Source organism: Butyrivibrio sp. AE2015 (genome assembly GCF_000420825.1).
Lineage (GTDB): Bacteria > Bacillota > Clostridia > Lachnospirales > Lachnospiraceae > Butyrivibrio.
In genome coordinates this window covers 57,672-108,636 of the sequence record NZ_ATVR01000010.1, presented here as the reverse complement: position 1 = coordinate 108,636, position 50,965 = coordinate 57,672, and the positions used below count along the sequence as shown (strand labels likewise).

The window sequence follows — 50,965 nt, the reverse complement described above, 5'->3', positions numbered from 1 at the left end:
AAATTTCAGTATATATGACAATAGAGAGGTTGATATGAATTTTCTAATTGTAGCACTTGGTGGTGCCTTGGGTGCAGTAGCGCGATATGCAATAAGTCTGATTCCTGTTAAGACTTATTTTCCGATATTAACTCTGATTACAAATATCCTCGGTGCCATACTAATTGGATTCGTTGTTGGAATTACCAGTAACCGAGAAAGTGTATCTGATAATACCATTCTTTTCTGGAAGACAGGGGTGTGTGGAGGGTTTACCACATTCTCTACATTTTCCCTTGAAGCTTTTAATTTGTTTGAGAAGAAACAATATATGAATGGCGGATTATATGTGGTACTGAGTTGTTGTTGCTGCATATTTGGAATTCTATGCGGAAAGAAACTTGCGACGATAATAAAACTTTGAATTTTAGGATAATGAAATAGGCAAATCGGGATTAGTGGAGTAGAACATGGATAAAAAAAGGGCTTTGTCTGGCGCCATAATATTTATAACCTTGATGGGAATCGTAAGTCTGTTTTCGGACATGACTCATGAAGGCGCCAGAAGCATATTGGGCGAATATCTGAACCTCGCAGGGGCATCCGCTGCAACCATCGGATTTGTGTCCGGTATAGGAGAATTGTGCGGGTATTCACTAAGGCTCATATCCGGATTTATAGCAGATAAAACGAAGAAATACTGGACATTTGTTATCACAGGCTATGTAATACAGGCTCTGGCGATTCCTGCACTGGCACTCGTACCTGAACATGGCTGGATTTGGGCCTGCGGTCTTGTGATCCTGGAGCGTATCGGAAAAGCGATAAAAAAGCCTGCTAAAAACACATTGGTAAGCTTTGCGGCTAGCGAGATCGGAACCGGAAAAGGCTTTGCCTATCAGGAGTTTCTGGATCAGCTTGGCGCGTTTCTCGGACCGGTACTGCTTTTTGTAACAGCTCTTGTAAAAGGTACAGACGACCTTTTTACAACATATAGAATCTCTTTTGCGATACTGCTTGTTCCTGCAATGATCACCATAGCTCTTGTTTTGACAGCAAAGATAAGATACCCTGATCCGGAGATCTTTGAAAAGCAGGAAGATAAACCGGCAAGCTTTGAATTCAGGAAGTCATTTGTTCTGTTCATGGCGGCCATCTGCTTTTTTGCTTTTGGCTTTGCAGACTTCACCCTGATCACACTTCATTCGGCTAATACCGGAGCATTTAATGAATCCATGCTCAGCCTGCTATATGCTGGGGCAATGGCTGTGGATGCCTTTGCTGCACTATTCTTTGGCTGGCTTTATGATAAGGTCGGGCTGAAGGCTCTGATCATTTCCACACTATGCAGCACATTCTTCTCATATTTTGTTTTTATGACTGGAAATGCCTGGTTGATTGGAGCTGGGATAATTCTGTGGGGGATTGGAATGGGTGCGCAGGAAAGTATTATGAAAGCAGCTGTCAGCGGAATCGTCCCGCGTTCCATGCGAAGCACCGGTTTCGGAATATTTGAGACAGGATTTGGTATTGCGTGGTTTCTGGGCAGTTGGCTTCTCGGTGCCCTGTATGATTTGAATCCTGTGTATCTTGTCACTGTGTCTGTGGTATCACAGTTTCTAGCGATTGCATTTTATTCTTTATGCCTCCGGTGCAATAAGACAGAGTGCTAACAATTCCAGTTTGCTGGAATGAGCATTATACCGGAATATATCCGCACGATTCAATCTTATACAAAACAGAAATAAGTATGACCTCTATACCTATCAAATTGGTATAGAGGCCATTTTTGAACTAGAATTACAGTTTATTTGGATCAAAATCTTTTCCTTTTTCAGATTCATAATAATCAAGATATGGCGAGTAGGAACGCAGCAGGGTAGAAGTTGCAGTTCCGGTTATTTCCGATGTTATGAAAATATTCTTTGCCTGGGTAAAGGTATTCTTTTTGAAAGCGTTTCTCATGTCCCTGGCTCGGATGTTATTTTCATCACCAAATAGCAATGAAGAATACTTTTTTAGCATCTTTTCAATAGACCTTATTCCAAGTCGCTTAATTTGAAGAGAGAGGAATAGGGCATCATCATGGCCATAGACAGTTATCAGTTCCAGCCTTTTAGTTAGATATACGCCCAGAACTTCAGCTATATAGGGAGAAAAGTATACTTGATTAGGTTCCCTTCTTGATCTTATAACAAGGTAATTATGTTCCATATTCACATCAGATATGTTTAACTCCACGCATTCAGAGGACTTTATGCCAGCACCGATGATTAAAGCAAGGATAGCAGTATCGCGGGCTCTAAGCTTGTTTTGATACCTGATCATATTCTTGAATGGAAGATCACCATCTGAAACATATTCCAAGAGTTTAATGTTATCCTGCATATTTGAGCCTGCAGGAGGATGTGGTGACACAATAGGTCTGTTTACTTTTAAGAGAGGATTAAAAGCAATAAAACCTTCTTGAAAGTAGTAGTCAAAGAACGATGATAGTACACAGAGCTTTCTTTTAAGAGTCTGATCAGATGGTACCTTAGGTTTTCCCTTTACACTAGCAGATCTTAAGTATTCAACATATTCTTCAATTACTTCTGGAGTTATTTTACCCATGTCAGAGATTTTCATCTTATCAATGTCATATGAAGTAGTCCCCAGATAATCAAAGAATTCCTTTAGCTCTAAAGCATATGCGTAGTATGAACTAGCCTTAAAGGTTTGCTTTTTATCATTAAAGAACCTTCTGGCAAATTCTGGCATGTGCTCATCAATCATTCTGTTTGCTTTGTTTAATTGGAGTTGATCTTTAGATAATTTATCCATAGATAAATTATAGAACGCAACTAACATCACGAACAGTGAAGAGGTTAACGCAACTATTTTAGCCTTTGGAAAAGCTCAAAGTTGCGTTAAATATAACATTTTAGGTTCTAAAAAGAAGGCTTGAATGAAATAGTCAACGAGACCTTTTAGGCTCTGTATTACGAAATGACCTGTAAAATATCCAAAACAGGTCATTTTTAATGTCAAAAAACGCCGTAAAATAGGCATCTTAAAGAAATCCATTTTTTAAGTGCGCAACTTAACCAGACGACTCACGATAAGTTTGAAATAGTTATCGAGACCCATTTATATTACGATTTATGAATTTCGCCGGGGGTAACAGCTCAAATAGAGCAACAGATTAAATGATTTACTTTCTTAAAAGATTCTTTGTAAGATTTACTTCGTCTGCCGGAATCGGTTTAAGGTCCAGCAGTTTCATAAGCCTGTGCATATCCCCATCATCTTCTGAGATGAGATCATATGGCGACTTGTTCTCAAGCCCAGGCCTTTTTGTGCTGTTGATATGATTCATAAGCAGTGTCATGTCATCCTGAGTGTACGGGTTGAGAGAAGTACCTTTTGGTATGACATATCTGATAAACTCATGGTTTTTCTCTAGACGACCTTTCTGACCGGATTGCATAGGATCACAATAATACAAGGAAGTCCTGATATTGCCTTCTGTCAGGCATGAATTCTCAAGGTCATCTACCCGTTTAAATTCACTTCCATTGTCTGTTAATCCTATCTGGAAGAGTCTTTTAAAGCATTCCTGTCCAAGGCCCTGTTCCAGATAATCAAAGCGTTCCTTTACTGATTCTGCCTTACAGTCGGGCATTATAAATATAAGCATCACGGAGTTTTTCCGAAATAGCATTGTGAGCATCACTTTACCCAAGCCCTGCTTGCCCTTGACTGTATCCATTTCAAAGACTTTATACTCGGGCACTGTTTTCATTAACTCTAGAAAATCCTGATACGAACGACCTTGTCGAAACTTTTGCGTTAGCACGCTGCTTTCACCTTTTTTCTTTCTTCTGCGTTTGTAGCTGGCTCTACGCCTCATGTCTATATTTCTGATATCGAGGACGCTGTTGCCGATGTATGTATATATTGTTCTTTCAGTAACAGGTATTTCTTTTTCATGCGTTGCCATGATATGCGACAGCGGCTGACCTTTTTTGATACCGGAACAAACTACTTCGTTAACAGTTTTCAGTTCTTCATCTGTCAGATGTATTCCCTGTCTTGATGAAGCTCGGATTTCTCTCGACTTTTTTTCGGCAACATTTCCATCATAGAAATATCTGTCATCGGTGCAGTACCTTCTGTTATCACATCCGTTACAGACATACGGTGGCTTCTCGTATTTTTTACATTTGCTGCATTGATAATCATTGCAGTACTGATGGCAGTCTCTTATACATTCAAAACAACGGAATGGACATGCCTTATCTCCACAGATATGTCTTTTGGTGCAGCCACGGGCATATTTGCAGTCATTGCCGGCAACATAACTACCTTTAACAAATATACGGTACTTTAGTATCTCGTTAGTAATAGAGCTGGTATGGCGTTTGAGTATTGCAGCTATACGCTTAATAGGCTGCTTACGGTAAAGCCCGATTTCGATATGTTCTCTATCCCCAAGATCAATTTTAGGTCTAATCGCAGACATTTTTCCTCCCTTCCTGAGCATTGTCACCCCCATAGAACATTGTAATTAAAATCTATACTATTGAATAGTATGTACAAATATATAGCTGGAAATTATAATGGGATTGTTGAGCGATACATTGATGAGACACGTGAATGGAGAGACCATGAAGAATACTTATGACGCATATGATGCAGTTATACCTGTAAGGCATTATTCTGCTAAAGATATAAAAGAAATACGCAACAGGCATGGTGTTTCGCAGGGATTTTTAGCTAAATGGTTGGGAGTTTCCATAAAAACTGTACAGGCTTGGGAGAGTGGCGCAAACGAGCCAAATGGGCCATCTTCAAGGCTCTTGTGGCTTCTTGAAGAGAGCAAGATGCAAGTGGACGTGTTTATAGATAATGAATGAAAAAGTGACTCTCCATGAAAACGCCCTGCATTTCAAGTTTAAATGGAATTCACAAACTTATATTATTTAATCAAGGAAATGCATTTACCTCACAGTTTATTCTTGATAAATCATTCAAAGCCGCAATCCCACTACAAGTCTTGGATTACGGCTTTGAATGTAAATGGAGCGTTATATTTGATTTTAAATAATTACATATACTCTAATGGCTGTTTCTTTCGATAGCATTTAACAGTGCTAAAAAGTCTACATACTGATTATAATAACCTTGATTAAGGCCTGCTTCCATAAAATCTCGTATAGCACTTATAACATCCACTTTATCAAGGTTAGATTTGGTACCATCGGAAGCATTATCATGCGCGTGGTGATACGCAGTTAAAATATCATCCAGATTTGTGATCTCACCTTTGTCTTTTAGATATATTCCATAAGCAAAAGTCTCAATCTCATTGGCATGTGTTAAATCTACGTCCTTAAGATGAATCTCTTTTACTATAGATTCCGAACCATCCCAGGGATAGAGCCTTGCTATATATACTGGATCTTCTTCATTATAATCAGCCGGCTTATAAAAATTGCAGGGCAAATTATTAGGATCACCCTCGCTTCCAGAAAGAGCGCAGTTAAGATATGTCTCTCCTACGCCACAATCTTCCTTACTGTGGAATACACTTGGGATAGGGTCCTTATAATAGCTGGTTTGTGGAAGACTGGCAGGAGTTTCCTTTTTGCTTATGCTTTTGTTGAAGTTAGGGTGATACATAGTTCCATAGTTAATGCTAGGATTAAATGAAACATTCATATGATTTATCCCTTTCAATAAAAAAGCGCATCATTTCACTGGATTTCATTCCATTGAAAAGATACGCAAACCATTGCTATCTATATTATCGGCATTTATCATAAAAATATTAGAGTAGTCATCTATGTCAAAAGCTTCATGATGTAAAGGCAACAGCCTCTTTTCTCTAAAAAGGTACTTCCGATTCAATTTTTTTCATTAACTCATCCGGAATGTAGAAGCCCTCGATATCATGTTCCGGCATTTCATCAGTTCTCTTATCTGTTTCACATTCAAATTCTCGTTCCTGGTATTCGTTCGGTACGTTTTTGTTGAATTTCATTTTGGACCTCCTTGCAAATTACTAGGGTCAAAGTCTTTCCCTTTTTCCGCCTCAAAGCATTCAAGAAATGGAGTATATGTACGCAGTAAAGTAGTAGCAGTATTGCCTGTCATTTCTGATGTAATAAAGAGATTTCTGCTTGTTGTGAATACGTTCGTTCTGAATGCATTCCTCATGTCGGTTGCCTTTATCGAATGATCGTCTCCAAATAAGATAGAAGAGTACTTCTTTAATAGCAACTCGATCGATCTTACGCCAAGCCTTTTCTTCTGAAGTGAGAGGAAAAGAGCATCATCATGGCCATAGAATGTAATTATCTCCAGTCTTTCAACCAAATATTTACTTAGGACATCCGCTATATAAGAGGAAATGCTAATTCGGCTAGGTTCACGCCTTGATCTTATAGTAATGCAGTTATGTTCAAGGTCTAAATCCTGTATGTTTAATTCAACACATTCTGATGTTTTGACACCTGCACCCATGATGAGAGATAAGATAGCAGTATCTCTACTCCTGAGTTTATTCTGATATTTGATCATTTCTTCACTGGGAAGATTCCCTTGGGATACAAAGTCCAGGAGCTTCAAATTATCATTCATATCTGAACCTGGTGACGGAATCTGCGAAACAGCAGGCCTGTTTACCTTCAGCAAAGGGTTGTAACCAATAAACCCTTTTTGGAAGTAGTAGTCAAAGAAAGAAGACAGTGCACATAACTTCCTTTTCAGAGTCATGTTTGAAGATACCTTTGGTTTACCATTTACAGTTGCACATCTTAAGTATTCAACGAAATCTTCAATTACTTCTGGTGTTATTTTATCCAGATCTGAGATCTTCATATTTTCTTTGTTAAAAGAAGATCCTAGATAATCAAAGAATTCCTTGAGTTCCAAAGCATATGCATAGTAGGAACTTGCCTTCAATGAATGTTTCTTATCAGCGAAGAACCTTCTTGCAAATTCTGGCATCTGGTCATCAATTATTCCGTTTGCTTTTTTAAGTTGGATTTGATCCTTAGATAATTTATCCATAGATAAATTATAGAATATAGACCCATATCACGAATACTGAAGAAGTTAACGAGACCTTTTTGGCTTAAAAAAATAGTAAAAGTCTCGATAAAATCTTCAATTTACATTCTAAAAAGAAGGTTGAAGGAATATACAAATTCGCAAAATTCTAGTTTTACGAAAAGATGCCCCTGTGATATAATAGTATATATCAGATATTTTCATATCGGTATTTGTTCGGGGGTTATTATATGCCAGCTAATAAGATCAATTATTCGGATAAGATCAATGAACTGTTAAGTGAAATGCCTGATTTTGTAAGTGACTTTATTTACAACTTCGGACGCGTTGAAAACTATGCTACAAAGCTTGAATATTGTCGTGACATAAAGGTTTATCTTGAATATATTGTCAATTTTCTTCCTGCATATTGTGACAAGGAAATCAAGGATCTGACCATAAATGACATTGCCAATATTGAAATCCTTGATATAAATCGTTTTTTGACGACTTTATCCGGCAATCATAAGGAATCTACCGTCAAAAGAAAACGTGCATCTCTTTCGAGCATGTATGGCTTTTTTGTGGCTACAGGCAAGGTATCACGTAATCCGATTGCTGCTACAAAGACAATTAAAATTCCTGAAAAGGATGTTATTTATTTAACAAATGATGAACAGAGGATTTTGCTTGATACTGTTCGACATGGAACCAAGCTTCATGATTCTGTTGCAAAGGTCCATTATATTTACGCTGATAGGGATTCAGCGATGTTTATTTTGCTTCTTGACACAGGGCTTCGAGTTTCTGAGATGCTTGATACTGATATTATTGATTACAATCTCGAGGATTGCAGCGTTATTGTTACCAGAAAAGGCGGCGATACTCAAATTGTATATTTTTCTGATGAATGTAGGGACTATCTTGAAATATATTTTTCATCACAGAAAGCAAAATTCGGTTTAAATAGCCTTAAATTTCCAGCCTTTACTACTACTTCCGGCAATCGCCTTGGAGTACGTGCAGTAGAGATCCTGGTAAAAAAATATGTATCTGTGTGCCTTCCTGAAAAGGCAAGGATAATCTCACCACATAAATTAAGATCAAGTTTTGCAATGAGTTTTTATGCTGCAAGCGATAACAATATTTTGCTTCTTAAGAAAAAAATGAATCATAAGAGTATTCAGACAACAAATATTTACGCTAAAGCCTCTGATACAGCAATGAAGGATTCAAGGTCACTTCTTCAGGGGCTTAGATGATTACAAATTATAAAAGCTTTGTCTTAGATAATAATGCTAAGACAAAGCTTTTCTTTTAACTTGTATATGTTTGATAGATATCTACCTGATCATAAATGCATCTCCATGAACTCCATGCATCAGCAGTCACGCAGATATAGTGAGTGCCATCATTAGAAATCATGTAGCTTGCACCGCAACAGCCGGACTGATTAACAAAACCTGTTTTTGCACCCATAATCTCACCATGAATGTCCTTATCTTCTATCCTTCTCATGAACCAGTTAGAAATAGTGATTCCCTCCGGATGTTCGGAAGTTGGCGATGTAGTATAGGTTCTGGCATTTAATACTTCATGACATAGGTCATTTTCTTCAGCAGCTTTGAGGATCATTGCCATATCTGTAAGTGTACAGTAATGGTCTTCATCGTAGACTCCAATACAATTGGTGAAATGAGCTGTATCTGATAAACCAAGTTCTTCTAATTTCTCATTCATCAGCTCAACAAAAGCTTCCTGAGATCCTGCGACATATTCTGCAAGCATCATAGCTGCATCTGCGCCTGATGGAAGTATGGTTCCATACATCATGTCTTTTACAGTCTGTACATCGCCGACTTTTAGCCCTACAGCACTACAATCCTTACTAAAGACATAGTTGCCTATTTCCTGGGTCATTGTATATGTACCGTCAAGTGAATCTATATGTTCGGCAGCAACTAAAAGAGTCAATATCTTAGTCATTGAAGCCGGATTAATCCTGACATTTCCATCCTTTGATGCAACGGCTTTTCCTGTATCAAGATTTACCAAAACACCATAAGAACTTTGAACTTCCTCACTTGATATATAAGCTGTGTCTGAATCAATATCAACAATATATCCGTCAAAAAAAGAATCAGCATCTTCTGAGGCTTTCAAATATGGATTTTCTTCTTCTATTTCTACATCTTCAACGACTGTGTCTACAATTGTCAGCTCTGTAGTGGCTGCATCCTGCGCTACTTCAGTATTTTCAACAGGTTTATGCTTGAGCCTATATGCAAGAAAACAAATGCCAGAAGTTATAAGTCCAAGTATTAAAACTAAAGACGCAATATGAAAATATATTTCAAGTTTTCTTCTTTTTTTATATTGAGAAGCGCTCATTCTTTGGCCATCTCTGGTTCGGTAATGTGCTTTTCTGTAATTCCCCATTTTAACTCCCAAAAACAGATTGGTTTGACTGCTAATTCTTTGAATTAATTATTCAAAATAGTAGCTTTTAAATATTAACATTATTTACTTTGCTACTTCAATGTAAAAAAATAACAAAAAAACACCCCGATATTTCTACTGTCTGAAATATCGGAGCTTTATAGGCGACATAAAGATATTTTATTTCACAGAAGTATATATCTTCTTAAACTGGTTCTTATCAACAATAAAGATATTGTGCTCATCATCCTGACTTATTGCGATATAATCACCCTTTTGACCGAGCATATATTTATCATTATCCCAGCAAGTGAATAATTTTGTCATTTTCGTGAGTTTTTTTGCCCTTATATTCATTTTACCTGTTGATATAAATGGTTTTACATAATCCATCAAAACATACGTTTTTCCGGTGTCAGCAATCTTTATTGTTGGATTATAATCCGTATTTAGCTTGAATTTTTTTCTTGTTTTTGTGTAGCTGCTAAGATAATTGTCATTTGTGATCGGGACAACATCACCATTTTCAGTAATAACAAGCATCGTTTTATTTTTGATCTCAATATTTTTGTCACCTGAAAGTGTTCTGATGATAGCCATAGAACCAGGTGCAACAAAATCTTTAGGATCGATCACGCCAACTACAAGATTTGATGAACTGTACTTTTTCATACTCTTTTGATCAATGGATGCCTTTTTTGCATAGATGATATCACAATCATCAAAATATGTATTAAGGCGTTCTTTGATTATATTGGAAATAGAATACCTGGCTGCCATATCTTCTATTTCAACATACTCGGGATACTGCTTTTTTATTAGTTCATTTTTTAATAGACCGCCGGCTTTTTCAACATGGCCACCACCGGAACCTATTTTATTTGCAAGGAAAGAAGCAAGCTCATCTGCTCTTGTTTCCTTGGAACAGCTCCTTATAGAGAACTTAACACCAAATGATAAGATACTATATACAATGCAAACATCGACGGAATCTATTGCAATAATGAAGTCTCCTATCAGACCTAAGATATTAGGGTCACAAGGATCACTCTTTAATATGGCATATTTACCATTTTCATGATATTCAATGCCAAGCATTGCAACTCCAGCAACCTTTGCTTCACGAAGCGTAAGATTCATGTTTTTGAGCTTTAAAATAAGGCTCTTGTCATAGTCCAGACTCTCTATCATGTCTCGATCCAAAGGATGAGATATTTCAGAAAATGCGTTGGTATCTGAGTACAGACCATAATATAGGGCTGTGCTTATCTTTTTATCAAAAAAATCTTCCTCTTCCTCAAGCTTAAGAAGATACCATATAGCAGTGCAACAACTGCCAAGATTACTTCTTACTTCATTAAGTTTTGGAAGCGTAGTTGCTACCTGATGATGATCGATAACTGCAACATTTTGAGCTGAAAATTTATGAACGTTGCCCTCTCCATATTGGCAATCAGTCATAAGAAGAAGCTCAGGCTTTGAGCTGAGCTTTGTAACATATTCAATTGGAATATGGAGTCTTTCTATCAGATATACAAGATTACTCTTAGAAATTTCAAAATTTCCTGAATAAATAAATCTTACTTTTTTACCTTTATCTGAAAAGTATCTATAAAGAACATATCCTGAACAGATAGCATCTGCATCAGGATTGTCATGGCACTGAATAACTATTGAATTATAACAAAGTAAACTGGATAATTTCATAACACCCCCAATGAATATATATTACACTATTGGGGTGTTTATGTAAAAAGAAATTTGTAATTGCGATATAAATATCATTTGATATCGTTTATTTTATTTTTTAATATCGCAATCATTTATATTCTGTTGAATAGTATGGAATAATAAGCTGTTCTCCTGCCATCACCAGAGACGTATCACCAAGACCGTTGATATCTTCTATTTCACTGATATATTGATCAAGATTTTTATATTTATCTGAGTCAAAATATCTAACAGCAATATCACTGATAGTATCCCCGGTATGAACTGTTATAGTCTTATAATACTTGTACTCAGGTACAAAAGTATCTGACTGAGCATCTGATAATAATGAAAAAGTAAAGAAGAAAAATGCAAATATCATTGCAGAAATTACTGTTATAAGGGTAATATACTGTCTCCGAACAATCTTTGCTCTGCGCTTTTTATTTTCTCTGATTCGTACTTCACTTGGACTAAAAAATCTTGAATCATTATAGAGACTTGCTGCAGCCATCATTGCTTCACTCATTTTACACCTCACATACATAACCCAAACACTACTAACCATTCTCACTGCGAACATTTGTTGCGAACAACTGTTCTAAATACATAGTAGCAACCAAACATTTGTTTGTCAACAAAAATCGAACAAATTTTCCGAACAAACATTTGCTTTTGTATATTAAGTTTGTTATACTAAATCTAGAAAAAATTTGGGAGGTCCACATGGTTAAAGGGAATATTTCAAAGAAACAGCAGGAAATACTGGATTATATTAAAGAGCAAACTCTTTCAAGAGGCTTTCCACCTTCAGTAAGAGATATCTGCGCAGCAGTTAATCTTAAGTCTACTTCTTCTGTTCACTCTCATTTGGAAACACTTGAAAAAAATGGATATATCAGAAGGGATCCTACAAAGCCTCGTGCAATTGAGATCTGCGATGATGGTTTTAACATGGTCAGAACTGAGATTGTCAGCATTCCCGTTATAGGTCAGGTAGCTGCAGGTGCTCCTATTCTTGCAGAGGAGAATATTGATTCATACATCCCTATTCCTGCAAGTATGTGTCCTAAGGGATCAGATGCTTTTATTTTAAATGTTAAGGGTGATTCAATGATCAATGCCGGCATTTTTAATGGTGACCAGGTATTTGTTCAGGTTTGCAATACAGCTAAAAACGGTGATCAGGTTGTTGCTCTCATCGATGATTCTGCAACAGTCAAGACCTTCTACAAAGAGAATGGACACATTCGTCTTCAGCCTGAAAACGACACAATGGATCCCATCATAGTAGATGACTGCACTATCCTCGGCAAAGTCTTCGGAATAATGCGCTTCTACAAATAACCATACATTATATTTTTTTTGACGATTATCACAAATATCAGAGCCGGAACAATAAAGGGAATGTTCCGGCTCTGTTCTTATGATATACAGAAAAACATCCTGTATAGAGGTAAATTAATAGTAACATTTTATCAGTGAAATTATTATTAAAACACGATTAATTTTGCATTTCTTATCGTATGGTAAATCTGCTTAGCTGCTCATTTATGGATATAGCTGAATCAGATACAGAATTTGCAACATTCTCAACACCCTTTGATTCATCAGCAATCTCCTGAGCACTTACTGCCAAATTGGCTACAGTAGCTGTTATTTCTTCAGAACTAGCTGACTGTTGCTCAGATATAGCAGCAACACTTGATGCTATGTCATTTACATTTGCCATCATTCCAATCATGTTGCGCATTGTGTCTGCTGTACTATTGAGCTCTTGATTGATCTTACTAAAGCTATCTCCAGCTTTTGAAACTGCTCCGCTACTATTGGTAATAGCCTCCATATTTGCCTGAGATTTCTCGGCAAGATCTTTAATAAGATTTGTGATCTCTGCGATAATATTGCTGATTTCTTTAGCAGCTTCCTGGCTGTTTTGAGCAAGTTTACCGATTTCATCAGCAACAACAGCAAAGCCTTTTCCGGCTTCTCCGGCTCTTGCAGCTTCAATACTTGCATTAAGTGACAGAAGGTTTGTCTGTTCAGAAATAGAATCAATCATCCCTACTATTTCAGTAATCTTATCTGCAGAATCTCCTACTGTAGAAACCACATCATTCATATCACTCATGGAAGATGTTATTACTTCCATATTCTTCTGAACATTGCTCATATCATTCTGTCCAACTTCAGCCTGATCTACAAGACTTAGCATTATCTCATTTGTCTTATTTCCATTATCGGTTAATTCTGCAACTGACTGTGCAAGCATAGTTGCATTATTAGCAAGTTCTCCTACTGCATTTGAAATATCATCCATTGTTGTCTGGATTTGTTCCATCGATCTAGACTGCTCATTAGCTCCTTCAGTCATCTTACTTGAAGCATCCTTTGAAGAGTTTGAGTCAAATTGTAGTTGTTCCGCTCTCTCCTGTATATTAGAAATTGTATCATTCATTACTTGAACATAATTTTCCATTTCTTTGCTGATAAGACCAATTTCATCACCTTTATCTTGAGGCATCTGCGTAGTAAAATCCCCTGATGAAATTTTAAGTATACTATTAGAAAGACTATTAACAGGCTTAGTAATAACTCTGCTTATTGTAATCAAAATAATAACTGTGATTATGAAAATCAATGCAATCATTGCAATCATTGCAATAATCATAAATCTGTTGGATGATGCCAAAACATCATTTACAGGAACAGAAGAAACCATATTCCAACTTGTACCCTGAATATTATAGTAGCAAACATAATATTCAATTCCGCTTAACGGATTTTTTATTTTTGTAACCGCAGTACTACCGGAATCAATATATGCTTTAACGCTAGATAGAAAAGCATTTCCTGATTCAGATATTTTTTTACCATTTAAATCCTGATTAACATAGCTGATAATGTAATCCCCGGCAAGTATCATAGAATTACCTGTTTTCATGGGAGTATATTTTGATGCTTCATTCTGAATATCACCAAGGAAAACGTCAACAGCACAAACTCCTTCCATTCCATTATAAAAACTGTTCTGTCTTACAAAAGAGACACAAAGCTGCCCGGTAGATGAATCAACATAAGGGTCAGATTCAATAAATGTCTCATGTCCTTGTGCAAGTTTATACCAATCTCTTTGTGTAGGCTTCCAGTCAGGAGCCTGTATGGTATGATTGGCAAAAATATAAGTATCATCCTCAAAACCAATGTAAATTCCTGTATTGTTAATGATTGTGTAATTTGTAGAGGGCTCAATATATTTTAGAATTGCTTCCTTATCTTCAAAAGGAACCTGTTCCATGGTATCACAATATTGACCAAATTTTGCCAACAGCATTCTGAAGCCGGTTCCTATATTGTAAGCATTAGTCTGTGTTTCAGCCTGAAGATCCATAAGAGATACATCTTCAATTGTAGCTTTAGCATTGAATGATAGAATAAGAATAATTGCAACTACTCCAATGATAATCACAGGCAGTAAAGACATCAATAATGTTTTTCCAATACTTTTTTTTACACTCGAATTGTTTTTTCCATTATTTCCAATAGTTGTAGCTGTTCCCATTTTTACCCTCCATTTATAAATGTATTAATAAACATTATTGTACGTAGATTCATATACAAATATATTTTACATGTATATATATAAATAATAAATTTATTCATAATTAAACTTTTGTTAAACTTGCGTAAAAAATCCAAAAGTGCCCATAACTTTGGATAGAGCGATTTAGTATGAGTAATAGAGACAGTTAAGATAAAATAAAAGCCCTGTTTTCTGTTCTGAATAAGCATGAAAGAAAACAAGGCGCATAATTTTATATTTACTGTGTCTTTGCGAATACTCCGAGATCTATACGAAGTTATGGGCACTTATGGATTTTATGCCACTCGCAAAAAAGTATATTTTAGAGAGTGGAAGAATCGATGAGTTTACCATCGCGCCAGATGCGCTCGAGGTCGTAGAAAAGACGATTCTCACTGTCGAATACGTGAACGATTATGTCACCGAAATCAAGAAGGATCCACTTTCCTGACTCGTAGCCTTCTACGTTCTTGGTATCAAAACCGGCTCTGCCAAGTACTTCCTGTACATTGTCTGCAAGTGCCTGTACCTGGTTGATGTTTGTACCGCTGGCAATAACGAAGTAGTCTGCAAGAGTTGAGATCTCACTTATATCTATTACGTGAACGTCCTCTCCTTTTCTGTCTTCGAGGGCTTCAACAGCCATTTTTGCCATGTTTTTTGAAATTTCAATATCTGCCATAAATACCTCTGATTATTTGTAATATTTTTGATAGTAGTGATATGCATTTAAAGTAGCATCGTCACATTCTTTGCCTATAGTTTTTAGATATATAACAGAATTATGGAGAATATGCGCAAGACATCTGTCTAAATCGGTAAATGCTTCTTTTCTTATGATATCCATATCCTCTAAAGGCTTTCTGTTTGGCTCTATAAAATCGGCAATATAAATTATCTTTTCAAGTAGTGACATATCTTCTCTGCCGGTAGTATGCCATCTTATTGCATTTAGGATTTCTGTATCATAGACATCATATTTTGTTCTGGCAAGATACATACCTACCTTTGCATGCAAAAGAGAATGATTTTTTCTCTCAACTTCTGTTATATCTATCTTATTTTTCTCACATATTTTGATCTGATCTTCATGAGACATGCACTTTGCACAGTCATGGAGCATTCCAGCAATAAGGGCTTTATCGACATCCGCACCATGAATAAACGCCATATTGGCTGCTGTATATGCAACACCAAGAGTGTGATCAAATCTATCCGGTTTTAATTCCTTAGAAAGCTCTTTTCGCAATTTCTGAGTTATCTCAATAGTCTTCATTTGTATAATCCTTTTATACATAAGAATTCAATAACTTCATCAGGAACCATGTACCTTATGGATCTGCCGGTTCTAACTCTGTTTCTTACTTCCGTTGCTGAAATATCTATTCTGTTAAATTTAAGAAGTCTTATGTCTGCGTTAAACTGCTCTCCAAGCTCTTTACGCTTTTTATCCAAAGCAGCCAGATCATCATCTTCTCTGACAGCAGCAAGTATTGTACATGACTGAAGGAGTTCTTTGGCCATATACCAGTTATCAATTCCGATAACAGAATCACCACCAAGGATGAGAAATAGCTCATCTCCCGGGTACATAAGCTTTAATTCCTGTATGGTGTTGTAGGTATAAGTACCACCGTCTTTATCGATTTCTATTCTTGAACAGGTAAAATAGGGGTTATCCTTTATTGCCATTTTTACCATCTGATAGCGATTCTCACCGCTTGCGACTTCGGTTCTGTTTGGCAAATGAGCAAGATTATTTGGAATAAAGATAACTCTGTCCAGCCCAAATTGCTCTCTTGCTGACTCGCCTAAAAGCAAGTGTGCATTGTGAATGGGATCAAAAGTACCACCAAGTATTCCGATTTTTCTGCTTTCCATAAATAACCTCCGACAAGTTTAGAAATATTAAGCTTTCTTGTTTTTAGGAAGTACGATCTTTGGATTGTCTTTAAAAGGCTTGTATAATACGAACTTTCTACCAATAACCTGAACAAGTTCAGATCTTGTTCTCTCTGATATCATGATAGCAACATTACTAACTTCTTCTGTACAATTTTTAAGTACAGTAACCTTTATAAGCTCATGAGTATTAAAGGTTTCAGCAATTGCATCTGTTATTTCAGGAGTAACAGTCGCTTTTCCAATTTGAAAAACAGGATCGAGATCTGCTGCAAGGCTCTTTAAATAAGCTCTTTGTTTACTTGTTAATGTCATTCTTCTTCATCCTCATCTTCAGATACCGGTTTAGTATCTGCGTTTCTATAATATTCAAAACTATAACCATACATTCTTACAGTGTCGCCTTCACCGATGTGGAGTTTCTCAAGTTCATCAAGAATTCCATTATCTGCAAGGAACTTCTGGAAGAAAGCAAAGCCTTTTTCAGACTCAAGGTTTGTATAACCAAGCATCTTTTCAATCTTAGGTCCTTCAATAACATATTCAGCAGTATCCTTATCATAGGAAACTGTAAATGCATCCTCGGCATCTCTTATCATTGTTTCAGGGAAGAATTCCTGCTCAAAGACAACAGATTTTTCAGGAAGCTCAGAAAGGGTCCTACTTACATAGTATAACAGTTCCTGAATACCTTTTCCAGTTAGGGTTGAAGTAGCAAATACTTTAACACCAAGAGGCTCGTATTTTTCGCGGATCTTGGTAATTATCTCTGCCTGCTCTCCCTCAGGAAGCATATCTATCTTGTTGGCTGCAATAACCTGTGGCTTGCTTGTTATATCAGCGTTGTAGTTTTTAAGCTCTTCATTTATAGCTTCTATATCTTCAATAGGGTCTCTGCCCTCAGTTGATGCCGCATCCACAACGTGGATCATCATTCTGGTTCTCTCAATATGACGGAGGAACTCATGTCCAAGACCGGCACCCTCTGAAGCGCCTTCAATAAGTCCCGGGATATCGGCAACTACAAAGCCTTTTGCATCATTAAGATCAACAACACCGAGCATTGGTGAAAGGGTTGTGAAATGATAATTTGCAATCTTGGGCTTAGCATTAGATACCTTGGATAAGAAGGTTGACTTACCAACATTTGGGAAGCCCACAAGTCCAACGTCTGCAATTACCTTAAGCTCTAAAAGTACTTCAAGTGAAAGAGCCGGTTGTCCTGGCTGAGCATATTTAGGCGCCTGCATTGTTGAAGTAGCATAATGCATGTTTCCATTGCCGCCTTTTCCGCCCTTAAGAACAACAACCTCTCTGTTTTCGTGGCTCATATCAGCGATAACTTTTCCTGAAGCTGCCTCTTTTATTACTGTTCCTTCCGGAACCTTTATATAAAGATCCTGACCATTTTTACCATGGCATCGTCTCTTATTTCCATCCTGACCATTCTCTGCCTTATACTTTCCACCATAATGGAAATCGGCAAGAGTGTTTATTCCTTCATCTATGACAAAGATAACGTCTCCGCCTTTGCCACCGTCACCGCCATCCGGGCCACCATTTGGTACATATTTTTCTCTTCTGAAAGAGATATGTCCGTCACCGCCCTTACCACTCTGTATAAAGATTTTTGCTTTATCTACAAATACTGGCATTAATTTAACTCCTTAATAGGTAAAAAGAAGGCTCCAAACATAAATGTGTTTGAAGCCCGTTTAAGCAAATTACTTATTCTCTACAGGATGAACGCTAGCCTGCTTTTTATCTCTGCCCTTGCGCTCAAATCTAAGAACACCATCAACAAGTGCGTATAATGTATCATCGCTACCGATTCCTACATTTACACCAGGATGAATGTGTGTTCCACGCTGTCTGTATAAAATATTACCGGCCTTTACGAATTGTCCGTCAGCTCTTTTTGCTCCAAGTCTTTTTGACTCTGAGTCTCTACCGTTCTTAGTAGATCCAACACCCTTCTTGTGAGCAAAAAATTGAAGGTTCATATTCATCATGACTTATTCCCTCCTAAATTTAATGTTCAGAAATTTCTTTCCATACTGTTGGAATATGCTGTCTACACCAAGTTCAAAAGATCTTAATAATAAATCTGAATCATTACTTGGTTCATCCTTAAAACTAAGCTTTATAAGTCCTTTGTCTTCATCCTGAACAACGCTTATCTCATCCTCAGTGAAATTATCAATGGAATTGATAAGATTGATTGTCAAAACTGAAACTGCAGCGCAAACAATATCGTTGCCATAATCAGCAAAACCCGCATGACCATTGCATTCGATAGATCTGTATTTATCGCTGGACGTCTTGGTAATTGTAATAGTAGTCATATTATTCCAATTGTTAATAATTACATAGAGATTTTTTCAATCTTAACAAGTGTGAATGGCTGTCTGTGACCATTTTTCTTATGGTATCCAGTCTTTCTCTTGTACTTGTAAACAACAACCTTCTTACCACGGCCCTGCTCAACAACTGTAGCGCTAACCTTAGCTCCGCTAACATCGCCAGCAACCTTAAGAGTCTTGTCATCGTTTACTGCAATAACATTATCAAATGTTACTTCTTTTCCAGGCTCTACATCAAGCTTCTCTACTCTGATTTCATCGCCCTCGGAAACTTTGTACTGCTTTCCACCAGTTACAATAATTGCGTACATAAGTTACCTCCTTCTTCAAAAAAACTCGCTAACTTTGGCGGGGATAAACCCACTTCTGCCTAGTTATGCGGCATACCATAGTATATTAACATTGATGTTTACTAATGTCAACAGCTTTTTCAACATCAATCAATATTTCTTTTAATGATTTATCGTTTTTATTTCTTGTTAATTCCATAATACCAAGACCTGTAACATCGATAAACTCAGTATGTATATAATCCTGGCGTGCAAGCTTTTTCACAAGCTCTATAAGTTCATTATAATCCTCATCATCTTTCATATTGATGAAATCAATGAGGATCATGCCTGTAAGGTTTCGCAGTCTTATCTGCCTCATTACTTCCTGTGCAGCTTCGATATTAACCTTTTTGGATATATCTTTTTTACCTGAAATAGCTTTTCCGGTATTAACATCAATGGCATTAAAGCTCTCAAGCTGCTCGATTATGAGGTAAGCACCACTTTTGAGCCATACTCTGTTGCTTCTAAGATCCTGGATCTTTGAATTTATTCCGTGTATCCCGGTATCAGTAACAATAACAGGATCTATGATGCCTTTAGTTCTAAGAAAAGCTTTTGCTTTATCAATATAAGGAAGAGTTATATCATCGTTCTCAGCATAAAGTGCCTGTTCTTTTGAGTACAAAAGACTACCGTCAGTTCTGCTTGTTCCCAAAGAAAGAATCCGAGACATCAGTTTTATACATTCAGATGCATCATCTAATATAGCCTTATTCCTGTCACTATCAATATCAGCTGCATTTGTTCTGACAATAATTCCAAAAGAAGTGTTCTGAAAATCTGCAGAGCTGTCAAAAGATAATCTGTTGAAATCTTCCTTCACATCATCGATAAGAGTTTTTCTAATTTTGTCATCGAGCTTTAAAGATGCTCCAACGCCCTTTCTTCCAAGTGTTAGAACAGTGTACTTTCCCGACAAAGATAAATAGGTAGTAAGTTTTGGCTTTTTGGTCTTTATCTTTTCAACCTCAACCTGAACTATTACTTCATCACCTGCTTTTATGAAATCTTTAGCTCCAAGCTTTCTGTTAATAACGCAGACAGGGAGGATGCTCTTTAAAGGCAGATAACCAATTTCATCATCTTTATATCTGACAAAAGCTGCATCTATATTTTTTACAATATGATCAACTCTTCCAAGATAAATATTATGAAGCTCTCTAGCCCTTATGAATTCCAAAAACTCCAGTTTATTATCAATAAATGCTGTAACAAGCGGTGTATCAAGGTACTTTGAAATAACAATTTCAGCCATTTAGATAAAACCTCTCTGAATTGTCAGTTACGATAAAAGGTTCAATGTATTTCTCGTTATCTTTTTCAACAAGCTTGTAGATATCGATTCTGTGAAGTGAAAGCATTGATACTGAGAACTCTCTATCAAGGCTTTTGAAAAATCCCTCAAATAAAAGAGCTGGTTTCAATGTAGTAGCACTGCTCATACTTAAAAGAAGCATAACTTCCTGTTTTTCTGTATCAATCTTATAATCAAATATCATCGGTTTCATATCGATTTCTTTAAAACCGCTTTTGGTCTTTTTTGTTGCAGGAAGCGTATCTTTTGAAAGGTATTTTTCAAATTCAGAAATCCAGTCAAAATCAGGCTTTGAAGTTTCTCTGAATTTAGCGATATATCTTGCTGCATAGACATCAGTCATGGCTTTAACAGAAGTCTCATCAAGTTCTTCTACAGCTATGATCTTGATTCCTTCATTCATAACAGCATTTAATCTGTCCATAACATCTGTTACTGATATCATGCTGTTAACAGTCATATCAAGATACTCTCCGTCGCTTGTAACACCAACACTGAGGGGCTGAGCAAAAGAAAGCAGCTGATGAGGACTAAAGCCCTCAGAATACTTTATATCAATTTCAGCTCGCCTTATAGCTTTCTGGAAGTATCTCATTACATCCAGGTGTCCTACAAATTTAATAGGACCATGTTTGGTAAATTTTACACGTAATTTATTCATGCTCTGCCCTCCGTGCAAACACCTACGCCGTAAGATGCAGCTCCGCAGCCAAGGCAGGAAAGTCTGCAGTTAGATGAAGGCTTATTTTCAAGGGCAGTCTTCCATTCACGTAAAAGAAATGCCTTTGAAACTCCACAGTTTAAGATATCCCAAGGGAAAATCTCATCTTCAGCACGTTCTCTTGTAGTGTAGAAAAATGGATCAATATTGCACTCATCAAAGACTTCCATCCAGGTGTCAAATTTAAAATATTCACCCCAGGCATCGAAAACACAGCCTTTTTTATATGCTTTCAAGATTACTTCATTAAGCCTTCTGTCACCTCTTGCAAGTACGCCTTCCATCATACTTGCATCAGCTTCATGCCAGTTGTACTTGATATGTTTTTGGTTAAGCTGTGACATAATACCTTTTCTTGTCTTATTTGCTTTATCAAGGAACTCTTCCTTGGTATTCATAGGTGCCCACTGGAAAGGAGTGAATGGCTTTGGAACAAAGAATGATGTACTTGCTACAATATCAATTGTTCTGCCATTTCTATTCTCTTTTGGAACAGTCTCAAAATACTCCACTGCGACTTTATTGCAGATATCACCGATTCCAAGGATATCTTCATCAGTTTCTGTAGGAAGTCCCAGCATGAAATAAAGCTTAACTTTATTCCAGCCACCAAGGAATGCCTCGTGAGAACCTCTCAATATATCTTCCTCTGTAAGTCCCTTGTTTATAACATTACGCATTCTCTGGGTTCCGGCTTCAGGAGCAAATGTAAGACTGCTCTTTTTAACATCCTGAACTTTACTCATGACATCAAGAGAGAATGCATCAATTCTAAGGGAAGGAAGTGAAATATTTACTTTCTTCTCGTTACAGTTTTTGATCAAAAAGTCTATAAGTTCAGGAAGTTTTGAATAATCACTTGAACTTAAGGAACTAAGGGATATTTCATCATAACCGGTGTTTTTTAATGCTTCAAGAGCAAGTTCTTTCAGGTGATCAACGTCTTTTTCACGAAGAGGTTTATAGAGCTGACCGGCCTGACAGAATCTGCAGCCTCTTATGCATCCGCGCATGATCTCCAAAACTACCCTGTCCTGGGTTATCTTGATGTATGGAACAACAGGTTTTGTAGGATAGAACTGGTTTGATACATCAAGACACATCTCTTTATTTATCTGTGCAGGTACGTCTTCATAACAAGGTGTCATTGAAAGAATAGTTCCGTCTTCCTTGTATTTGACATCATAAAGAGAAGGCACATAAATGCCGGAAATATGAGAACATCTTCTCAAAAATTCCTGACGTGATACACCCTCTTTTCTGGATTTTTTATAGAGATCAAAGATCTCTCTATATTTTGTTTCACCTTCACCTATATAGAACATATCAAAGAAATCCGTTATAGGCTCCGGATTATAAGTACATGGGCCACCACCGATCACTATAGGATAGTCCCAGTCTCTGTCTTTTGCGAGGAGAGGGATCTTTGAAAGATCCAGTATCTGCAAAATGTTTGTGTAACACATTTCGTACTGAATGGTAAATCCAAGGAAATCAAATTTTCTGATCTCATCCTGTGATTCCAACGCAAAAAGAGGAATGTCCTTTTCCCTGAAGACTTTGTCAGCGTCTACCCATGGAGAATAGACTCTCTCACACCATACATCGTCATAGGAATTAAACATTCCGTAAAGAATTTGAATTCCAAGATGAGACATGCCAATCTCATAAACATCAGGGAAACACATGGCAAATCTGATATCAACAGCGTTTTTGTCTTTATAGACGCTGTTAACCTCATTGCCTATGTATCTCTCAGGTTTCTCAAGATCAAGCAAAGTCTCATCGCTTAGAGCTAAGTTTTCGTTCATACTTTTTCCTTATCTTCTTGACAACTCGTCAGTTATATCCTCCCAGCTAACATTTTTTTCTGCCATGAGGACCATCATATGATACAGGAAATCAGACATTTCGTAAACTATTTCATTATCATTTGGATTTTTTGCGGCAATCACAATCTCTGTAGCTTCTTCGCCCACCTTTTTAAGAATCTTATCAATACCCTTATCAAAAAGATAATTTGTATAAGATCCCTGTCTTGGATTGAGTTTTCTGTCTTTTATCACGTCAAATACTTCATCCAGGACTTTTTGAGGATTCTTTTTATCATAGTCAGTTTTGGCTATTTCATTGAAAAAGCATGAATAGCTTCCTGTATGGCAGGCTGCACCGATCTGCTTAACGCTTGCAAGAATCGTATCCTTGTCACAATCAGCATACAAAGCCTTAACAAACTGATAATGTGAACTTGTCTCTCCTTTAATCCATAACTCATTTCGACTACGGCTAAAATATGTCATTTTTCCTGTCTCGAGAGTTTTATTATAAGCTTCTTCGTTCATATATGCCAGCATAAGAACCTGATCAGTTTTATAATCCTGAACAATTACAGGAACCATGCCATCTGAATTCTTTTTAAGATCATCCCACGAAAGAGCTCCCTTAAGGGCAAAAAGCTCTAAATTATCATTGTCCAGAGCTTTTTTATATTCATCAAGGCTCTTTTCATAGTCATCAATAACGTAGGATATTGTAAAGTCTATGTCAGATGAAGCAAGATCCTTAACTGATTTTGGAAAATATATAAGTTCAGTTGTATATTTCTCAACGAGTTCTTTATTCGCTTTAGTCTGCGCATCATCAGAGAATATTGCATATATTTTTTCTTTGCCAAATTTCTCTGAGCTTTCGGCAAGGCTTTCAATTTCGCTCTGCTCTGAAAGATTAACGGCAACCTTTGAACATCCTGCGTAAAGAAGTTTTTTTACATCTTCCATACGCTTGATATTACCGGCGCCAATTACATTTCCGTCAGCTTTTTTACATATTGCCTTTATCATATCAAGGGCCTTTTCATGGGCTTCATCGCCCATTCCTCTTGAAAGATCATAAAGAAAAATTGAATTGACGCCCTTCTCATTGTAAATCTTAACAAGATCCAACGGATCATCGCATATTACCGTTTTATCTGATACGCCTTTTATAGCCTTTTCGTCATAAAGATAGATACATGGAATAAGCTTTCTTATTTTTGACATATTATAAAGCTCCTTTAGTACTTAAAACGTCTGTTATTCTTGGATCGACCATAGTTGCTGTATCTACAGCTTTTGCAAAAGCTTTAAACATTGCTTCGATCTTGTGGTGGTCGTTGCTGCCGGTCAAAACTCTCAGGTGAATGTTCATAATTGCAGAGTATGAAACTGCGTAAAAGAACTCATTCACAAGCTGTGTATCAAAGTCACCAACCATGGGAGATGTAAATGCTGCATCCATTACAAAATATGGTCTTCCGCAAAGATCCACAGCGGCCAAAACAAGGGATTCATCCATTGGAAGAATTTCACTCCCATAACGTCTGATTCCTTTTTTATCTCCAATGGCCTGTAAAAGAGCCTGTCCAAGGACAATTCCGGTATCTTCTACAGTGTGATGCCCGTCAACATTGAGGTCGCCCTTCACTTTTACTTCCAGATCAAAAAGACCATGTTTTGCAAAAGCTTCAAGCATATGATCAAAAAATCCAATCCCGGTTTCAATGTCAGCCTTGCCTGTACCGTCAATATTAAGCTTTACGCTGATATCAGTTTCTTTTGTCTTCCTGATAACACTTGCAATTCTTTCTCCCATAATTTGTGGCTCCTTGCGTTATGTTAACTAAATATTGCTATTTAATTATAAACAATTTATTAATCTTGCATTTAACAATTATTTTAGAAAGTTTACTTGCAATTTTCGAACCTTACTGCAATAGAATTTGCATGTGCTGTAAGGCCTTCCTCTTTTGCAAATAGTTCAATATCCTTGTGGACTTTATATAAACCTTCCTGTGAATATGAAATGATACTTGTCTTTTTTACGAAGTCATCAACAGAAAGCGGTGAGAAAAATCTTGCTGTCCTATTTGTAGGTAAGATGTGGTTAGGACCTGCAAAGTAGTCTCCAAGCGGCTCTGAAGAATATTCTCCAAGGAAAATAGCACCTGCATTTTTAATCTTGGTCATAGTCTCAAATGGATTTTTGGTAATTATCTCAAGGTGCTCTGATGCAACTGCATTTGCAGCATCTATTGCATCATCCATATTATCTGCTACAAAGATATAACCATAATTGTCCAAAGATTTTTTGATGATCTCAGACCTTGAAAGTGTTTTTAAGAACTCATCAATTTCTTTTGACACTTTATCTGCAATATCCTGAGATGTTGTGATAAGTATGCTGCTTGCAAGCTCATCGTGCTCAGCCTGTGATAAAAGATCTGCTGCTACATATCTTGGATTGGCAGTTTCATCTGTCAAAACAAGGATCTCACTGGGACCTGCGATTGAATCAATTGAAACGTGTCCAAAGCATGCTTTTTTAGCCAATGCTACAAATATATTTCCAGGGCCTGTTATTTTATCTACCTTTGGAACTGAAGCTGTACCAAAAGCCATAGCTGCGATTGCCTGCGCTCCGCCAACTTTATAAATTTCAGTAACACCTGCTATATCTGCTGCAACAAGGGTTCCGGCATTAACTTTACCATCCTTTGAAGGAGGTGTGCACATTACAATTCTTTCAACTCCGGCAACTTTTGCTGGAACTACATTCATGAGAACGCTTGACGGATAAGCAGCTTTTCCGCCGGGAACATATACGCCTGAGATCTCGATAGGAAGGATTCTCTGGCCAAGTATGCTTCCGTCTTCTTTTGTATCGATCCAGGTATTTCTCTTTTGCTTTTCATGGAAAACTCTAATATTTTCAGCGCTCTTTTTCATGACTTCCACAAAGTCATCTGAAAGCTCTTTATAAGCTTCTTCTATTTCTTGCCTTGTTACTTTTATTGTTTTTTCATTTACATCAAATTTATCAAATTTAAGTGTATAGTCAAAAAGGGCTTTATCGCCATTTTCTCTTACATTGCTGATGATCTCGTTTACTGTATTTTCGTATTCTGTATAGCTTCCGGGATTTCTTTTTAAAAGATTTCCTAAAAGCTCATCTTTTGTTTCTTTGGTAAGTTTTACTGTGCGCATATATTAGAGATTCTCCTTTATGTCATTTATAAGCTTTCTTATTCTTTCAGTTTCCATCTGCATGCTGACCTGATTGACGATCATTCTGGCAGACAGAGGGCAGATTTCTTCAAGTACTTCAAGTCCGTTCTCTTTAAGTGTTGAACCTGTCTCAACAATATCAACTATGACATCACTTAAATTAACTATAGGACCAAGTTCCACAGAACCATTGAGTTTTATGATGTCAACAGTCTGATGCTTTTGATTAAAGAAATAGTCTTTGGCAATCTCCGGATATTTACTTGCTACTCTTATAAGTTCCCTGTGTTCAAGGAGCTTTTTGGCTTCTGCAGGTCCGCATACACACATCCTGCATTTTCCAAAGCCAAGGTCAAGCACCTCATAAACTCTTCTCTTTTCTTCCATTATGGTATCAGCGCCAACAATTCCTATATCAGCAGCACCATATTCTACGTAAGTTGGCACGTCCGGGCCTTTTGCCAAAAAGAATTTCAGTTTTAATTCTTCATTTGTAAAAATAAGCTTTCTTGTTTTTTTATCTAAGATCTCATCACAGGTAATACCGCATTTATTTAGTATTTCCATTGTGCTATCTACAAGTCTTCCCTTCCCAAGGGCAAAGGTCAAATATCTCATAATGCCTCCATTTATTCATGCAAAAGACAAACATTTTTGCCCTTCTGTCTTAGGTCTGTTGCTTTTTTAAGAGCATCATCAAAATTATCTTCGTTATAAGTAACGGATATTGCAGATGCTTCATGTTCAAATTCTATGCCCTGTCTTTTACAAGCAGAAATAAGGTCGTCAAGTATGATCACAAACCCGATGGCAGGCGCATCTTTCCCGTATTTACCAAGAAGATTGTCGTATCGTCCGCCCTTTGCTATAGCATCGGGAGCGCCATAGGTATAGGCACTAAATATCACGCCTGTGTAGTAATTAAACTTACTAAGGACACTAAGGTCAAAAGAAATATATTTCTGAACACCATAGCTTGTAAGCACTTTATAAAGCTTTTTTAGCCTCTTAACAGCGTTTAATGACATTTCGTTATTGGCGATGTTCTCAGCCTTATCAAGAGCATCATCAGAGCCTATAAATTCAGAAACCTTAAGGATCTGGTCAATGTACTTTGAATCTATGTTGCGCTCGTTCATAAGACTTTCTGCTGCAAAATAGTTTTTAGAAGTGATCTGCTCTCTTATTGCAGCTTCTGTTTCCTTATCAATACCGGCTTCAATGCAAAGACCCTTATAAAATCCAGCATCACCGACACTTATCTGAAAATCACTAAGTCCTGCGCTCTTAAGACAACTTACCAAAAGAGCTATCATTTCAGCGTCAGCCATTACAGAATCATCATTCATTAGCTCTACACCGATATTGTAATTCTCTTTTAACTTTCCCTGCAGATTAGAAGTGTTTAAGAAGGTTTTTCCTTCATAACAAACTCTTACAGGAGTACCATTTTCAAGCAGGACCTTTGAAGCACATCTTGCAATGGACGGTGTGAAGTCAGGACGAAGAACAAGAGTATTTCCTTCCTTGTCGAAAAACTTATAGAGTTCTTTTGCATCAGTCGTATTGATCTCCTCTGCAAATACATCAAAATACTCAAATGTAGGCGTATCAATGTCCTGATACCCAAAACTCTTCATCTTGCCATGAATTTTCTCGGCAATTATTATCTTGTCACTACATTCTTCACCATAGATATCTCTTACTCCATCCGGAGTATGTAACAGAACTTTGCTCATAATACCTCTTTTCACTTTCACGTGGTACAGTGCTACTCTGATAGTATGCTAATATAGTAAAGAGTTTAACATCCAATATTAACTTATGTCAATTATTTATTCCCTTTCCTCTAAATCTTTTTGGATAGTATCAAGAAAAGGGATCAAAATGCCGGATTCACCGGGTGAATGTATTGTATAGGAAATATCGAGCTCATCGTGACGAAAACTCTTTCTGCCGCCATTTTCAGCTCTTTCCCAAAATTCATTTAATTTTCTATAGGGTAAATAATAGAACTCGTTTAGACTTGTAAAATATATCAAAAAGAAAGCAACACCATCCTGCTTTTCAAAATCCTGCATAAATGCAACCTGATGAGGATGGATGTTCTCTAAGGCAAATGTAGCTGTAGCGCATTCCTTTGCATCAAAACAAACAGGAATGCCCTGAACAACTCCTATATAATCGACTGTACTTTTCTGGTCAAAATATGCCAGTGTAATGTGCCTTGTCTGTTTATCAATGTTAATGGGTGTGATAGGTGTAGGAATTTTCTGAATAAGCGCAAGGCCAAGTTCCTGATACCTTTCATTGGATCTATTTATAAGTTCCTCTAATGTGGAACCTCTAAGTCCCCTTGATTTCCAAGTTGGCATGTTACTCCCCCTAGATACCCTCAAACACAGAAGGCAGTTTTGCAATAAACTCTCTCCCCGAGAGATATTCAAGTTCTCCGGACATATTATCCGGGAAATGAATCCTATAGCTGTGTAGCAGCTGATAATTTATACCATTATATTTCTTGCCGCCGTATTTTATATCTCCAATAAGCGGATGGCCAATGCTGGATAAATGAGCCCTAATCTGATGAGGCTTACCTGTTATGAGCTTAACTTCAAGCATGGTAAGATCAGATTTTTCATAATATTCCAAAGGCTTATACTCAGTTTCGATATATGAATATCTGTCATCTTTCGGATCATTTTCCTTTATAAAGACTTTGTTTTTGGCTTCATCCTTATAAAGATAGCCCTTAAGTCTTATACTGTCTGTGATCCTTCCGGATACAAGCGTTCTGTAGAATTTATCAAGAGTCCTGTCTTTTAGCATTTGGTTCATTTCTCTTGCGCCGGATAAAGACTTAGCGCAGATAACAAGACCTGATGTATTCCTGTCAAGGCGGTTACATATAGATGGCTTATAGGTTAAAAGACTCTCCTGTGTGACAGCGCCTTTATTTAAAAGATAATAGATAAGCCAGTCATTGAGGCTTATATCATCTTTATCAGCTTTTTGGGACAAAAGACCTGCAGGCTTATTTACAAATATTACATTTTCATCTTCATAAACTATTTCAACTGAAAGTTTCTCGTAGGAAGAACTTTTTTTCTCATTAACGGAAGCTTTTTTCTTTCCTACAAACTTATCAAATGTCTCATCTGAAAAGTAAATCTTTATAGAATCTCCGATTTTAAGCTTTTCTTTTCCATCTGCTTTTTTGTCATTTAATGTAATATTCTTTTTTCGCAGCATCTTATAAATAAAGCTGCCGGTTGCTTCAGACAGATAAGCCTTTAGAAAGCTATCAAGTCTTTTGCTTTCCTGATTTTTATCAATAACTATTTCTTTCATTCTTTTCTTATAGAACCTTAAATAAACTGAATATATTTACATGACCGGTAATCACAGAGATATGGATAAAAGAACTGCTGCAGGTGTCTGAACAGTTCCAACTTCCCATGATTCTTCAATGGCAACTGGATCGATCTTCTTTTCTTCGCGAAGTTTATCAAGCTGAAGGAGTCTGTCACAGAATTTATCTGCATCTGTAAATACTTTAATGCTATAACTTGAATACCCGCTTCCTGCCATCATCTTCTTAATATGCTTCTCACAGTCTGATTCTTCCATGTCCTTATCAGCTGCCAGAGCACATATATTCTTATCAAGTACTGTAGAAGCTGCGATATAGAAGTTTTTGTCATAGGATGTGATTATATGATCATAATGGATCAAAAGACCACCCTTATTATCTTCAATCTTCTTATAGTCCTTAAGTGAGCAGCTTTTGGCTTTCAGGAACATGATCAGGTTTACACCGCTCCATCCTGTTGGAAGACAAAGAACTGCAGCAATAATGCTAAATATACTCTTCTGACTGTGATATATAAATAATCCTGTAAAAAACACAATAAGAACAATTGCAAGGCATATAGCGGTTCTTATGATCGCTACCTTTTTTCTGTATTCAATATAACCAAATTCACCTTTATCTACACGTTTCATAATATTACCTGTATTATTCTACTCCTAGTTCTTTTAATTCATTTTCTGTAAGAGGTCTGTACTGGCCTGGTAAAAGAGTTTCATCAAGAACAAGCGGACCAAATGTAACTCTTTTTAAGAAAACAACCTTATTTCCAATAGCTTCCATCATTCTTTTTACCTGATGGAAACGTCCCTCATGGATAATAAGATGAACAACAGGATTGCCCTTGTCGTCATTTTCTTTCCTTATGACCCTTGCTTCCATGGTAAGATATGGATCGCCATTATCTTTTTTATCGCCTATATCTACGCCACTTTCAAGCTTTCTTATATCCTCGTCGCTTAGCTCTTTTTCAAGATGAACTTCATAGGTCTTATCTACATGTTTTTTAGGAGAAAGAAGCCTGTGAATAAGACCGCCGTCATCTGTCAAAAGAAGTAGTCCAACAGTATCAATATCAAGACGGCCTGCAGGATTTAAGCCTTTTACATTTTCATCTTTAAGTAGATCAAGGACTGTTTTATTTCTCCCATCAGTTGTGGCAGATACTACTCCATCAGGCTTATAAAGCATGTAATAATGGAATTTACTAAATGTAAGTTCGATACCATCAAAGGTAATTACATCAGCATTCTCATCAATATGAATGTCAGCCTTTTTAACGGGAGTTCCATTTACTGAACATCTTCCGTTTTTTACATATTCTTTTATTTGTTTGCGGGTACCAACATTGTGGTCGCCCAAAAATTTATCTAATCTCAATTTCTTCTCTCTTTAATTGGTATACCCTGTAACCAAAACAGGTTCGCTTTCCTTGTAAAGTTCATAATTATTATATGCTCTGCATACAATAGTAGGTGATACAACACCCTTTGGAATATTTACATTAAAGGACTGTGTTTCCTTTGTTCTATCCCACATCTGCAATAATGAGTAAGTTTTGCCACCATCATAACTATAGGAAAAATATATTACAGGTGACTGGCTGTCCTTTGTACTCATCTCTATAAGAGCATTTCTGCTGTTACTGTCATAAGAAACACAGGAAACCTTGCAGTAATCCGGCTCTGTGAAATCCTGACTCAAACGAGTTTTTGGGGTGCTGACAGTTTTGAAACTATAATTGGAATAGTCAGCTCCTGTAGTCTTGGAAGTAAGCTTAAAATACTTGGCGACTGCAGTTGCATCTGTTACTCCAAGGGTCTTTAGGAATCCAGCAGTGTTAAGAAATGGCAGATCATAACCGTGATCAAGGTAAGCGTGCTCAATAATTACGCAGGGAATGTCTCTTGCTACGCTCTGCCTTATTATTCCATAATAGTCTTTGCCTGTTTTGCCAATCTTTGTCTTTACGCCTTTCTGGTAAAGACCAAGATTTCCAAGCTCATCAGACATAATCTGCCCAAACTCAGCACCCTTTTTGTAAAAAGAGCCAAAAGCTGATGTCCATATCTCGGAACCATAAAAATCATGTTCCAAAGAAGCATTGAAATGGATGCTGTACATAAAATCTGCATTTAAACTCTGGGCAGTAGCTGCACGATCCTCAAGTGATATAAAAGTATCAGTTGTTCTTGTCAGGTATACTGTTACATTATCATACTTTTCAAGCTCTTCCTTCATTGCAGTTGCTACCTGCATTGTCATCTCTTTTTCAGAAAATCCGTTATATTGCGCACCAAGATTTCTTTCTCCGGTTCCGCCATGGCCCGGATCGATCACTATAACAACATTCTTAGATGCTGAGGCAGCTTCTGCTTTTATAGGCATAGTTGCCCCTAAAAGCCCCAAAAGAATTACAATAGTTAAAACAAAAGAAATAATGCTTTTTTTCATAAAATCCCCCACATGTATGATGCAATGCAAATTCCTATGATATAAATAAGCTGTCGCAAAAAAGCGGCAGCTTATAATGTTCTATCAGTTAAGCATATCAAGGTTGATTGCTTCAGATGAAGCGGCATCACCAGCTTCACCGGCTACTGCATCCTGAGCTGTATATCCGGCATCTCCGGAAACCTCAGGCTGTTTAAGATCAGCTCTGTTTGATTTTATAACTTCACTGTACTGTGTAAGAGCTGAAAGAATGCTATCATTGCTCTGTGAAACTGATTTAACGATATCAAGACTATGCTGCTTAACAGCATCTATGATCTCATCATTGTTTTTGCTTGTGGCATCGATCGACTGCGCGATGACATCCTCAACTCCTGCCAAAAGCTGGTCTGTATACTGAACTGCAGCACCCTTCATATTATTGGCTTCGATCATTGCATTATCAAGGATCTCTTTTGCCTGCATTGCAGCCTGTGATACGACTTCATTGGCCTGGGCGTATGCCTGCTGCATGATCTCGTGTTCATTTATAAGCTGATTAGTCTTGATTGTTGCCTGATTTACGATCTCTTCAGCCTTTTTCCTGGCATCATTTAAAATAGCTTCTTTGTTGCTGATGATCTTCTGATACTTTTTGATTTCCTCTGGTGTTTTGCTTCTGAGTTCTCGAAGGAGCTCGTCAATTTCCTCTTTGTTAACAATTATCTTAGTCTGTGATAAAGGCTGAGGTTTACAGTTGTCGATATATGTCTCTATCTCGTCAATCAACTGTTCAATTCTGCTAGTCATTTTTTAATTCCCCCTGACTTATTTTCTGAACCCATACTTTTTATATAATGTGTCAGCGACAAAATCCGGAACACATGGAGTAATATCGCCGTTATAGCTTGCAACTTCTTTTACAACCGAGCTGCTAAGGTAAGAATACTGAAGTGAAGTTGTTAAGAAAACAGTATCAACTTCATTGTGAGAGAGTTCCTTATTGGTCTGCGCGATCTGAAGCTCATACTCAAAATCGGTAATAGCTCTAAGGCCACGAATAACAATATGAATGTTCTCTTTTTTACAATAGTCTATAAGAAGACCGCTAAAAGATTCAACATATACGTTATTTAGGTCACTTACTGACTCTCTTATCATTTTAACACGTTCATCAAGCGTAAACAATGGAGTTTTAGCGGAATTGCACATGACAGCCACTATAACTTTATCAAACATCTGTGATGCACGCTTTATTATATCTAAATGTCCGTAAGTAACTGGATCGAAACTTCCGGGATATACTGCAACCTTCACAGTTACTCCTTTCTATAGAGAAATACATGCTTATTTGTTTTATATTCTTTTTCTCTTCTTACTTCAAAGCCATAATCATTTGCAAAAGAGAAATCCATATCAAGAGCACTTTCTACAATGATCATGGTATTTGGAGTTACATAGTCCATATTGGATAACTGAGACAATGTTCTCTCATAAAGGTCCTCATGATAAGGAGGGTCGATAAAGATAATATCAACCTCTTTCTCATGAATATTCCTAAGACCTAATACTACGTCCTGCTTAAGAACAGTTGAAACATCTTCAAAATGAGTTGTTCTCAAGTTTTCCATGATGCATTTGTATGCTGAATTGGCATTCTCAATAAAATAAGCCTTTGTAGCTCCTCTTGAGAGGGCTTCAATTCCAATTCCGCCGCTTCCGGAAAATAGATCAACAAATACAGCGCCAGGAACCTGATTCTGTATCATGTTGAAAAGTGTCTCTTTAATTCTGTCCTGTGTAGGCCTTGTGTCATTTCCTTCAGGAGTTATTAATCGTAATCTTCTAGCTGAACCTGCAATTACTCTCATAATCTCACCTTTGTTCCCTTAGTATCTCTGCTTGTAACTTTGAGATGGCCAAGCTGAAGTTCTTTATCGTTGTGCTCGATCATCTTTTCTTCCATATCGTTGAGATAATATACATCCCTGATATAATCGTTCTTTCCAAGTCTCATTCCTCTGACACCAACAGCAGCCTTCTTTTTCTCAGGAATCGTTTCAACATAGAAACGAAGGAAATAGCCATCGTTAGATCTAAGGATTACAGTCTTCTGTGTGTGAATGACTTCAACATTTACAACTTCGTCGCCATCCATAAGCTTTGTAGCAGCAACTGTTCTCTTTGATACATCAAATTCGCCGCCATCAACTATCTTCATCATAGCCTGTTTTGTAGTAAATACAAGTCTGTAGAGATTAAGCTCAGACTGGCTGGCAGCAAGGACGATAGTCTCCTTGGAAGTGTCAAAATTGCTGACGTTATCAATAGGAATTCCCTTGTCTCTCATTTTACCCTGAGGAAGATCCATCGCCTTTACAGTATGCAGATTTCCAGCATTTGTAAAGAAGCAGACCTTACCAGTGTTTTTCATGATAAATGAGAACTTGAATTCCGCCTGGATAGTCTCCTTATTTTTTTCGTATGTGTTGGCATCTATGGTCTTTGCATATCCGAATCTGTCCATGATAAATGCCACATCTGTTTCTTCTACAGGCTTTTCTTCGTATACAGCTGTTTCTCTGTTATCTATTATTGTCTTTCTTGGAGCCTGATACTCTTTTTTGATCTTATTAAGATCATTTTGTATAACAAGTGACATAGACTCGTGGCTTTCAAGGATATCTTCATACTTGAAAATATTGGCCACTGTCTCTTCATGCTCTTTAATAAGTGCATCAAGTTCAAGTCCAATAAGTTTATAAAGTCTCATTTCAAGGATTGCATCAGCCTGTGCTTCAGTAAACATAAGCTGAGATGCCATTGCTTTTGACTCTCTTGACTTGAAATTGATTCCTTCAGTCTCGCCGTTAACAAGGCAATTCTTGGCCATGCTTCTATCTTTAGAGCCTCTTAAGATCTCAATAACAAGGTCGATTACATTGCAGGCTTTGATGAGACCTTCCTGAATCTCTTTCTTTTCCTGCTCTTTTTTAAGAAGAGTTGTATACTTTCTGGTTGCTACTTCAAACTGGAAGTCAGCACATGCTCTCATGATTTCCTTAAGAGACATGGTTTCAGGCCTGCCGTTATCAATAGCAAGCATATTAACGCCAAAAGTATCTTCAAGCTTAGTCTTTTTGTAGAGGAGATTTGTAAAGTTCTCTACATCTGTATCTTTTTTAAGCTCAATTACAATTCTGATACCCTCTTTTGAGGATTGGTTAGAAATATCAACAATATCATTTGTGATCTTCTTTTCAGCAAGTTCAGCTACATCAGCCATGAACTTACCGATACCGGCACCGATCATTGTGTAAGGAATTTCTGTAATAACAAGATTTATGTGGCCATTTTTGCCCTTTTCAGTCTCGACCTTACCTCTGATCTTGATCTTACCTGAACCGGTCTCATAGATGTTTCTTAGTTCATCCTTGTTGATGACAACGCCACCGGTAGGAAAATCAGGTCCTTTTATATATTTCATGAGATCCTTTGTAGTTAAAGAATCATCCTGAATATAAGCTATCTCAGCATCTATTACTTCCGCAAGGTTATGAGGAGGTGTGCTTGTTGCCATACCTACCGCAATACCTTCGGAACCATTTATAAGAAAATTTGGTATCTTTACAGGAAGAACTGATGGCTCTCTTTCAGTTTCATCAAAGTTTGGTAAAAAATCTACTACATCCTTATCAAGATCCTGAAGAAAGTTTTCCTGAGTAACCTTTGAAAGTCTGGCCTCCGTGTAACGCATTGCAGCTGCGCCATCACCCTCGATGTTACCAAAGTTACCATGACCATCTACAAGAGGGATCATCTTTTTGAAGTCCTGTGTCATTACGACAAGACAGTCATAAATAGAGCTATCACCGTGAGGATGATATTTACCCATGGTATCGCCGACTATTCTGGCACTTTTTCTGTATGGTCTGTCATATCTTATACCCAGTTCATACATATCGTATAAAGTTCTTCTCTGAACAGGCTTAAGTCCATCCCTTATATCAGGAAGAGCTCTTGCGATTATGACACTCATGGCATAATCTATGAAAGACTTCTGCATTACTTCAGAGTATTCAGTTCTAATAATTCTATCTTCCACTGTTATTCCCCTAACAAACCTTAAATATCTAATTCTGCATCAGTTGCGTGCTGATGTATAAAATCACGTCTTGGAGGTACATCAATACCCATAAGAAGTTCTGTCATCTGAGATGCCATCTTGGCATCTTCAATCTCAACAAGTTTTAATAATCTCTTTTCAGGATCAAGTGTAGTCTCCCAAAGCTGAGCAGGATCCATCTCACCAAGACCTTTGTATCTCTGCAGTGTAAAAGAGCCTTTATGAGTATTCCTGTATTTGGCAAGAGCACTGTCATCATAGAGATATTCTTCTTTTCCGCGGGCTGGCATAGCCTTATAAAGAGGTGGCATAGCTATATAAACATGTCCCTGGAAAATAAGCTCAGGCATGAATCTATAGAACAATGTCAAAAGAAGTGTTGAAATATGCTCACCATCAACATCGGCATCGGCCATGATAATGATCTTGTCATATCGTAACTTGTTTATATCAAAGTCATTGCCATAACCTTCAGAAAAGCCACATCCAAAGGCATTGATCATTGTCTTGATTTCAGCATTAGCCAAGACCTTATCAATACTTGCTTTTTCAACGTTAAGTATTTTCCCTCGAATAGGAAGTATTGCCTGGAAGTTTCTGTCTCTGGCCATTTTAGCGCTGCCACCGGCAGAATCTCCCTCAACGATGAATATCTCACATTTAGAAGCATCCTTGCTGATACAGTTGGCAAGTTTACCATTTGAGTCAAAGGAATACTTCTGCTTTGTAAGCATATTAGTCTTTGCTTTTTCTTCTGTTTTCCTTATCTTGGCAGCTTTCTCGGCACAACCGATGATTGCCTTCAAAGTCTCAAGATTTCTGTCAAAGAATCTTGTAACTTCGTCGCCTGTGATCTTGGAAACAATCTTCGCAGCGTCCTGATTATCAAGCTTTGTCTTAGTCTGTCCTTCAAATCTTGGATCTGGATGCTTAATAGAAACAACAGCAGTCATACCGTTTCTTACATCGGTGCCTGTAAAGTTGTTGTCCTTTTCCTTTAATATGTTGAGCTCTCTGGCATACTGGTTTATGACATTGGTAAACATTGTCTTAAAGCCTGTAAGATGAGTACCGCCTTCAGCGTTATAGATATTGTTACAGAATCCAAGAACTTCCTCATGGAATTCATTTACATACTGAAATGCTACTTCAACCTCTACGCCTTCGCTTTCACCGCTAAAAGATATAACATCATGAACAGCCTCTTTTGACTTGTTCATATCCTTAATAAATCCGGTAATTCCGTCTGGCTCATGGAACTCAACATATTCCTCTACACCAGGGCGCTTATCCTGAAAAACAATCGTAAGAGATGGGTTAAGATAAGCAGTCTCGTGAAGTCTTGACTTTATATCATCTTCTTTAAATCTTGTTTTTTCAAAAATAGTGTCATCTGGCAGGAAGTTTATTGTTGTTCCATTTTCTTTTGTTGTTCCAACAGGAACTAAAAGGCCATTTTCAAGCTTAGTTGTGGGAATACCTCTCTCATAACTATCTTCATAAATATAGCCGTCTTTTTTTATCCTGACGCTCATCCTTGTTGACAAAGCATTTACAACTGATGAACCAACACCATGTAGACCACCACTGGTCTTATATGCATTATTATCAAATTTACCACCGGCGTGCAGCATAGTAAGAACAACACGCTCAGCAGTGATGCCCTTAGCGTGCATTCCTACAGGAATACCTCTACCGTTATCTTCAATTGTAGCTGAACCATCAGCCTCTAATGTCACATGGATTTTTGTGCAGAAACCCGCAAGATGTTCATCAACAGCGTTATCTACAATTTCATAAACAAGATGATTAAGACCTCTTGTAGAAACACTGCCAATATACATACCAGGACGCTTCCTTACAGCCTCAAGGCCCTCCAAAACAGTAATACTCGAAGCGTCATATTGTTCGTATGCAGCCATTCAAAACCCCTTTTCAAAACTTTTTTCTAAATAATATAAATTCAAATTAAAAATGTAATTTTCTGGTAACAGTTACTGCCAAAGCCCCGGGACCAATGTGGCAGGCAACTGACAAAGAAAGCGGATCCATATGAATATCAAATCCCGGAAACGCCTCTTCCACTTCTTTTTTCCAAGCCATAGCAGCTTCTAAATCCTTGGTATAAGCACATGCAATATGAAAATCTTTTGCATCCATACCACCGAATCTGTTCTCGATATCTGCCTTAATGGCATTTATCATTATGTTTTTACCCTGATTTGATGTACGTGCTTTAGCAAATGCATCAAGCTTTTCACCCTGGATCTGAAGAACCGGCTTTAAACGAAGGAGTGTTCCGAGTGCAGCTGCAGCCGGTGTGATTCTTCCACCCTTTTTAAGATAATATAGAGTATCAAGCATAATATAGATACTGGATTCGAATTTTGTATCCATAAGCTTTTTGACGATCTCTTCTGCTGATAAACCTGCTTTTGCCATTTCAAGTGCATCAAGAGCAGACTGCCTCTGAGTTACAGATATTCTCTGGTTATCTACTACGAAAACCTTGCCCTCATATTCTTCCTGAGCAATCATATATGCGCTCTGGCAGGAGCCTGAAAGGCCGCTGCTCATAGGAATATATATGATCTGGTCATAATCCTGTAAAACCTTATCCCACAGAGTCATAAGTGAATCAGGAGTCGGCTGGCTTGTTGAAACGGCAGCATCCTCACCAAGTTTGGTATAAAATTGTTCCTGAGTAAGATTTATATCTTCATAAAAATCTTCATTATTTATCATAAATGGCATAGGAACAACAAAAAGCCCTAATTCCTTGGCCTGACTTTGAGTTACACCACTATTACTATCTGTAATAACTGCAATCTTAGACATAATATAGATATTCTACCGACAAAAAAGCCGATAATCCTCCTATTTTCATACTATTACACTAGAATAATATTACTTTTATAATGTGGCAAAGTCAACCGAATTTGCCGATTTTGTGCTGAGTAATTCTTTTAATACACTATGTTGTGGCAACATAAGATCAGGATCATTTGATAAAATCCTATCCGCATCCATAGCTGATTCTTTAACAAGATCGCTGTCGTGGTATATATCCCCAACGCGGAAATTAAGGTCACCGCTTTGACGAACTCCAAAAAGGTCGCCCGGGCCTCTTTGTCTTAAATCCTCCTCTGCAATCTTAAATCCATCATTGGATTTATTCATGATATCAAGCCTTTCTTTGGCTTCTTTTGACTCGGAAGTATTAAGGAATATACAATATGACTGAGCATCGCCTCTTCCTACTCTTCCACGAAGCTGGTGGAGCTGTGAAAGCCCGAATCGCTCGGCATTTTCAATCATCATAACCGTGGCATTTGGAACATTTATGCCAACCTCTATAACAGTTGTGGAAACTAGAACATCTATATCTTTCCTTGCAAAAGCATCCATTATCTTGTCTTTTTCAGCCGACTTCATTTTTCCGTGTAGCATGTCAATTCTTATATCTGAAGGCAGTGCTGCTCTAAGCTTTTCTGTGTAATCTGTGACATTTTCAACATTATCAAGTTCGCCTTCTTCAATCATGGGGCAAATTACATAAGCCTGATGGCCTTCTTCCACCTGATTTTTTATGAATTTATAAGCTGTAGGTCTGTAATCTGTTCCAACAACACAGTTCTTTATAGGCTTTCTTCCACCGGGAAGTTCATTAACTATAGAAATATGCAGATCTCCATAAAGAATTATCGCAAGTGTTCTGGGTATTGGAGTTGCACTCATCAGTAAAACATGCACCTTATCGCCTTTTCCTGCCAAAGATTCTCTTTGGCGAACTCCAAATCTGTGCTGTTCATCAGTAACTACCAGGGCAAGATTTTTATAATTCACCTTTTCCTGAATAAGGGCATTTGTTCCGATAATGCAGTTAACTTCGCCTTCACTTATAAGCCTCTGTGCCTCTTTTTTCTCTTTAGCAGAAAGAGCTCCTGTCAAAAGAACCGGTTTTAAAGTCTTAAGATCATATTTTTTGATAATTTCCTTAAAGCTCTCATAGTGTTGCGCAGCCAAAACTTCTGTAGGAGCCATTAGTGCGCCCTGATAGCCATTTGCAGCTGTGGTTAAAAGAGCCAGCAAAGAAATAATTGTTTTTCCGGAGCCTACATCTCCCTGTATAAGCCTGTTCATAACTGTTTCGCCGCCAAGGTCGGATCTAATATCTTCCCAGGCCTTCATCTGAGCATTTGTAAGCTTATAAGGAAGCCTTTCCAAAAGCCTTTGTGTGTCGGCTACGTCAATCATTGGATATGAATTCTTGATAACTTCCTGAGACTTTTTTAATAGCCTTAACTTGAGCACAAAAAGTAAAAACTCATCATAAGCTAGTCTCCTTCTGGATTTTTCCAGTGCTTTCGCATCAGAAGGAAAATGTATGCCTACTACAGCTTCGCTATAGCTTGTAAGACCATGACTTTTGATTATTTCATCAGGCAGATATTCTTCAAATCTTCCTGCATTTTTAAAAGCCTCATGCATTGCCTTTATCACTATGTTGTTAGAAAGCCCCTTAACAAGAGGATACCTTGGCTGCATCTGACCCATAAGCGCCATATACTCGTCAAATTTATACATTTTAGGCTGATCCATAGAAAGGAAATTACCTTTTTTCTGAACCATTCCTCTAAAGACATGAGTTGTTCCCGGTTTTAACACGCTTGCAAGGTAAGGAGCGTTAAAATAGGTCATTTTAACTCTTGCGGTTTGATCAGCAGCCTCAAAAGCAATAATAGAAAGGTTTCTGACTCTTCTTTTAACAATGCTTCCTATAATAGTCAGTTTACATGCGTTTACTTCACCAGGTTTCATATCACAGGCATTTACAATATTTCCATAAATATCATAGGCCCTTGGATAGTACCTGATCAGGTCACCACAGGTATAGACGCCACATTTTTCAAAAAGCTTTGCTGTTTTCTCCCCGATACCTTTTAAATTTATAACCTTTTCTTCAAGTTCTCTGCTCCCCAAAACACACCTCGCAATAAAGAAAATTAAAGCCAGGCAAACTAAGGCCTGGCTTATGGTTAATCTATAAATTATTCTGCAGAAACTATGTAGTAATATATTGGCTGTCCGCCATACTGAAGTTCTACATCACACTGTGGATACTTCTCACTGATCTTGTTCTTTAAGTTCTCAGCATCCTTCTCATCAACTTCATCACCATAGTAAACACTGATGAGTTCAAGATCGTCATTCATCATCTTATCAAGCATGTTATATGTTACATCAGCAATTTCAGCTCCTACTGAAAGGATTCCTGAATCACCGATTCCCATGTAATCGCCCTGTTTGATCTGTACATCATCGATAACTGTGTCTCTTACGGCATATGTTACTTCACCGGTATTAACAGTTGAAAGAGCTTCTGTCATAGCTGCTATGTTATCTTCAAGTGCTACATCAGGTACATAGTTAATGATTGCAGTTACACCCTGAGGAACAGTCTTTGATGGAACAACTACAATCTTTTTACCATTGTCTGAATCCTCTGCCATAATAGCTGCCTGATTAGCTGCAAGAATAATATTCTTGTTGTTAGGAAGTACTATTACAGTGTCAGCATTAACCTTTTCAACAGCATCCATAATATCTGCTGTACTTGGATTCATTGTCTGTCCGCCTTCAATGACGTAATCAACTCCAAGTCCTCTGAAGATTTCTGCAAGGCCATCACCGGCACATACTGTAACAAAGCCAACTTCCTTGTGAGGCATCTCAGGAATTTCTTCTTCCTTTGTATCATCAAGTTCAACCTTGTCACCAAGAGGAATATCATCTCCAGGTAAATATGTTGGTGTAAGCTCAGCAGCTCCATTTATCTCAGTCTTGATCTCAGCCCAGGAACCATCATTATTTTCATGGAAGAGTTTCTCTCTGTGTTCCATTCTCATATTGTCAATCTTCATATTTGAAAGCTGACCATACATAAGAGCTCTCTGAATAGCAAGACCAGGATCATTGGAATGTACGTGAACCTTACATATCTCGTCATCGGCCACCATTACAATGCTGTCACCAATTGATTCAAGGAAAGACTTAAAGTCAATTTCCTGCTTGATATTAAGAGGTTTAGACAAAAGAACAATAAACTCTGTACAATAACCAAATTTAATATCAGCTTCTTCAACTTCCTTGCCAGCCGCACTTTGTTTTGCGCCTGGTGTCATGGCTTCTTCATTTATGGAAAGATCGATCTCTTTTCCAAGATATCCATCAAGAGCACCCTTAAGAACCTGCATAAGACCCTGTCCGCCAGAGTCAACAACACCAGCCTGCTTAAGTACAGGCAGCATATCAGGTGTTTTGGCAAGTACTTCATCAGCGTACTTAATAACTTCGCTGCAGAAATACTCGATATCATCTGTTCCCTCTACTGCAAGTTCATGAGCCTTTTCAGCTGCACCCTTGGCAACAGTAAGGATTGTTCCTTCCTTAGGCTTCATAACAGCCTTATAAGCAGTTTCAACAGCCTTATCAAATGCGGCTGAAAGAATCTCTACATTAACTTCATCATGCTCTTTAACAACCTTGGTAAATCCTCTAAGGAGCTGTGAAAGAATAACTCCGGAGTTACCTCTGGCACCGCGAAGGGAACCAGATGAAATAGCCTTACAAATGGATGTCATGTCGCTGCTATCGCCAAGACCTGAAACCTCTTTAGCTGCTGACATGATAGTCATTGTCATATTTGTGCCTGTATCTCCATCGGGAACAGGGAATACGTTAAGTTCGTTTATCCATTCCTTTTTTGCCTCAAGATTCTTGGCACCAGCTAAAAACATTTTTGACAACAGCTTAGCGTCAATTACATTATTACTCAAAACTTAATTCCTCCTAGAACTCAATCGAGCCAATTAATCTATAACACGGACGCCTTCGATGTAGATATTAATCTTCTCGATTTCGAGCCCGGTAAATTCCTCTACTTTATATTTAACAGTGTCGATAAGGTTATCAGATACTGCTGAGATACTAACTCCATAAGCTACTATAACATGAAAGTCAAGTTTAAGCTTGTTGTTATCATCAAGCGTTACATTTATACCTCTTGTCATGGAATCAAGCTTAAGAAGGCTAACAAGGCCATCCTTGACATTTACATTGGCCATTCCAACAATTCCAAAGCATTCCATTGCGACTGCACCAGCATACTGGGCAATAACTTCATTATCAATAGAAATATTTCCCATGTGTGTGTTTACCACAGAAGCTTTCATATAATTCCTCCTTAACAGGCAGTGCTATCACCGCCGTTTTCGCATACCATATAGTATTATAATAGCAGTTTATAAAAAAATAAACCATAAATTTTCTATATTTCTCTTGCAATTAGTTTTCGTTTCTGCTAATATATCAATGTTGCGAAAACATAAGCAATAATATGCTATTTATTTACGATTACATGGCTTATAAGGAGGTGTCAAAATGGCTAAATGTGATATTTGTGGCAAGGGCGTTCATTTCGGTAACAACGTAAGCCATTCTCATAGAAGATCTAACAGAGTTTGGAAGTCAAACGTTCAGCACGTTGCTGTTAAGGTCAACGGTCAGTCAAAGAGAATGCACGTTTGCGCAAGTTGCCTTAGATCTAACAAGGTTGAAAGAGCTTAATTAGTAATAATAAAAACTACCTGGTAACAGGTAGTTTTTTTATTGCATTTTTTACTCTTCTATTTTTATGAATTATATTTTTTATACAGAAAATCCAAAGAGAGCAAGTTTTGATATGATAAGTTCTCTTATAATGATTCCCTTCTCTTCTTTTTCATCCTTATTCATTTTTACAAGCTGTTCTATTGTATAGACTTTCTCTTTAAAACCCTTTTCATGATTTAAAGGATCTTTATATTGAGATGTTCTGATTCTGAGTCTAAGTTGCCTATAGAGTTTATAATCAAAACTATCTTTTTCTATATAGTAAAGATGACTCTCAAGCGTTGTATCAAGGTCTACTTCATCTTTTATATATTTTGAAATTATAGTTTTAAACTTAAAAGGAACCATTTCATTATTTAAGAGCTCATTATAGTTATAACGAGCTCCAAAATAATATCTTTCTATATCCTGCATGTAATACTTGAAATCATCTTCATTTACAATGTTCTGCATATGCTTAATTACTTCTCTCCGCTGTCAAGATCTTCAATGTTGTCACCGCTAAACTTTATGGCACTTCTGATCTTATCTTCATCCCATCCTGTCTCATCCATAAGCTCTTTCACGCTGACTTTGCGTCTTAGATCATCCGCAAGTTCTTTTGCCTTGTCCGCAACTTCCTGAACAAGTTTAAGAACCTTCTGGCTTCCTGTATCTTCTGCAAGATTCTCCTGAATAATATTCTCCATGGCATCAAGCATAAGCTTATATAAAAAGCTCTCAACTTCTGATGGCTCCCCAACAGCATCAAGCATTGTAACGCCCTTGGTAAGTGCTACATTTCCTTCGCCTATAAGATCTTCCAAAAAAACTCCCTGTTCGGAATACATTCTTGCAACATCTACTACAAGGGGAAGATACATGGTAATTAGCTTTTCCTGCGCATCCTTTTCCCCTGCCAAAGCAGCAATTGTTATAGCTTCTTTTTCGCCATCAGAAAACTCAGGTAGTGCATTTAAACTTTCAATGTAATCATCTAAATAGTTCTTTTCTTCTTCAGAAAGATCCTCGTCTGTAAAAACAGCTTCTTCATCAACACCTATCTTATGACTCTTTAAGTACTCAAAGACCATTTCAAACTGCTTTTCATCAAGTTCAAGATCAGAAAAAGCTTCTTTAACTTCCTCTGATGTGATTATGTTTTTATTTTCTCTGGCTGTTCTTGTGACGTTCTTTAGAATAGCCGCAAACTCTTTTTCTTTGTTTTCTAAATTACCCATGTTGCTCCTTTATTTTACGTGCTGATGTGTGAACAAATGATCCTGACAATACTCATAATTGCCATTACACTTTGAACAGAATCTGAATTCCAGGTCCGGGTACTCAGCTTCTGTACGTCCACAAACTGCACATTTATGTCTTGTTATGCCCTTAGGCATCATCTTTGATGCATTGCGATATTCTCGTCTTCTCTTTACCTCTTTTGGTCTCAAATGACTGATCTTGCCTGTCTGCAAGTAGAAAAGAAGCAAATTGACAAACTGAAATACAATAGCAAAAAATACAAAATAATTGCTATTGGCAACGCCTGTAAATGCATTATATGCAAGCAGTGCTGCATAGAAATAGCCAAGATATTTAACCTTTATAGGAATGATAAACATCAAAAGAACCTGCACATCCGGGAAACACATTGCAAATGCCAAAAATACCATTTCCTGAATATATGAGGTACTGAAATAGATTGAAAAAGCGCTCATGACTGTGCCAAGAGCATCACCATCAATTCCAAAAAAGAACTTGTACACCAGCATAGTTGCAAATGATGCAATGATCATAAGCACAACGCCTCCTAAGATAAAGACATTGTACCTGAATGTTCCCATTGTTCTTTCCATGCTGGTACCAACAAAATAATAAAAGAACAAAGTGATAATGATTAGAATATTAAAAGAACTTGGCGGTATTAAAAGCCATGATACCAGTCTCCAGATCTGGCCATGTAAGATCGCATAAGGATCAAGAGTTAAAAATCCAAGGATATTTACACTTGGCGGAGCAAGCTGTAATACATATCCCAAAACGTAAAGTCCAATGATATACAAAGTCAGGTTTGGAATTGCATATTTTCCAAACTTTCTTTCCATATTGTTCAAAAATTCATTCATAGAAAATCCTCATTCTGTTATAGTATTATGCCTGATAATTTATCAAGAATAGCCTTTATATCGTAAGGCTTAGTTATATATCCATTCATACCGGACTTGATTATTTTTTCTTTTCCGCTCTCAGATTCATCAGCTGTGATCGCGATAACAGGAATTTCTGATCTTATATCATTTTCCATTTCTCTGATTCTCTTAATAAACAAGTACCCTTGAATATTTCTGTCATCTACATTGATCAAAACAGCATCAAAATATCCTGAAGGTGCTGCCTTGACTTTCTCATAGGCATCAAGTCCATCGTTGGCAATCTGAACTTCCATTCCGGCTTTTTTCATAATATCGCCTGTAATTGTCTGATTCGGAAGTGTATCCTCTACAATAAGAACTCTTTTGCCAAAGAAATTGTAAAGGCTTAAGCTATCATCTATTTTTACCTGACCGCTCTCAAAGCTGCTTATATTAAGAATATTATTAAGAATTGTTGTCAGCTCTTTACTGAATGAGCCCATCTTAGCAAGGTTATTCTTAATATTTGTAAGATCATTCATATTCTCTGAAATCCTAATAAGAGAAACAATATTGTTGATTGGCTCTCTCATATAGTTATTCATCTTATTGAGTAAAACAAACTTCTCCTGGTTTACAGCTTCAATTTCACGCTTTGCATCTTCTTTTTCACGAATACGCTTCCTGTTTATACGCACTGAATAAAGCAAAAGTAAGATCAAAATGGCAAGAATAATTAAAAATACAATAAATGCACCAATAAAATTCTCTCTCAAAACATCTTTGAAGGTGTATTTATACATGTTATCAGAATAAACTGAACCAAGATTATTGATATACTCTGTTCCTGCTCTGCTCAGTCCTCTGTCAATAAGTTTCAAAAGTCCTTCATTACCAATCTTTACTCCGAAGCACATGTCGTCTACGTATCCAAGTTGCCTGAACGAAAGTTTTTCGTAATCAGGATCTTTGAGCATTGATGCAGTTCTAAGGCCATTTAATGTCGTATATGTAGCTTCACCCTTTAATACAGCCTTAAGGCACGCATCAATGGATGGATAATACTCTATTGTAGCATTTGGATAATGATTGGCAATGTAATAATATTGAAGCTTGTTGCTTTCATTAACTGCAAATATCTGCTTTGAATTATCATAGTAATTCGTAGAATATATCAGATCTGTAAGCGTGGATATAACAGGTTTTGATATGAACATGCCATCTTCCTCAGAGAAGAAAAGTCCTCCGCCAACAGGAAATGCAAGTTCAATTTCTTCATCATCCATAGCTTTAACAAGTTCATCGTATGTATCAAATCCAACATACTCAATAGCAATTGTTTCATATCCAAGCTGCTTAAGCAAATATGGAACAAGCTCTTTAATTAGCCCTGTTACTTTGCCATCTTTTGCAGTATCACTGTATGGAAGATAATTATTAAGATATCCGACTGCTACACTTTCATGTGAAGAAAGCCATTCTTTTTCAGAGCTTGTAAAGGCTCTGCTGGCTAATGTTTCAGGATAATACTTATTTCTTAATACACTGATATAATCAGGATACTCTAAAAAGAGCTGACTCTGAGCTTCATTAAGTTCTTTTAAAAGATCCGGTCTGTCTTTACTTGTGCAGATAAAATAGTCTGTTTCGCCAAATGGATAAAGTGTTTCAGCGTGGCTTCTGTCGTATATACCATCGCTTTCGCCTGCAAGTGTATCAACTTCCCTTTTGTCAAAGGCCTCCAGAAGCGTATCATAATCTGTATAAGATACAATATTTGCATCTATGTTTTTTTTATTCAAAAACTCTTCCAAAGAGTCTTTTATAGCAGAATCCAGAACACCTACGCTTTTACCGTTAAGTGTCCTTGGGTTTGTAGTAATCGTGTCATCTCCCTGATGTTTAACAAGGCTATATTGTTCTGATCCCTGCGGACGGTCAGGATATGAAATAAGGTGACTTCTTGCCTCTGTATAAGCAAGACCTGCAACAATATCAACCTCACCATTAACAAGCATGTTATATATGGTTACAAAGTCGCCATAAACATACTCGTAATTCCATCCTGTGTATTCAGAAAGCTTTCGATAGTACTCATAAGCGTAGCCGCTTTTGACTGACTTATCTGAAGCACCTTCCTGGAATACTTCATTCTGATAATAACCAACCCTTACAGTCTTGGTTATACTCTTCCCCGCTGTTCCCTTAATGCTATTAAAATTAAAAATCAAAATGACTGATAATAATACCAGAAAAAGTCGTTTTGTTTTTGATTTCATAAATAATAATCCCCTTCATATGCTCATACAGAGTAATCATAACACAAAAACTCCAATAAGCGAATGCAGTTTTTTTAAATTTTATACAATTTATCATAATTGATTTTTATATGTCGCTGCATTATAATCATATAGATTGTCTGTAGCTACATTTAATTAGAAGATATAGCTTAGCAATAGATTTAGAAGTTGAGGTTAAAATATGATTTCAAAGGACTACACATTAGGTATTGATATTGGTTCCACCACTGTTAAGGTGGCCCTTTTGGATAACAATCACAAGATTATTTTTTCTGATTACAAAAGACATTTTGCCAATATTCAAGAGACATTATCAGATCTTTTGCAGGAAGCTTATAAAATAAGCGGCGATATAACTATCCATCCTGTCATAACAGGATCCGGCGGACTTACACTTGCCAAGCACCTGGAAGTTCCTTTTGTTCAGGAAGTTATAGCTGTTTCTACTTCACTTAAAGAGCTTGCTCCTAAAACTGATGTTGCAATTGAGCTGGGTGGTGAGGATGCCAAGATCATCTATTTTGAGGATGGAAATGTTGAACAGCGTATGAACGGTATTTGCGCCGGCGGTACAGGTTCATTTATAGATCAGATGGCTTCTCTTTTACAGACAGATGCTACAGGTCTTAACGAGTATGCCAAAAATTACCATTCTCTTTATACAATAGCTGCAAGATGTGGTGTTTTTGCAAAATCAGATATTCAGCCACTTATCAATGAGGGTGCAACAAAAGAAGATCTTTCAGCTTCTATTTTCCAGGCTGTTGTTAACCAGACTATTTCAGGACTTGCCTGTGGAAAGCCAATCAGAGGTCATGTGGCATTTTTAGGTGGCCCTCTTCACTTCCTTGATCAGCTTAAAGCTGCATTCATTCGCACACTTAATCTTGATGAGGAACATACGATTGAAACTGACAATTCCCATCTCTTTGCTGCTATAGGTTCTGCCTTAAATGCCAAAGAAGATGTTTCATATTCTATGAATGAAATGACTGATAAGCTCTCCCATAAAATAGTTATGGAAGCTGAAGTATCACGTCTTGATCCTCTTTTCAAAAATGAGAATGATTATTCAGAATTCAGAAACCGTCAGGACAAATATAAAGTTAAAACAAGAAAGCTTGATGATTATAAAGGAAAGGCTTTCCTTGGAATCGATGCCGGTTCTACTACTACAAAATGTGCACTTATCAGTGAAGACGGAGATCTTCTTTATTCATTCTATTCAAGTAACAACGGAAGCCCATTAAAGACAGCCATCTCCTCTATTCAGGAAATATATAAGCTCATGCCTGAGGGTGTCTCAATCGCCAGATCATGTTCAACAGGTTACGGTGAGGCGCTTCTTAAGTCTGCACTTTTACTTGATGATGGAGAAGTTGAGACAATTGCTCACTACAATGCCGCTGCATTCTTTGATCCAAAGGTTGACTGCATCTTGGATATTGGCGGACAGGATATGAAATGTATTCATATAAAGAATAATTCAGTTGATTCTGTTCAGCTCAATGAGGCATGTTCATCAGGCTGCGGTTCTTTCATTGAGACCTTTGCCAAATCTTTAGGATATAGCGTTCAGGACTTTGCTAAAGTAGCTCTTTATGCTAAATCTCCTGTTGATCTTGGAACAAGATGTACTGTATTCATGAATTCTCGAGTTAAGCAGGCACAGAAGGAAGGCGCTGATGTGGCAGATATTTCATCAGGTCTTGCTTATTCAGTAATTAAAAATGCTCTCTTTAAAGTTATTAAAGTTTCTGATGCCAAGGACCTTGGCGAACACATTGTTGTTCAGGGAGGAACTTTCTATAACGATGCTGTACTTAGAGCATTTGAGATCATTTCAGGTGCTGAAGCTATTCGCCCTGATATTGCAGGAATTATGGGTGCTTTTGGTGCTGCACTCATCGCCAGAGACAGATATTTTGAGACAAGCGACTATAAAACAACAATGCTTGGTATTGAGCAGATCAATAACCTTGAATACTCAACAAGCATGACTACCTGTCAGGGATGCACAAACCACTGTCGTCTCACTGTAAATAAATTTACAGGCGGAAGAACTCATATTTCCGGAAACAGATGTGAAAGAGGTATCGGTAAGGTAAAGAACGCCGATAATATCCCTAACCTTTTTGATTATAAATATAAGAGAATATTTGGATATGAACCACTTGAAGCTGATAAGGCAAAAAGAGGTACTGTCGGTATACCAAGAGTTCTTAACTTTTACGAGAACTACCCATTCTGGTTTACTTTCTTTACAAAGCTCCAATATAAAGTTGTTCTTTCACCAAGATCAACACACCAGATCTATGAGCTTGGTATTGAATCAATTCCAAGTGAATCAGAGTGCTATCCTGCTAAATTGTCCCATGGACATATTGAGTGGCTTATAAAACAAAAGGTTGATTTTATCTTCTATCCCGGACTTTTCTATGAAAGGGAGGAAGTTGAAGGCGCAACCAACCATTACAACTGCCCTATTGTTACTTCATATTCAGAAAACATCAAAAACAATGTT

General features: G+C 37.3%; 50 protein-coding genes (1 of these 50 running past the window's edge). 7 read left to right on the top strand and 43 right to left on the bottom strand.

The window, feature by feature from the left end:
- The first annotated feature begins 34 nt into the window (after positions 1–34).
- Both crcB and G585_RS0107285 read left to right on the top strand, forming a co-directional pair.
- On the top strand, positions 35–403 hold the full coding sequence (crcB, locus tag G585_RS0107290; protein ID WP_026663840.1) for a fluoride efflux transporter CrcB: 369 nt from the start codon (positions 35–37) through the stop codon (positions 401–403).
- A gap of 46 nt (positions 404–449) precedes the next feature.
- Positions 450–1,652, top strand: a complete 1,203-nt coding sequence (locus tag G585_RS0107285) for an MFS transporter (protein WP_022774025.1) — start codon at positions 450–452, stop codon at positions 1,650–1,652.
- Between the two features lie 127 nt (positions 1,653–1,779).
- On the opposite strand, the gene G585_RS0107280 is transcribed toward G585_RS0107285, so the two are convergent.
- Together G585_RS0107280 and G585_RS19350 are read right to left on the bottom strand one after the other, a co-directional pair.
- Positions 1,780–2,802: a tyrosine-type recombinase/integrase gene (locus G585_RS0107280; protein ID WP_196802893.1), complete on the bottom strand. Its 1,023-nt coding sequence runs from the start codon at positions 2,800–2,802 to the stop codon at positions 1,780–1,782.
- A gap of 370 nt (positions 2,803–3,172) precedes the next feature.
- Positions 3,173–4,483: an IS30 family transposase gene (locus G585_RS19350; protein WP_155827764.1), complete on the bottom strand. Its 1,311-nt coding sequence runs from the start codon at positions 4,481–4,483 to the stop codon at positions 3,173–3,175.
- Between the two features lie 145 nt (positions 4,484–4,628).
- Between G585_RS19350 and G585_RS17505 the strand changes: the two genes are divergently transcribed.
- A complete protein-coding gene (locus G585_RS17505; RefSeq protein ID WP_022774021.1) occupies positions 4,629–4,877 on the top strand; it encodes a helix-turn-helix domain-containing protein in 249 nt (82 codons plus the stop codon).
- Positions 4,878–5,079: 202 nt separating this feature from the next.
- On the opposite strand, the gene G585_RS0107265 is transcribed toward G585_RS17505, so the two are convergent.
- From G585_RS0107265 to G585_RS0107255, 3 genes are all read right to left on the bottom strand, one after another.
- Positions 5,080–5,682, bottom strand: a complete 603-nt coding sequence (locus tag G585_RS0107265) for a hypothetical protein (RefSeq protein WP_022774019.1) — start codon at positions 5,680–5,682, stop codon at positions 5,080–5,082.
- Positions 5,683–5,848: 166 nt separating this feature from the next.
- A complete protein-coding gene (locus G585_RS19495) occupies positions 5,849–6,004 on the bottom strand; it encodes a hypothetical protein (RefSeq protein ID WP_022774018.1) in 156 nt (51 codons plus the stop codon).
- Positions 6,001–7,035 carry a tyrosine-type recombinase/integrase gene (locus tag G585_RS0107255; RefSeq protein ID WP_022774017.1) on the bottom strand — a complete coding sequence of 345 codons (1,035 nt, stop codon included), beginning with the start codon at positions 7,033–7,035 and terminating at the stop codon, positions 6,001–6,003. The genes G585_RS19495 and G585_RS0107255 overlap by 4 nt, the downstream gene beginning before the upstream one ends.
- Before the next feature lie 230 nt (positions 7,036–7,265).
- Between G585_RS0107255 and G585_RS0107250 the strand changes: the two genes are divergently transcribed.
- Positions 7,266–8,276, top strand: coding sequence for a tyrosine-type recombinase/integrase (locus tag G585_RS0107250; RefSeq protein ID WP_022774016.1), 1,011 nt, complete (start codon positions 7,266–7,268; stop codon positions 8,274–8,276).
- Positions 8,277–8,331: 55 nt separating this feature from the next.
- Here G585_RS0107250 and G585_RS17500 read toward each other — a convergent pair whose 3' ends face one another.
- The 3 genes from G585_RS17500 to G585_RS0107235 form a co-directional block, all read right to left on the bottom strand.
- Entirely contained in the window at positions 8,332–9,453 is a 1,122-nt protein-coding gene (locus G585_RS17500) for a D-alanyl-D-alanine carboxypeptidase family protein (protein ID WP_022774014.1), read from the bottom strand.
- 180 nt (positions 9,454–9,633) lie between these two features.
- On the bottom strand, positions 9,634–11,160 hold the full coding sequence (locus G585_RS0107240) for a DHH family phosphoesterase (RefSeq protein ID WP_022774013.1): 1,527 nt from the start codon (positions 11,158–11,160) through the stop codon (positions 9,634–9,636).
- Positions 11,161–11,272: 112 nt separating this feature from the next.
- Complete coding sequence (locus G585_RS0107235; protein ID WP_022774012.1) at positions 11,273–11,692, bottom strand: LysM peptidoglycan-binding domain-containing protein; 420 nt, start codon at positions 11,690–11,692, stop codon at positions 11,273–11,275.
- A 197-nt stretch (positions 11,693–11,889) separates the two neighbouring features.
- Here G585_RS0107235 and lexA point away from each other — a divergent pair, with 197 nt between their 5' ends.
- The gene (gene lexA, locus G585_RS0107230; protein ID WP_022774010.1) at positions 11,890–12,510 is read left to right on the top strand and encodes a transcriptional repressor LexA; all 621 of its coding nucleotides are present in this window, start codon (positions 11,890–11,892) and stop codon (positions 12,508–12,510) included.
- 172 nt (positions 12,511–12,682) lie between these two features.
- Here the strand turns inward: lexA and G585_RS0107225 are convergent, their stop codons facing one another.
- The 31 genes from G585_RS0107225 to G585_RS0107075 form a co-directional block, all read right to left on the bottom strand.
- Entirely contained in the window at positions 12,683–14,725 is a 2,043-nt protein-coding gene (locus tag G585_RS0107225; protein ID WP_022774009.1) for a methyl-accepting chemotaxis protein, read from the bottom strand.
- 343 nt (positions 14,726–15,068) lie between these two features.
- Positions 15,069–15,428 (bottom strand): ribosome silencing factor, encoded by a 360-nt coding sequence (gene rsfS / locus G585_RS0107220; protein ID WP_022774008.1) that lies wholly within the window; start codon positions 15,426–15,428, stop codon positions 15,069–15,071.
- Positions 15,429–15,440: 12 nt separating this feature from the next.
- A complete protein-coding gene (gene yqeK / locus G585_RS0107215; protein ID WP_022774007.1) occupies positions 15,441–16,022 on the bottom strand; it encodes a bis(5'-nucleosyl)-tetraphosphatase (symmetrical) YqeK in 582 nt (193 codons plus the stop codon).
- On the bottom strand, positions 16,019–16,627 hold the full coding sequence (gene nadD / locus G585_RS0107210) for a nicotinate-nucleotide adenylyltransferase (RefSeq protein WP_022774005.1): 609 nt from the start codon (positions 16,625–16,627) through the stop codon (positions 16,019–16,021). The genes yqeK and nadD overlap by 4 nt, the downstream gene beginning before the upstream one ends.
- A gap of 27 nt (positions 16,628–16,654) precedes the next feature.
- Positions 16,655–16,963, bottom strand: coding sequence for a ribosome assembly RNA-binding protein YhbY (gene yhbY, locus G585_RS0107205; protein ID WP_022774004.1), 309 nt, complete (start codon positions 16,961–16,963; stop codon positions 16,655–16,657).
- Positions 16,960–18,303 (bottom strand): GTPase ObgE, encoded by a 1,344-nt coding sequence (obgE, locus tag G585_RS17495; RefSeq protein ID WP_022774003.1) that lies wholly within the window; start codon positions 18,301–18,303, stop codon positions 16,960–16,962. Before obgE ends, yhbY begins: the two co-directional genes overlap by 4 nt.
- A 69-nt stretch (positions 18,304–18,372) precedes the next feature.
- Positions 18,373–18,660 (bottom strand): 50S ribosomal protein L27, encoded by a 288-nt coding sequence (gene rpmA, locus G585_RS0107195; RefSeq protein ID WP_022774002.1) that lies wholly within the window; start codon positions 18,658–18,660, stop codon positions 18,373–18,375.
- A gap of 3 nt (positions 18,661–18,663) precedes the next feature.
- Positions 18,664–18,993, bottom strand: coding sequence for a ribosomal-processing cysteine protease Prp (locus G585_RS0107190; RefSeq protein ID WP_022774000.1), 330 nt, complete (start codon positions 18,991–18,993; stop codon positions 18,664–18,666).
- A gap of 20 nt (positions 18,994–19,013) precedes the next feature.
- A complete protein-coding gene (gene rplU, locus G585_RS0107185) occupies positions 19,014–19,322 on the bottom strand; it encodes a 50S ribosomal protein L21 (RefSeq protein WP_022773999.1) in 309 nt (102 codons plus the stop codon).
- An 85-nt stretch (positions 19,323–19,407) separates the two neighbouring features.
- Entirely contained in the window at positions 19,408–20,601 is a 1,194-nt protein-coding gene (locus G585_RS0107180) for a ribonuclease E/G (RefSeq protein WP_022773998.1), read from the bottom strand.
- Positions 20,594–21,322, bottom strand: coding sequence for a TIGR03936 family radical SAM-associated protein (locus tag G585_RS0107175; protein ID WP_022773996.1), 729 nt, complete (start codon positions 21,320–21,322; stop codon positions 20,594–20,596). Before G585_RS0107175 ends, G585_RS0107180 begins: the two co-directional genes overlap by 8 nt.
- Positions 21,319–23,193 (bottom strand): TIGR03960 family B12-binding radical SAM protein, encoded by a 1,875-nt coding sequence (locus G585_RS0107170; RefSeq protein WP_022773995.1) that lies wholly within the window; start codon positions 23,191–23,193, stop codon positions 21,319–21,321. The genes G585_RS0107175 and G585_RS0107170 overlap by 4 nt, the downstream gene beginning before the upstream one ends.
- A 9-nt stretch (positions 23,194–23,202) precedes the next feature.
- Positions 23,203–24,420: a bifunctional phosphoribosyl-AMP cyclohydrolase/phosphoribosyl-ATP diphosphatase HisIE gene (gene hisIE / locus G585_RS19345; protein ID WP_022773994.1), complete on the bottom strand. Its 1,218-nt coding sequence runs from the start codon at positions 24,418–24,420 to the stop codon at positions 23,203–23,205.
- A 1-nt stretch (position 24,421) separates the two neighbouring features.
- The gene (gene hisB, locus G585_RS0107160; protein WP_022773992.1) at positions 24,422–25,012 is read right to left on the bottom strand and encodes an imidazoleglycerol-phosphate dehydratase HisB; all 591 of its coding nucleotides are present in this window, start codon (positions 25,010–25,012) and stop codon (positions 24,422–24,424) included.
- 92 nt (positions 25,013–25,104) lie between these two features.
- Positions 25,105–26,403: a histidinol dehydrogenase gene (gene hisD, locus G585_RS0107155; RefSeq protein WP_022773991.1), complete on the bottom strand. Its 1,299-nt coding sequence runs from the start codon at positions 26,401–26,403 to the stop codon at positions 25,105–25,107.
- A 3-nt stretch (positions 26,404–26,406) separates the two neighbouring features.
- Complete coding sequence (gene hisG / locus G585_RS0107150) at positions 26,407–27,042, bottom strand: ATP phosphoribosyltransferase (RefSeq protein WP_022773990.1); 636 nt, start codon at positions 27,040–27,042, stop codon at positions 26,407–26,409.
- Positions 27,043–27,053: 11 nt separating this feature from the next.
- Positions 27,054–28,163, bottom strand: coding sequence for an ATP phosphoribosyltransferase regulatory subunit (gene hisZ / locus G585_RS17490; RefSeq protein ID WP_022773988.1), 1,110 nt, complete (start codon positions 28,161–28,163; stop codon positions 27,054–27,056).
- A 96-nt stretch (positions 28,164–28,259) separates the two neighbouring features.
- Complete coding sequence (locus G585_RS0107140; protein WP_022773987.1) at positions 28,260–28,799, bottom strand: Holliday junction resolvase RecU; 540 nt, start codon at positions 28,797–28,799, stop codon at positions 28,260–28,262.
- Positions 28,800–28,809: 10 nt separating this feature from the next.
- Positions 28,810–29,775, bottom strand: coding sequence for an RluA family pseudouridine synthase (locus G585_RS0107135; RefSeq protein WP_026663836.1), 966 nt, complete (start codon positions 29,773–29,775; stop codon positions 28,810–28,812).
- 51 nt (positions 29,776–29,826) lie between these two features.
- Positions 29,827–30,429: a hypothetical protein gene (locus tag G585_RS0107130; RefSeq protein ID WP_022773986.1), complete on the bottom strand. Its 603-nt coding sequence runs from the start codon at positions 30,427–30,429 to the stop codon at positions 29,827–29,829.
- 13 nt (positions 30,430–30,442) lie between these two features.
- Complete coding sequence (locus G585_RS0107125; RefSeq protein WP_022773984.1) at positions 30,443–31,174, bottom strand: pseudouridine synthase; 732 nt, start codon at positions 31,172–31,174, stop codon at positions 30,443–30,445.
- Between the two features lie 12 nt (positions 31,175–31,186).
- Positions 31,187–32,248 carry an N-acetylmuramoyl-L-alanine amidase family protein gene (locus tag G585_RS18880; RefSeq protein ID WP_022773983.1) on the bottom strand — a complete coding sequence of 354 codons (1,062 nt, stop codon included), beginning with the start codon at positions 32,246–32,248 and terminating at the stop codon, positions 31,187–31,189.
- 84 nt (positions 32,249–32,332) lie between these two features.
- Positions 32,333–33,037, bottom strand: a complete 705-nt coding sequence (locus tag G585_RS0107115; protein WP_022773982.1) for a hypothetical protein — start codon at positions 33,035–33,037, stop codon at positions 32,333–32,335.
- An 18-nt stretch (positions 33,038–33,055) separates the two neighbouring features.
- On the bottom strand, positions 33,056–33,544 hold the full coding sequence (gene coaD / locus G585_RS0107110) for a pantetheine-phosphate adenylyltransferase (RefSeq protein ID WP_022773980.1): 489 nt from the start codon (positions 33,542–33,544) through the stop codon (positions 33,056–33,058).
- Between the two features lie 2 nt (positions 33,545–33,546).
- The gene (gene rsmD, locus G585_RS0107105; RefSeq protein WP_022773979.1) at positions 33,547–34,098 is read right to left on the bottom strand and encodes a 16S rRNA (guanine(966)-N(2))-methyltransferase RsmD; all 552 of its coding nucleotides are present in this window, start codon (positions 34,096–34,098) and stop codon (positions 33,547–33,549) included.
- Entirely contained in the window at positions 34,095–36,293 is a 2,199-nt protein-coding gene (locus G585_RS0107100) for a DNA gyrase/topoisomerase IV subunit A (protein WP_051142967.1), read from the bottom strand. Before G585_RS0107100 ends, rsmD begins: the two co-directional genes overlap by 4 nt.
- Positions 36,294–36,352: 59 nt before the next feature.
- The gene (locus G585_RS0107095) at positions 36,353–38,275 is read right to left on the bottom strand and encodes a DNA gyrase/topoisomerase IV subunit B (RefSeq protein ID WP_022773977.1); all 1,923 of its coding nucleotides are present in this window, start codon (positions 38,273–38,275) and stop codon (positions 36,353–36,355) included.
- 46 nt (positions 38,276–38,321) lie between these two features.
- Positions 38,322–39,191: a DegV family protein gene (locus G585_RS0107090; RefSeq protein ID WP_022773975.1), complete on the bottom strand. Its 870-nt coding sequence runs from the start codon at positions 39,189–39,191 to the stop codon at positions 38,322–38,324.
- A gap of 75 nt (positions 39,192–39,266) precedes the next feature.
- On the bottom strand, positions 39,267–41,336 hold the full coding sequence (recG, locus tag G585_RS0107085) for an ATP-dependent DNA helicase RecG (protein WP_022773974.1): 2,070 nt from the start codon (positions 41,334–41,336) through the stop codon (positions 39,267–39,269).
- Between the two features lie 68 nt (positions 41,337–41,404).
- Entirely contained in the window at positions 41,405–43,192 is a 1,788-nt protein-coding gene (locus G585_RS0107080) for a DAK2 domain-containing protein (RefSeq protein ID WP_022773973.1), read from the bottom strand.
- Positions 43,193–43,225: 33 nt separating this feature from the next.
- Complete coding sequence (locus tag G585_RS0107075) at positions 43,226–43,588, bottom strand: Asp23/Gls24 family envelope stress response protein (RefSeq protein ID WP_022773971.1); 363 nt, start codon at positions 43,586–43,588, stop codon at positions 43,226–43,228.
- Between the two features lie 208 nt (positions 43,589–43,796).
- On the opposite strand from G585_RS0107075, the gene rpmB reads away from it, so the two are divergent.
- The gene (rpmB, locus tag G585_RS0107070) at positions 43,797–43,982 is read left to right on the top strand and encodes a 50S ribosomal protein L28 (protein WP_022773970.1); all 186 of its coding nucleotides are present in this window, start codon (positions 43,797–43,799) and stop codon (positions 43,980–43,982) included.
- Positions 43,983–44,063: 81 nt separating this feature from the next.
- On the opposite strand, the gene G585_RS0107065 is transcribed toward rpmB, so the two are convergent.
- Genes G585_RS0107065 through G585_RS0107050 form a run of 4 tightly spaced genes read right to left on the bottom strand, consistent with a single transcriptional unit; the run spans position 44,064 to position 48,420 of the window.
- Entirely contained in the window at positions 44,064–44,480 is a 417-nt protein-coding gene (locus tag G585_RS0107065) for a hypothetical protein (protein ID WP_022773969.1), read from the bottom strand.
- A gap of 8 nt (positions 44,481–44,488) precedes the next feature.
- Complete coding sequence (locus G585_RS0107060) at positions 44,489–45,247, bottom strand: RNA polymerase sigma factor region1.1 domain-containing protein (protein ID WP_022773967.1); 759 nt, start codon at positions 45,245–45,247, stop codon at positions 44,489–44,491.
- Positions 45,248–45,256: 9 nt separating this feature from the next.
- Positions 45,257–46,135 (bottom strand): hypothetical protein, encoded by an 879-nt coding sequence (locus G585_RS0107055; protein ID WP_022773966.1) that lies wholly within the window; start codon positions 46,133–46,135, stop codon positions 45,257–45,259.
- A 17-nt stretch (positions 46,136–46,152) separates the two neighbouring features.
- Complete coding sequence (locus tag G585_RS0107050; RefSeq protein WP_022773965.1) at positions 46,153–48,420, bottom strand: response regulator; 2,268 nt, start codon at positions 48,418–48,420, stop codon at positions 46,153–46,155.
- Positions 48,421–48,622: 202 nt separating this feature from the next.
- On the opposite strand from G585_RS0107050, the gene G585_RS0107045 reads away from it, so the two are divergent.
- Positions 48,623–50,965, top strand: the 5' portion of a protein-coding gene (locus G585_RS0107045) for a 2-hydroxyacyl-CoA dehydratase (RefSeq protein WP_022773963.1). It continues 1,911 nt past the right edge of the window; 2,343 of the gene's 4,254 nt are visible here — the first part of the coding sequence; its start codon is at positions 48,623–48,625; the stop codon falls past the right edge of the window.

Excerpts from the sequence above, each read along its gene's own strand:
- G585_RS0107050 (WP_022773965.1), bottom strand. The coding sequence starts at position 48,420 with ATGAAATCAAAAACAAAACGACTTTTTCTGGTATTATTATCAGTCATT.
- G585_RS0107130 (WP_022773986.1), bottom strand. The coding sequence starts at position 30,429 with ATGAAACGTGTAGATAAAGGTGAATTTGGTTATATTGAATACAGAAAA.
- G585_RS17505 (WP_022774021.1), top strand. The coding sequence starts at position 4,629 with ATGAAGAATACTTATGACGCATATGATGCAGTTATACCTGTAAGGCAT.
- G585_RS0107180 (WP_022773998.1), bottom strand. The coding sequence starts at position 20,601 with ATGGCTGAAATTGTTATTTCAAAGTACCTTGATACACCGCTTGTTACA.
- G585_RS19495 (WP_022774018.1), bottom strand. The coding sequence starts at position 6,004 with ATGAAATTCAACAAAAACGTACCGAACGAATACCAGGAACGAGAATTT.
- obgE (WP_022774003.1), bottom strand. The coding sequence starts at position 18,303 with ATGCCAGTATTTGTAGATAAAGCAAAAATCTTTATACAGAGTGGTAAG.
- G585_RS0107100 (WP_051142967.1), bottom strand. The coding sequence starts at position 36,293 with ATGCAGAAGTCTTTCATAGATTATGCCATGAGTGTCATAATCGCAAGA.
- rsfS (WP_022774008.1), bottom strand. The coding sequence starts at position 15,428 with ATGGCAGATATTGAAATTTCAAAAAACATGGCAAAAATGGCTGTTGAA.
- hisD (WP_022773991.1), bottom strand. The coding sequence starts at position 26,403 with ATGCGCACAGTAAAACTTACCAAAGAAACAAAAGATGAGCTTTTAGGA.
- G585_RS0107140 (WP_022773987.1), bottom strand. The coding sequence starts at position 28,799 with ATGCCAACTTGGAAATCAAGGGGACTTAGAGGTTCCACATTAGAGGAA.
- G585_RS0107240 (WP_022774013.1), bottom strand. The coding sequence starts at position 11,160 with ATGAAATTATCCAGTTTACTTTGTTATAATTCAATAGTTATTCAGTGC.
- yqeK (WP_022774007.1), bottom strand. The coding sequence starts at position 16,022 with ATGAAGACTATTGAGATAACTCAGAAATTGCGAAAAGAGCTTTCTAAG.
- G585_RS0107075 (WP_022773971.1), bottom strand. The coding sequence starts at position 43,588 with ATGAAAGCTTCTGTGGTAAACACACACATGGGAAATATTTCTATTGAT.
- G585_RS19350 (WP_155827764.1), bottom strand. The coding sequence starts at position 4,483 with ATGTCTGCGATTAGACCTAAAATTGATCTTGGGGATAGAGAACATATC.
- G585_RS0107065 (WP_022773969.1), bottom strand. The coding sequence starts at position 44,480 with ATGCAGAACATTGTAAATGAAGATGATTTCAAGTATTACATGCAGGAT.
- G585_RS0107190 (WP_022774000.1), bottom strand. The coding sequence starts at position 18,993 with ATGACTACTATTACAATTACCAAGACGTCCAGCGATAAATACAGATCT.
- G585_RS0107060 (WP_022773967.1), bottom strand. The coding sequence starts at position 45,247 with ATGGGTAATTTAGAAAACAAAGAAAAAGAGTTTGCGGCTATTCTAAAG.
- G585_RS0107175 (WP_022773996.1), bottom strand. The coding sequence starts at position 21,322 with ATGAATAAATTACGTGTAAAATTTACCAAACATGGTCCTATTAAATTT.
- lexA (WP_022774010.1), top strand. The coding sequence starts at position 11,890 with ATGGTTAAAGGGAATATTTCAAAGAAACAGCAGGAAATACTGGATTAT.
- yhbY (WP_022774004.1), bottom strand. The coding sequence starts at position 16,963 with ATGACATTAACAAGTAAACAAAGAGCTTATTTAAAGAGCCTTGCAGCA.
- hisZ (WP_022773988.1), bottom strand. The coding sequence starts at position 28,163 with ATGAGCAAAGTTCTGTTACATACTCCGGATGGAGTAAGAGATATCTAT.
- G585_RS0107225 (WP_022774009.1), bottom strand. The coding sequence starts at position 14,725 with ATGGGAACAGCTACAACTATTGGAAATAATGGAAAAAACAATTCGAGT.
- G585_RS0107115 (WP_022773982.1), bottom strand. The coding sequence starts at position 33,037 with ATGACTAGCAGAATTGAACAGTTGATTGACGAGATAGAGACATATATC.
- crcB (WP_026663840.1), top strand. The coding sequence starts at position 35 with ATGAATTTTCTAATTGTAGCACTTGGTGGTGCCTTGGGTGCAGTAGCG.
- G585_RS0107055 (WP_022773966.1), bottom strand. The coding sequence starts at position 46,135 with ATGAATGAATTTTTGAACAATATGGAAAGAAAGTTTGGAAAATATGCA.
- G585_RS0107255 (WP_022774017.1), bottom strand. The coding sequence starts at position 7,035 with ATGGATAAATTATCTAAGGATCAAATCCAACTTAAAAAAGCAAACGGA.
- G585_RS0107285 (WP_022774025.1), top strand. The coding sequence starts at position 450 with ATGGATAAAAAAAGGGCTTTGTCTGGCGCCATAATATTTATAACCTTG.
- G585_RS0107090 (WP_022773975.1), bottom strand. The coding sequence starts at position 39,191 with ATGTCTAAGATTGCAGTTATTACAGATAGTAATAGTGGTGTAACTCAA.
- G585_RS0107280 (WP_196802893.1), bottom strand. The coding sequence starts at position 2,802 with ATGGATAAATTATCTAAAGATCAACTCCAATTAAACAAAGCAAACAGA.
- G585_RS0107170 (WP_022773995.1), bottom strand. The coding sequence starts at position 23,193 with ATGAACGAAAACTTAGCTCTAAGCGATGAGACTTTGCTTGATCTTGAG.
- rplU (WP_022773999.1), bottom strand. The coding sequence starts at position 19,322 with ATGTACGCAATTATTGTAACTGGTGGAAAGCAGTACAAAGTTTCCGAG.
- rpmA (WP_022774002.1), bottom strand. The coding sequence starts at position 18,660 with ATGATGAATATGAACCTTCAATTTTTTGCTCACAAGAAGGGTGTTGGA.
- G585_RS0107135 (WP_026663836.1), bottom strand. The coding sequence starts at position 29,775 with ATGAAAGAAATAGTTATTGATAAAAATCAGGAAAGCAAAAGACTTGAT.
- G585_RS0107235 (WP_022774012.1), bottom strand. The coding sequence starts at position 11,692 with ATGAGTGAAGCAATGATGGCTGCAGCAAGTCTCTATAATGATTCAAGA.
- G585_RS18880 (WP_022773983.1), bottom strand. The coding sequence starts at position 32,248 with ATGAAAAAAAGCATTATTTCTTTTGTTTTAACTATTGTAATTCTTTTG.
- hisG (WP_022773990.1), bottom strand. The coding sequence starts at position 27,042 with ATGAGATATTTGACCTTTGCCCTTGGGAAGGGAAGACTTGTAGATAGC.
- rsmD (WP_022773979.1), bottom strand. The coding sequence starts at position 34,098 with ATGAGAGTAATTGCAGGTTCAGCTAGAAGATTACGATTAATAACTCCT.
- hisIE (WP_022773994.1), bottom strand. The coding sequence starts at position 24,420 with ATGTCAAAAATAAGAAAGCTTATTCCATGTATCTATCTTTATGACGAA.
- G585_RS0107250 (WP_022774016.1), top strand. The coding sequence starts at position 7,266 with ATGCCAGCTAATAAGATCAATTATTCGGATAAGATCAATGAACTGTTA.
- nadD (WP_022774005.1), bottom strand. The coding sequence starts at position 16,627 with ATGGAAAGCAGAAAAATCGGAATACTTGGTGGTACTTTTGATCCCATT.
- rpmB (WP_022773970.1), top strand. The coding sequence starts at position 43,797 with ATGGCTAAATGTGATATTTGTGGCAAGGGCGTTCATTTCGGTAACAAC.
- hisB (WP_022773992.1), bottom strand. The coding sequence starts at position 25,012 with ATGGGAGAAAGAATTGCAAGTGTTATCAGGAAGACAAAAGAAACTGAT.
- G585_RS0107095 (WP_022773977.1), bottom strand. The coding sequence starts at position 38,275 with ATGGCTGCATACGAACAATATGACGCTTCGAGTATTACTGTTTTGGAG.
- G585_RS17500 (WP_022774014.1), bottom strand. The coding sequence starts at position 9,453 with ATGGGGAATTACAGAAAAGCACATTACCGAACCAGAGATGGCCAAAGA.
- G585_RS0107265 (WP_022774019.1), bottom strand. The coding sequence starts at position 5,682 with ATGAATGTTTCATTTAATCCTAGCATTAACTATGGAACTATGTATCAC.